Origin of the sequence: Robertmurraya sp. FSL W8-0741 (assembly GCF_038004005.1) — a bacterium.
In the GTDB taxonomy this organism is placed as follows: Bacteria; Bacillota; Bacilli; order Bacillales; family Cytobacillaceae; genus Robertmurraya; species Robertmurraya siralis.
Genome location: NZ_JBBOQG010000001.1, coordinates 478,015 through 535,685 on the forward strand (window position 1 = coordinate 478,015; position 57,671 = coordinate 535,685).

At 37.7% G+C, this 57,671-nt stretch carries 55 protein-coding genes and 1 pseudogene (2 of these 56 only partly in view); 33 read left to right on the forward strand and 23 right to left on the reverse strand.

All coding sequences use genetic code 11. The annotated features are described in order from the left end of the window. Together NST02_RS02360 and NST02_RS02365 are read right to left on the reverse strand one after the other, a co-directional pair. Positions 1 to 631: the 5' portion of a HEPN domain-containing protein gene (locus tag NST02_RS02360; protein WP_137743761.1), read on the reverse strand. Its footprint begins 2 nt before the window's first position; the window shows 631 of its 633 coding nt (coding positions 1-631); the start codon lies at positions 629 to 631; the stop codon is cut by the window's left edge — 1 of its three bases falls inside, at position 1. Further along, on the reverse strand, positions 628 to 1,668 hold the full coding sequence (locus NST02_RS02365) for a ParA family protein (protein ID WP_340947849.1): 1,041 nt from the start codon (positions 1,666 to 1,668) through the stop codon (positions 628 to 630). The genes NST02_RS02360 and NST02_RS02365 overlap by 4 nt, the downstream gene beginning before the upstream one ends. Before the next feature lie 292 nt (positions 1,669 to 1,960). Between NST02_RS02365 and NST02_RS02370 the strand changes: the two genes are divergently transcribed. Continuing rightward, positions 1,961 to 2,815, forward strand: coding sequence for a hypothetical protein (locus tag NST02_RS02370; protein WP_137743762.1), 855 nt, complete (start codon positions 1,961 to 1,963; stop codon positions 2,813 to 2,815). Beyond that, entirely contained in the window at positions 2,805 to 3,413 is a 609-nt protein-coding gene (locus NST02_RS02375) for a hypothetical protein (RefSeq protein WP_137743763.1), read from the forward strand. The genes NST02_RS02370 and NST02_RS02375 overlap by 11 nt, the downstream gene beginning before the upstream one ends. 6 nt (positions 3,414 to 3,419) lie before the next feature. Here NST02_RS02375 and NST02_RS23710 read toward each other — a convergent pair. The 3 genes and pseudogenes from NST02_RS23710 to istA form a co-directional block, all read right to left on the reverse strand. Next, positions 3,420 to 3,694 (reverse strand): annotated as a pseudogene (locus NST02_RS23710) (IS3 family transposase); the annotation flags it as partial. Between the two features lie 104 nt (positions 3,695 to 3,798). Further along, positions 3,799 to 4,518 (reverse strand): IS21-like element helper ATPase IstB, encoded by a 720-nt coding sequence (gene istB / locus NST02_RS02380; RefSeq protein WP_095314893.1) that lies wholly within the window; start codon positions 4,516 to 4,518, stop codon positions 3,799 to 3,801. Further along, positions 4,515 to 6,020 carry an IS21 family transposase gene (gene istA, locus NST02_RS02385; protein WP_340947791.1) on the reverse strand — a complete coding sequence of 502 codons (1,506 nt, stop codon included), beginning with the start codon at positions 6,018 to 6,020 and terminating at the stop codon, positions 4,515 to 4,517. Before istA ends, istB begins: the two co-directional genes overlap by 4 nt. A gap of 266 nt (positions 6,021 to 6,286) precedes the next feature. Here istA and NST02_RS02390 point away from each other — a divergent pair, with 266 nt between their 5' ends. Both NST02_RS02390 and NST02_RS02395 read left to right on the forward strand, forming a co-directional pair. Beyond that, a complete protein-coding gene (locus NST02_RS02390; RefSeq protein WP_340947852.1) occupies positions 6,287 to 7,348 on the forward strand; it encodes a saccharopine dehydrogenase NADP-binding domain-containing protein in 1,062 nt (353 codons plus the stop codon). Positions 7,349 to 7,565: 217 nt separating this feature from the next. Further along, the gene (locus NST02_RS02395) at positions 7,566 to 7,745 is read left to right on the forward strand and encodes a hypothetical protein (RefSeq protein ID WP_137743765.1); all 180 of its coding nucleotides are present in this window, start codon (positions 7,566 to 7,568) and stop codon (positions 7,743 to 7,745) included. Between the two features lie 887 nt (positions 7,746 to 8,632). On the opposite strand, the gene NST02_RS02400 is transcribed toward NST02_RS02395, so the two are convergent. Beyond that, the gene (locus tag NST02_RS02400) at positions 8,633 to 9,256 is read right to left on the reverse strand and encodes an alpha/beta fold hydrolase (protein ID WP_095313945.1); all 624 of its coding nucleotides are present in this window, start codon (positions 9,254 to 9,256) and stop codon (positions 8,633 to 8,635) included. Between the two features lie 509 nt (positions 9,257 to 9,765). Next, on the reverse strand, positions 9,766 to 10,950 hold the full coding sequence (locus NST02_RS02405) for an MFS transporter (RefSeq protein WP_340947854.1): 1,185 nt from the start codon (positions 10,948 to 10,950) through the stop codon (positions 9,766 to 9,768). Positions 10,951 to 11,472: 522 nt separating this feature from the next. Between NST02_RS02405 and NST02_RS02410 the strand changes: the two genes are divergently transcribed. From NST02_RS02410 to NST02_RS02420, 3 genes are read left to right on the forward strand one after another with little or no spacing between them, the layout of a single operon-like run. Further along, the gene (locus tag NST02_RS02410) at positions 11,473 to 13,356 is read left to right on the forward strand and encodes a beta-glucoside-specific PTS transporter subunit IIABC (RefSeq protein WP_340947857.1); all 1,884 of its coding nucleotides are present in this window, start codon (positions 11,473 to 11,475) and stop codon (positions 13,354 to 13,356) included. Positions 13,357 to 13,367: 11 nt separating this feature from the next. Beyond that, the gene (locus NST02_RS02415; RefSeq protein WP_095313952.1) at positions 13,368 to 14,771 is read left to right on the forward strand and encodes a glycoside hydrolase family 1 protein; all 1,404 of its coding nucleotides are present in this window, start codon (positions 13,368 to 13,370) and stop codon (positions 14,769 to 14,771) included. 21 nt (positions 14,772 to 14,792) lie between these two features. Further along, a complete protein-coding gene (locus tag NST02_RS02420; RefSeq protein ID WP_095313954.1) occupies positions 14,793 to 15,638 on the forward strand; it encodes a PRD domain-containing protein in 846 nt (281 codons plus the stop codon). Between the two features lie 436 nt (positions 15,639 to 16,074). Here the strand turns inward: NST02_RS02420 and NST02_RS02425 are convergent, their stop codons facing one another. Next, positions 16,075 to 16,833, reverse strand: a complete 759-nt coding sequence (locus tag NST02_RS02425) for an alpha/beta hydrolase (RefSeq protein WP_095313956.1) — start codon at positions 16,831 to 16,833, stop codon at positions 16,075 to 16,077. Between the two features lie 316 nt (positions 16,834 to 17,149). On the opposite strand from NST02_RS02425, the gene NST02_RS02430 reads away from it, so the two are divergent. The 5 genes from NST02_RS02430 (at position 17,150) to NST02_RS02450 (ending at position 22,351) form a co-directional block, all read left to right on the forward strand. After that, on the forward strand, positions 17,150 to 18,127 hold the full coding sequence (locus NST02_RS02430; protein WP_137743766.1) for an ABC transporter substrate-binding protein: 978 nt from the start codon (positions 17,150 to 17,152) through the stop codon (positions 18,125 to 18,127). A 72-nt stretch (positions 18,128 to 18,199) separates the two neighbouring features. After that, positions 18,200 to 19,207, forward strand: coding sequence for a FecCD family ABC transporter permease (locus NST02_RS02435; RefSeq protein ID WP_408014796.1), 1,008 nt, complete (start codon positions 18,200 to 18,202; stop codon positions 19,205 to 19,207). Then, the gene (locus NST02_RS02440) at positions 19,200 to 20,228 is read left to right on the forward strand and encodes a FecCD family ABC transporter permease (protein ID WP_095313961.1); all 1,029 of its coding nucleotides are present in this window, start codon (positions 19,200 to 19,202) and stop codon (positions 20,226 to 20,228) included. The genes NST02_RS02435 and NST02_RS02440 overlap by 8 nt, the downstream gene beginning before the upstream one ends. A 15-nt stretch (positions 20,229 to 20,243) precedes the next feature. Next, complete coding sequence (locus NST02_RS02445) at positions 20,244 to 21,032, forward strand: ABC transporter ATP-binding protein (protein ID WP_095313964.1); 789 nt, start codon at positions 20,244 to 20,246, stop codon at positions 21,030 to 21,032. 8 nt (positions 21,033 to 21,040) lie between these two features. Continuing rightward, positions 21,041 to 22,351, forward strand: a complete 1,311-nt coding sequence (locus tag NST02_RS02450) for an NtaA/DmoA family FMN-dependent monooxygenase (protein ID WP_340947861.1) — start codon at positions 21,041 to 21,043, stop codon at positions 22,349 to 22,351. Positions 22,352 to 22,368: 17 nt separating this feature from the next. Here the strand turns inward: NST02_RS02450 and NST02_RS02455 are convergent, their stop codons facing one another. Together NST02_RS02455 and NST02_RS02460 are read right to left on the reverse strand one after the other, a co-directional pair. After that, a complete protein-coding gene (locus NST02_RS02455; protein WP_340947862.1) occupies positions 22,369 to 23,199 on the reverse strand; it encodes an AraC family transcriptional regulator in 831 nt (276 codons plus the stop codon). Positions 23,200 to 23,409: 210 nt separating this feature from the next. Further along, a complete protein-coding gene (locus tag NST02_RS02460) occupies positions 23,410 to 23,844 on the reverse strand; it encodes an RrF2 family transcriptional regulator (protein ID WP_095313970.1) in 435 nt (144 codons plus the stop codon). Positions 23,845 to 24,094: 250 nt separating this feature from the next. Here NST02_RS02460 and hmpA point away from each other — a divergent pair, with 250 nt between their 5' ends. Beyond that, the gene (gene hmpA / locus NST02_RS02465) at positions 24,095 to 25,312 is read left to right on the forward strand and encodes an NO-inducible flavohemoprotein (RefSeq protein ID WP_137743769.1); all 1,218 of its coding nucleotides are present in this window, start codon (positions 24,095 to 24,097) and stop codon (positions 25,310 to 25,312) included. Positions 25,313 to 25,375: 63 nt separating this feature from the next. Here hmpA and NST02_RS02470 read toward each other — a convergent pair whose 3' ends face one another. Together NST02_RS02470 and NST02_RS02475 are read right to left on the reverse strand one after the other, a co-directional pair. After that, entirely contained in the window at positions 25,376 to 25,840 is a 465-nt protein-coding gene (locus NST02_RS02470; RefSeq protein ID WP_137743770.1) for a phage tail protein, read from the reverse strand. A 14-nt stretch (positions 25,841 to 25,854) separates the two neighbouring features. Continuing rightward, a complete protein-coding gene (locus NST02_RS02475) occupies positions 25,855 to 26,337 on the reverse strand; it encodes a GyrI-like domain-containing protein (protein ID WP_095313978.1) in 483 nt (160 codons plus the stop codon). Positions 26,338 to 26,444: 107 nt separating this feature from the next. Here NST02_RS02475 and NST02_RS02480 point away from each other — a divergent pair, with 107 nt between their 5' ends. The 3 genes from NST02_RS02480 (at position 26,445) to nagE (ending at position 30,541) form a co-directional block, all read left to right on the forward strand. Continuing rightward, positions 26,445 to 27,407, forward strand: a complete 963-nt coding sequence (locus tag NST02_RS02480; protein ID WP_095313982.1) for a helix-turn-helix transcriptional regulator — start codon at positions 26,445 to 26,447, stop codon at positions 27,405 to 27,407. 128 nt (positions 27,408 to 27,535) lie between these two features. After that, positions 27,536 to 28,405: a hypothetical protein gene (locus tag NST02_RS02485; protein ID WP_095313984.1), complete on the forward strand. Its 870-nt coding sequence runs from the start codon at positions 27,536 to 27,538 to the stop codon at positions 28,403 to 28,405. A gap of 684 nt (positions 28,406 to 29,089) precedes the next feature. After that, a complete protein-coding gene (gene nagE / locus NST02_RS02490; protein WP_340947866.1) occupies positions 29,090 to 30,541 on the forward strand; it encodes an N-acetylglucosamine-specific PTS transporter subunit IIBC in 1,452 nt (483 codons plus the stop codon). A 56-nt stretch (positions 30,542 to 30,597) separates the two neighbouring features. Here nagE and NST02_RS02495 read toward each other — a convergent pair whose 3' ends face one another. Further along, positions 30,598 to 31,329 carry a GntR family transcriptional regulator gene (locus tag NST02_RS02495; protein WP_095313988.1) on the reverse strand — a complete coding sequence of 244 codons (732 nt, stop codon included), beginning with the start codon at positions 31,327 to 31,329 and terminating at the stop codon, positions 30,598 to 30,600. Between the two features lie 124 nt (positions 31,330 to 31,453). Here NST02_RS02495 and nagA point away from each other — a divergent pair, with 124 nt between their 5' ends. From nagA to NST02_RS02510, 3 genes are read left to right on the forward strand one after another with little or no spacing between them, the layout of a single operon-like run. Next, positions 31,454 to 32,620 (forward strand): N-acetylglucosamine-6-phosphate deacetylase, encoded by a 1,167-nt coding sequence (gene nagA / locus NST02_RS02500; protein ID WP_137743815.1) that lies wholly within the window; start codon positions 31,454 to 31,456, stop codon positions 32,618 to 32,620. A gap of 2 nt (positions 32,621 to 32,622) precedes the next feature. Next, positions 32,623 to 33,351, forward strand: coding sequence for a glucosamine-6-phosphate deaminase (gene nagB / locus NST02_RS02505; protein WP_095314028.1), 729 nt, complete (start codon positions 32,623 to 32,625; stop codon positions 33,349 to 33,351). A 9-nt stretch (positions 33,352 to 33,360) separates the two neighbouring features. Next, entirely contained in the window at positions 33,361 to 33,996 is a 636-nt protein-coding gene (locus tag NST02_RS02510) for a copper homeostasis protein CutC (RefSeq protein ID WP_340947868.1), read from the forward strand. Between the two features lie 101 nt (positions 33,997 to 34,097). Here the strand turns inward: NST02_RS02510 and NST02_RS02515 are convergent, their stop codons facing one another. The 6 genes from NST02_RS02515 to NST02_RS02540 form a co-directional block, all read right to left on the reverse strand. After that, on the reverse strand, positions 34,098 to 34,478 hold the full coding sequence (locus NST02_RS02515) for a VOC family protein (protein WP_095313994.1): 381 nt from the start codon (positions 34,476 to 34,478) through the stop codon (positions 34,098 to 34,100). Positions 34,479 to 34,598: 120 nt separating this feature from the next. After that, entirely contained in the window at positions 34,599 to 35,183 is a 585-nt protein-coding gene (locus tag NST02_RS02520) for a DedA family protein (RefSeq protein ID WP_095313997.1), read from the reverse strand. Positions 35,184 to 35,574: 391 nt separating this feature from the next. Beyond that, positions 35,575 to 36,384, reverse strand: coding sequence for an ABC transporter ATP-binding protein (locus NST02_RS02525; protein ID WP_137743772.1), 810 nt, complete (start codon positions 36,382 to 36,384; stop codon positions 35,575 to 35,577). Next, positions 36,384 to 37,415 carry a FecCD family ABC transporter permease gene (locus NST02_RS02530; RefSeq protein WP_137743773.1) on the reverse strand — a complete coding sequence of 344 codons (1,032 nt, stop codon included), beginning with the start codon at positions 37,413 to 37,415 and terminating at the stop codon, positions 36,384 to 36,386. Before NST02_RS02530 ends, NST02_RS02525 begins: the two co-directional genes overlap by 1 nt. After that, on the reverse strand, positions 37,412 to 38,452 hold the full coding sequence (locus NST02_RS02535) for a FecCD family ABC transporter permease (RefSeq protein ID WP_340947869.1): 1,041 nt from the start codon (positions 38,450 to 38,452) through the stop codon (positions 37,412 to 37,414). Before NST02_RS02535 ends, NST02_RS02530 begins: the two co-directional genes overlap by 4 nt. Beyond that, entirely contained in the window at positions 38,445 to 39,515 is a 1,071-nt protein-coding gene (locus NST02_RS02540; RefSeq protein ID WP_212934091.1) for an iron-siderophore ABC transporter substrate-binding protein, read from the reverse strand. Before NST02_RS02540 ends, NST02_RS02535 begins: the two co-directional genes overlap by 8 nt. A 449-nt stretch (positions 39,516 to 39,964) precedes the next feature. On the opposite strand from NST02_RS02540, the gene NST02_RS02545 reads away from it, so the two are divergent. From NST02_RS02545 to NST02_RS02560, 4 genes are all read left to right on the forward strand, one after another. Next, positions 39,965 to 40,804, forward strand: a complete 840-nt coding sequence (locus NST02_RS02545) for a tyrosine-type recombinase/integrase (RefSeq protein WP_340947870.1) — start codon at positions 39,965 to 39,967, stop codon at positions 40,802 to 40,804. Between the two features lie 66 nt (positions 40,805 to 40,870). After that, the gene (locus NST02_RS02550; protein WP_137743777.1) at positions 40,871 to 41,776 is read left to right on the forward strand and encodes a glycine betaine ABC transporter substrate-binding protein; all 906 of its coding nucleotides are present in this window, start codon (positions 40,871 to 40,873) and stop codon (positions 41,774 to 41,776) included. A 95-nt stretch (positions 41,777 to 41,871) separates the two neighbouring features. Then, a complete protein-coding gene (locus tag NST02_RS02555; protein WP_340947872.1) occupies positions 41,872 to 43,005 on the forward strand; it encodes an ABC transporter ATP-binding protein in 1,134 nt (377 codons plus the stop codon). Position 43,006: 1 nt separating this feature from the next. Beyond that, entirely contained in the window at positions 43,007 to 43,642 is a 636-nt protein-coding gene (locus NST02_RS02560; protein ID WP_095314017.1) for an ABC transporter permease, read from the forward strand. 1,748 nt (positions 43,643 to 45,390) lie between these two features. Here NST02_RS02560 and NST02_RS02565 read toward each other — a convergent pair. Beyond that, positions 45,391 to 46,563 (reverse strand): MFS transporter, encoded by a 1,173-nt coding sequence (locus tag NST02_RS02565; protein ID WP_340947874.1) that lies wholly within the window; start codon positions 46,561 to 46,563, stop codon positions 45,391 to 45,393. 81 nt (positions 46,564 to 46,644) lie between these two features. On the opposite strand from NST02_RS02565, the gene yeiL reads away from it, so the two are divergent. Continuing rightward, positions 46,645 to 47,316, forward strand: coding sequence for a transcriptional regulator YeiL (gene yeiL, locus NST02_RS02570; protein WP_340947875.1), 672 nt, complete (start codon positions 46,645 to 46,647; stop codon positions 47,314 to 47,316). Positions 47,317 to 47,407: 91 nt separating this feature from the next. Here the strand turns inward: yeiL and NST02_RS02575 are convergent, their stop codons facing one another. Both NST02_RS02575 and NST02_RS02580 read right to left on the reverse strand, forming a co-directional pair. Further along, on the reverse strand, positions 47,408 to 47,818 hold the full coding sequence (locus NST02_RS02575; protein WP_095312269.1) for a hypothetical protein: 411 nt from the start codon (positions 47,816 to 47,818) through the stop codon (positions 47,408 to 47,410). Then, a complete protein-coding gene (locus tag NST02_RS02580; RefSeq protein WP_095312272.1) occupies positions 47,811 to 48,065 on the reverse strand; it encodes a hypothetical protein in 255 nt (84 codons plus the stop codon). Before NST02_RS02580 ends, NST02_RS02575 begins: the two co-directional genes overlap by 8 nt. A gap of 576 nt (positions 48,066 to 48,641) precedes the next feature. Between NST02_RS02580 and NST02_RS02585 the strand changes: the two genes are divergently transcribed. The 3 genes from NST02_RS02585 to NST02_RS02595 are packed head-to-tail and all read left to right on the forward strand — an operon-like array spanning position 48,642 to position 50,563. After that, positions 48,642 to 49,196: a bifunctional transcriptional activator/DNA repair enzyme AdaA gene (locus tag NST02_RS02585; protein ID WP_170943627.1), complete on the forward strand. Its 555-nt coding sequence runs from the start codon at positions 48,642 to 48,644 to the stop codon at positions 49,194 to 49,196. Beyond that, positions 49,180 to 50,088 carry a DNA-3-methyladenine glycosylase family protein gene (locus NST02_RS02590; RefSeq protein WP_095312277.1) on the forward strand — a complete coding sequence of 303 codons (909 nt, stop codon included), beginning with the start codon at positions 49,180 to 49,182 and terminating at the stop codon, positions 50,086 to 50,088. Before NST02_RS02585 ends, NST02_RS02590 begins: the two co-directional genes overlap by 17 nt. Beyond that, positions 50,081 to 50,563 (forward strand): methylated-DNA--[protein]-cysteine S-methyltransferase, encoded by a 483-nt coding sequence (locus NST02_RS02595; protein ID WP_095312280.1) that lies wholly within the window; start codon positions 50,081 to 50,083, stop codon positions 50,561 to 50,563. Before NST02_RS02590 ends, NST02_RS02595 begins: the two co-directional genes overlap by 8 nt. Before the next feature lie 107 nt (positions 50,564 to 50,670). Here the strand turns inward: NST02_RS02595 and pdxR are convergent, their stop codons facing one another. Continuing rightward, positions 50,671 to 52,131: a MocR-like pyridoxine biosynthesis transcription factor PdxR gene (gene pdxR, locus NST02_RS02600; protein ID WP_340947879.1), complete on the reverse strand. Its 1,461-nt coding sequence runs from the start codon at positions 52,129 to 52,131 to the stop codon at positions 50,671 to 50,673. A gap of 126 nt (positions 52,132 to 52,257) precedes the next feature. Between pdxR and NST02_RS02605 the strand changes: the two genes are divergently transcribed. The 6 genes from NST02_RS02605 to NST02_RS02630 all read left to right on the forward strand — a co-directional run. Beyond that, positions 52,258 to 52,863 carry a LysE/ArgO family amino acid transporter gene (locus NST02_RS02605; RefSeq protein ID WP_212934087.1) on the forward strand — a complete coding sequence of 202 codons (606 nt, stop codon included), beginning with the start codon at positions 52,258 to 52,260 and terminating at the stop codon, positions 52,861 to 52,863. 113 nt (positions 52,864 to 52,976) lie between these two features. Continuing rightward, positions 52,977 to 53,729: a MerR family transcriptional regulator gene (locus NST02_RS02610; RefSeq protein WP_095312288.1), complete on the forward strand. Its 753-nt coding sequence runs from the start codon at positions 52,977 to 52,979 to the stop codon at positions 53,727 to 53,729. After that, positions 53,719 to 54,654 (forward strand): ABC transporter ATP-binding protein, encoded by a 936-nt coding sequence (locus tag NST02_RS02615; RefSeq protein ID WP_095312291.1) that lies wholly within the window; start codon positions 53,719 to 53,721, stop codon positions 54,652 to 54,654. Before NST02_RS02610 ends, NST02_RS02615 begins: the two co-directional genes overlap by 11 nt. Then, positions 54,651 to 55,382 (forward strand): ABC transporter permease, encoded by a 732-nt coding sequence (locus tag NST02_RS02620; RefSeq protein WP_212934086.1) that lies wholly within the window; start codon positions 54,651 to 54,653, stop codon positions 55,380 to 55,382. The genes NST02_RS02615 and NST02_RS02620 overlap by 4 nt, the downstream gene beginning before the upstream one ends. A 247-nt stretch (positions 55,383 to 55,629) precedes the next feature. Beyond that, entirely contained in the window at positions 55,630 to 56,244 is a 615-nt protein-coding gene (locus tag NST02_RS02625) for a glycerol-3-phosphate responsive antiterminator (protein ID WP_235879467.1), read from the forward strand. Positions 56,245 to 56,478: 234 nt separating this feature from the next. After that, positions 56,479 to 57,671, forward strand: the 5' portion of a protein-coding gene (locus NST02_RS02630) for an ABC transporter substrate-binding protein (RefSeq protein ID WP_095312297.1). Its footprint extends 109 nt past the window's final position; the window shows 1,193 of its 1,302 coding nt (coding positions 1-1,193); the start codon lies at positions 56,479 to 56,481; the stop codon falls past the right edge of the window.

Genomic DNA, 57,671 nt, shown 5'->3' on the forward strand with positions numbered 1-57,671 from the left:
ATACCATTGCCAAATTTTGTTGGTGTTGATTTAACACTCTAACAGCAAAATCATTCTGTAGATTGATGTGTATAATGTTTACTAACTGTTCTATAAAATTGATAACATCATTAACTTCTAATAATGTCAAGGATTCTTTTTCTAAATTATAAGAAGGATAATCTCCTTGATGAACTATTTGATTACGTCTCTGAGCAATTAAATTTAATTTGTTTGTTATAAATTTTCTATCTCTTCCCATACTTTCTGCAATAGTTTGCCACTTATGTTCTTCGGACCAGATTAAAGAAAGGCCTTCATTAATTTTTTCGGGAGTTTGATAAGAATTATACGATAATTTTTGTATTACAAACTGTTCAAATGCGTTAGAAGTTAGTAAAGGATCATCTAGTATAGAAATTGGGATAAGAAAATTTGAAAAACTTTTAGTAGGTATAATTTGTTTATTGTAAGTTTTGATCAGTCCTAATTTGATAACATCATGAATATATTTATCAAGGGCGGATACGGTTTGTGTCCATTGCCATCTTAATAAATCGTCTAAACTTGGTAGATTAAAGTGTTGATATACATTTGAAATTTGACGTGTGTCGCGTATTAAAAAATTAAATTGCTTAAGAGCTGAGTTCATTTTAATGTCTCAATAATAGAATTTGTGAGATTTTCAAATAGTATATCTAGTTCATGTTGTTTGTCTATCATACTTGCTTTTACTCTACCTGTAGTACCCATTTGAGAATCTTTTAAAGCGAATATTGGTACACCATGTTCATGGGACCGTTGTAAAAGGGCCCCGAATTCTGGTATTTGAGCTAAACAATATGAGTCTGTATAGCCTTTACTTTTGGCTTTGTTAATATCTGCAACCATATTAAATGTTTTAAGTTTAGGTACAAAAACTTCTTCTATAAAGTTTTGTATTTCTAAAATTTTGTCATTATAAGCTGCAGCAGGTTTGTTATTTCTAAGATTAAACCTTTGAATAATTTCTCCAATAAATTTTTGTTCTTTTTGTGGCAACGGATAAGTTGCAGTTTCAAAAAATGGAGCAGAATTTAATGACCATTGTTTCCAACGAGGTAAAACTTTTTGCATTGTATTAAGAGCCATTAATGAAAACGGATCTGGATTTGTTGGGATAATAAATGCGTCTGAAGAAATAAAAAAGGTTTGATTAATTGCACTCAGGCCTGGATTCATATCTATTAATACAATATCAATTGAATACTTTTCTGAACACAATCGGATAAGTTCAAAAAAAGAACCAGGCAAATTTTGAAGTGTTGTTATAGCATTATTACTATTTAACGACAAACTTAAGGCAGGGTCATATTCTGATAAATCCATATGACCTGGTATTAAATATAAATTTGGATTCTCACTAGGAGAATAGCAATTTATTGCTTGAATAGGGTGTGGGGTTCCTTCAAAAGCTGGTCTGACAGCATCCTTTATATTAAATAGTTTCGAGCTGCCTGTTGTGTAATAATCTTCAAAATTATCTTTTAGTATTAATCCTGTTAAGTTACATTGTGGGTCTCCATCAACTAGTAGTACTTTGAATCCTTTTGTTGCTAATTTCCAACCAATATTGTATGTGGTGGTAGTTTTACTAACGCCGCCTTTATGATTAAAAACAGATATAGTTTTAAATGTCGTATTGTCCAAATGAACACTTCCTTTAATTTTTTCTATAGTATATCAAAAGTAGAGATTTTGACAAAATTTCTTTAAGAATAATTACGTAGAACGATTCACAACTGAATAAGGTTTAACAAATTGCAAAAGAGTTTTTTGCGAAAGACATGTTAAGAACACATAACTATGATTAACTGGGAACTTGTTATCAAATTTTATCGAATAGTCTGTTTTAATTGTAACTTAAATGGGAAATATGGAGGAAAATAAATTTAAATGTCGAATTCTTTCAAAAGTAAGATTTTATTGGAGGAATTGTATTTTGAGGAAACATCATCTATATGCTGCCAAGTTAAGTATTAATCAAAATCTATTTTCATATCCGTTAAACATAACAAAAGCTCACTTTAAAAAAGGAATTGCAACATCAGAGAAATTTTTTAGTAAGTATAAATCGTTATGGAACTTTATCGATGTAACTCCTTTGGAAATTGATGAAAAATTAATGATTGCTGGAAGAGTTCTAAGAGCTAAAGATGAGATTACTAGTATAGTTGACACTAATGTTGTACAAATTACAAAGAATAGTGTTGAAAATGTTGCAAAGTGGTCAAATTTTCTTTTTGATTACCAAAATGAAATTGTAGTTTTTGAAGAGAGAAAAGGGAGGATTTCAAGAAACCAATTTATTGAAGTCTTCACACAAATGATAGAAAGAAATGCATTTGAATTAGGAGAATTAAAATATGAATTATTGCCTAATGCAAGTGATTTAAAAAAGGAATTAAAGAATCTAAAAAAAATAAATTATGCTAAATTTCATTTAATACCAGCAAATTGGGATGATGATGAAGAATTTAATGACCTTGATGAAGAATTAAAGAATCTAAAATCAAGAGAAGCTGTACATGAATATATAGCACATGAGTCAGGACTCAATCCAGAGTCTAAGTTATTTAGAAAACCTGTGAATATGACTCTAGCAGGTTATGGACATTTTGATGTTAGAGGCAAAGATAGAAATAATGAAAATAGACAAATATTATCTAAGCAAGAGTTGTTATATGAGTCAATTCAATCTGGAGATGACAAAATTGACGAATTCACTAGAAATTACTTAACATTTTTAAAAAGAGCGATTGATCAACACTTAGGAGCAGCAAAAAATGAGTATTGAAAAAAATAAATATAAGTTTAAAGAAATGCTTAAGGTTTATGGTTTTTCTAAATTAATTTTCTGTCATGAGTTTTACATTTCTCTAATGATTCCAACATTTTTGTTTTATTTGATGTTTTATATAGACAGTCTCCATTTAAAGGGCATAATTTTAGAAATTTCTAAAGTTTTGATAGCAGCGGATATAGCTATGATGGCTATTGTCATATCAGGTTTTGCGATTATTCTATCTGTGAGCAACAATAACTTTCTGTTTTTTTTGAATAGGAAAAATTTATATATTCGTTTCTTTTTTCCATTTTATTTATCTAGTGTGTTATGGAGTTGGCATGCGATCTTATCCATTGGAATGTATCTGGTTGTTTCTACTAGCTTAGAGGATGATTTTTTTCTACTAATGTTAATTTTCATTTTTTACTTATATATTTTTCTGTTTTTCTATGCATTGTTAAATTCAGTATCACTTGTCAAGACCATCCTGAGATTAGGTTTTGAAAAGGTAAGATTAGATGATACTCTAGGTAAAATTGAGCCAAAATTGAAAATAAATGGCAGTGATGATAAATGTGAACCAAGAAGAAAACCCCCTGAAAGTTAGACACGGTTATTTCAGGCGACCTTGGGTAAAATGAGTTCGGTATTGCACCGATCTCATTTTTAATTTTGTCTTCATCCTTTCGTGTTTTGATATTCGATATATTTTTCTAGCTTTTTTTAAATGCACCACACTTTCAAATTCCTTTTAGTATAAGAATTCAGATTTCATAATCCTAAAGAACTTCTTCATGATAGAGTTGTCGTAACAGTTTCCTTTACGGAATATACTTGAACAATTCTTCTTGATTGAAGTCTTTTATGATACTTCTCCATCCGATAGTGTCAGACCTAAAATCTGTTAAAAAAGTTAAATTTAAGATTGTATTTGGCAAGCAAAAAATGTATTAAACGGCATTTAAAAATGTACCACTTGCCAACGCATAGAATTAACCTTGTATAATTGATTCTTTGTAACGGTGGCTATCCCCGTTAAACACGATTAAATGCGAGTGATGAATTAATCGATCAATGACTGCTTCCGTTACAATCGGATCTCCGAAAACGTGATTCCATTGACCGAACTGAAGATTTGTTGTAATGATAATGCTCTTCGCTTCATAACACATCGCAATAACCTGAAATAATAATTCTGCTCCTTGTTTATGGAGAGGAATATACCCTAGTTCATCCAAGATCAATAAATCAAGTTTCTCTATTTGTTTAAAGAGCTTATTTAGTGTTCCTTTTTCATTTGCCTCTAGTAATCGATTGACTAATGAGGCTACTGTATAAAATTTGATGGACTTTCCAAACTTTTGTACGGCATTCAATCCAATAATGGTGGCTAAGTAAGTTTTACCTGTGCCCACTCCTCCATAGAAAATTAAATTTTCCTGCCGTTCCAGAAATGCACCATTTAATAAATCCTCTTTACTGAGCCCTTGAGTTAATAATATATCTTTCCAATCAAAAGGATTTCCTTTTGTTTTAGGAAGCGTCGCTTGTGTCAGTAATAGATTCGTCTTCCGTTCCTCTCGTTGCTCAACTTCTCTTCTAAATAACTCTAGTAAGAAATCCTCATTCGTCTTTGCTTCCACTTCATGATAATGTTCTCTGATCCAGCTTAATTTCAACCGCTTGGCATATTCTAGAATCTGACCATTCATTGTAGATCAACTCCTTTCATAAGCTGATCATAATGATCTAAACCTCGAATAGCCTTCGGCATTTCTGGCAATGGTCGATTGGGGTGTATTTCCGAACGGATTCCCCGTCCATTTATCAGTTGATAAAACACCTGTTTAATGGATTCAACAGATGGATGGCCATGCTCAGAAGCGATTATAAGTGCCTCCGTAATTCTACTAAAATCATGTTCTTTCAATACCATTGCTAGTAGTTTAAGAGCCTCTGGTTTTTCCGCAGCTGTACATGAATTGAAATACTCTTGCCATTCTGTTGGAAGTTGCTCATAGAAACTCGTATATTTAAGTGCCAAAGGACGTTTGGCCATTAGGTTTAAGTATGGCTGCCATTTCATAGACTTTCTATATTGACCGTATAATCGAGAGTGACTAACCACCAGCTGATTATCGTCTGTGAGTATTTCAATCGTATTATATGAGATTTTTACGAGAACCTTACTTAGCGCATACCTCGGAGAGGTTGAATAGAGGTTCTTCTCTACCCTTATATAACCATACTTATCCGCCTTGACGGTTTCATACCTTACACATTGATACTCTTTCCCTGGAAGAACAAAACAAGCTTTTTGATCCTCTTCAAACAATGTAGAAATAAAGGTTTCTTTCTCATAGTGCTTACGTTCACGGTCTCTTTCAGCTTTGTCCCATAACTTCTCGTTAAGTTGATCTATATCAAATACATGTAGACCTGGTAGTAAGAAATTATTCCTCACATATTTGACCATAGCTTCCACATGCCCTTTTTCGTTGCCACTATTCGGATTACAAAACTCGCATTTAAAACCATAGTGAAGAACGAAGTTTTGAAACTCCTCTGTTAGCTGCCGTTCTCCATTTGGCAGTACTTTTTTTACGGCAGGGGATAGATTATCAAACCTGATTGTTTTTGGAACTCCACCCATATGATGAAAAATTCGCTTCAGTCCTTCTAGGAAGCACTCTCTATTTTGTGAAGGAAACACCTGAAAATAAAAAGCATTACTATAAGGAAAAGATAAGACTAGATAGGGGAGCACAATGTCCTCTCCTTGATATTTAAATGGTGCTTCCCCAAAATCAACCTGTGCTGTACCCAGCTTAGATTCAAGTGGTAGAGCGGCTTGACTAGATTCATTTAATAACTCTTTCTTTCTGTTCGAAACATAATTTCTAATCGTTCGATCAGATCCCTTAAAATCAACTTCTTCTTTTAGCTGTTCCCACATCCGCTTTGCGGTTCTACGAAACTTCTTTTTTTGCTTAAAGTCCTCTAAAATCCACTCATCTACGATATGCTTAACTGAATCCATGATGGGTGAAGGTCTGTTTTGTTTCACTTTCACTTCAGGACTAAAATCCTCTTTTTCGGCATACTTTTTTACGGTTCTAGGATCTCTTCCCATTTTTTTCGCTATTGTTGAATAACTACTATCTTTTTCGACAGCCTCATGTCTGATATAATTAATTTCGGCCACTGCCAACATCTCCTTAATACCTCCTGCGCTTGTTTGTCCCAACAGGAAGTGTATGTGTATTTTGGAATGTTGACAAGTGGTTTTTTTAATTTATGCAGTACCTTCCAGGCACTGCATAAATTAAATGCCATAACCTACATTTTTATGATGCCATAGACAAATTTAAGATGAAAGGAAAATTGTTAAATTCCAGATTAGTACGAAAGTTTTTTACATGAAATTCAAAGAGTACATGTTAAAATTTAGTAAAGGTTTAATAGAGAGAGGTTTAAATCATGAAAAAAATGATGGTTGTTGGAGCATCTGGTGTTCTTGGTAAATTAATTTGCATGGAGTTACTGAGAGTGTTTGAAAAGCAAATAAAATTAATAGTAACGGATTATAAAAATGAAAGAGGTAAAAGGTTAGCAGCTTTTTTTAACAGTGACGTTCAGTTTCAATGTTTAGATGTTGATAATGAAGAAAATATAAAACAAGTAATAAAGAATGTGGATATTGTAGTCGTAGCAGTAAAGCAGAGAAATCCGCATATTCAAAAAAGGTGTATTGAAAATAAAATATTATGTATAGATGTTACACCGTTTTATGATTTTGCTGAGAAAGTATATGAGCTAAATCAAAGTGCAGAAAATAATAAGATAGGTTCTGTAATAATGTCTGGATTTTTCCCTGGTTTATCAGGCTTAATGATTAAGGAAGCTATTTCGGATTTCCAAGAAATAACAGAAATAAACGTTGGTTTATTACAAAGTACGAATGCGAAAGCAGGAATATCTGGAATTTTAGATATGTTAAAGATAATAGATCAACCAGTTACCTTTCAAAATGAAACTTTATCCGGATTTACAAAAAAAAGAAGAATGTATTTTCTTAATCATTTTAGAGAAAAAGAAGTTAGGCTAATAGACCATTCAGAAAAGCTATTGTTAAAAGGGAAATTAACAACTGCCCCGATAAATTATTGGACTTCTTGGAATGTTAATGCCTTTAATAAGCTGGTTTCTATGATAAGAAAAATGGGTTTTATGGAAATGATTAATAAAGTGAATAATAATTTTCTTTCTAAGGTCGTAAGGCATAATCCTAATAAGAATGAAAATGCTTTTCTTACTGTGGAAGTAAAGGGAGTGGTTGATAACAAAGAGAGGGTAAGAATATTATTTTTATCTACCTTCTCTGATTATCATACAACCGCGATGGTGACTGCTTCATTAGCAAAAATTGCCCTGAAAAGTGAAGTAAAAGGGATCATTTGTCCTTTTGAACTAACAAATTTAGAAGAAATACTGTCTGTCATAAATTGCCCTGATATTCAAATAAAGGAAGTTAATCAATAAAAATTTTTATTGCAATCGTAAATTTTGATCACTCTTTTCATCTTTATTTGAAAGTTAAATTAATTTTTAATGAAAGATTTTTTCTTATAATGGCTGGGGTTTGATAATCCCCTTCGCCATTTAGCAAAGGAGCTAAAGGAAAGCGACGCGGCGACGGAAATAAATCCTGGTCTTTATTACCTACCGTTATCAGGTTAAGGAAATGTGTCCAAGTGCGATGCTACTTGATATTTTAGTAGAAGAACAAGTTCCTTTTTCAACCTTTTCTGATTCTCACTTCCCACAGGTTATGGGAATTTATGGAGATGACATTCAAGCGATGCTCATGAACAGAGGGGTGACGAAGGTGGCCACATTCACAAATCGAAAGCGAGAAATGGTCCTTTTTGAGGCTTAGTGAGAAAATATGAGAAGAAAGGGCAGGCCAAAGGTAAGCAGGTCTGCGCTTTTTAGGGTAGGTTAAATGAAGGAAAAATGGTATTGCCGTTAATTTCTATATGTTTCTTCTCTGAATTTCTTTTTAAATTTAAAGGGACCCAAGCTTTTGACAAAAATCCTTAATATTTCCCTGACAACACAAGTGTAATGAAAAACCAAAGGCTAAAAATACAAAGCAAACTACTGAATAGGAACCCCCACTTACTTGCTTCCATTTTGCTTCTTATCAATAAGAAAATACCGAGAAAAAAGAATGCTAAAACCCCAAAGTGGCTTTTTAGAAATGAAATCATGATACAGATAATGACTAGAAGCATTGTGATAAATTTTAGCAGTTTCATTTATTATCTCCTCTAAAAAGTTATTTAAGTATATTGAAAATAATAACATAATATGAAATATTAGAAAGATCGCTTTACAGCATTTGTAAAAAATAACTATACGAAGGAAATTTTAATATTTTTAACTTTTTCACTAATGCTCTCTATTGTTGCTACTCCAGCTATAGCTAATACAGAAGCAAGTTTGACAAATGAGAATAAGGAATATAACTCAACAAACTAAAAATAGTATTGAGGGTGAGTTCCAATATAATGGGGAAACATTTAAATTTCAAAAAGACGGCAACGGCGAATTTAATTATTTATTGTAAAGTGGTTGGAGATTAAAAAGGTCAGTATAAGTACTATTAAGTATTCAATGCTTTGATAAGTCTATAGCTATTTTAGTCATTTGATTTTTAAGAGAAAGGTTTGTATTTTTGAATCAAAGGTATAAAATGGAACCTGAAATTTTCCATTAGATTCAAACTTAAATTATTCTAGTATTTTTTTTCACAGTTTACACCTACTTTCCCCCATAAAAAGCTTCTATCATTTCAGCTAATTCTCGTGGTGCTTGTGTATTTACTTCATGACCTGCCTTTGTGATAAATTGAAGTTTTGCTGTTGGAATCAACGCTGTTAATTCCTTAGAGGCTTTTTTGTTTGCATGATCGTTCTTTCCGCAAACAATCAAGGCTTTACAAGAAATATTATGTAAGCCTTTGCTGAAGTTTAAAGTAGACATTGAATTTGTAAGCTGAATAAAGTCTTGCTTCGTAAATCCCATTTGTTGAAAGGCAGAGTTGGGGATAAGCCGAAAGATCATATTTTGGAATTTTAATAATATTTTAGGCATTTTATGTTGTACGCCAATTAACACTAAAGAGCTTACTCTTTCAGGGTATTTTATCGCATAATTTAAGGCTAGAATGCCACCTAATGACAAACCACAGAGATGTAACGGTTCGTCAATTTCAGCGCAATATTCTACAAAGCTAGCATATAGATGGTTGTAGGTTACTTCTTTTTGCTGTAGCAGCTCAGGTAAATCAGGGCAATCTATAGGGCGGTGTCTTGAAAGAAAAGAAATGGTATGATCCCAGCTAGATGAATCTTGTCCAAGTCCATGTAAAAAAATATATCTCATAAAAAATGTCCCCCATTTATATTCGGATAGAATGTATACTAACATCCTCGCTTAAATTTTTTTAAGCCTCTCTAAGAAAAGTTCTATCATTTATTTATGTTGTTTAATTCGTGGTTTTACAGCATGATGAAATCGATATATTAGAACCTTGAGTGTTTGCTAGCATACTATTACTTTAACATCTTTCAATTGGTTTTAGAAAAATATATAGAGACCAATCCACTAATATGTCACAGATTAAGATGATGATCCAATCCAATATTCCAGCACCGAAAAGGTAACGTTACGGTGATCCATATGAAGTATCAATGGACTTTTTAAACTAATGATAAGGTTCGTATTGCTCGTGAGGTTGGGCATTTATACTAGGTTCTTAGTTTCTGCTTTTATAATTTTTGGATACACTCCAATTGGGTGCAGTGGACTGTCGATGTTTATTTGTTTACTCTTTCACATATTAAAAGGGCATAAAAAAATGTTCCTTTTCAAAGACAAATGGATAGTTCCAGCTAAGACACCTTTTTTTTAAGGGATCTGCTTTCTTCCTTACGAGAGTATATCAAGGAAACAGAGAAGGCAATAAAACAAGTTCCAGCTAAAAATAGAAACGCGGCTTTCATGGATAGATGCTCATAAATGCTGCCGCTGATTATTGGAAAAGTAGTCATACCTAAGGCATAGATTGCCTGGAAAAAGCCCATTGCTGTTGATCGTTTTTGCTGGGGAATAGATTTGATTGCCTCAGAATTTAGAAGAGAGAACAATATACCCGTACCCATTCCAGGAATTAATTGTAAGAAACAAACAATAAATATGTCCCCCGTTTGAGGAACCATTAAACAGTAAATGCCCAGTAATAAAAAGCTAGAGTATATCCACTGTTTTTTTGTTAGTAGCTCAAGAAATCTGGTTGAGGCTAGCTTGGCAAATAAAACGGCAGAGAGCATATAGATGATGGAGGAAAATCCAATTACCATATTTGTTGCGCCAAGATCCTGGATGATTTGGTTTGTAAAGGACATGGTTGTAGCCATTTGCACACCTTGCTGTACTAACGCTAAACATGAATAAAGTAATAAATTTTTATCTTTTATTACCTGTAATAACTCTATTACACCTATTTTAGGTTGTATGGATGGTTTTGTTGCATGGAGGAAAAAGGACAGTACACATGCAATAAGACCAGCTCCTAAACTGAAGGCGCAAATCACCATCATGCCGACAATATCATACAAGAAAGTACTAGTGACAAAGCCAAGTAACATACCTGAATTGTTAGCCATTATAATTTTACTGGTTGCACGAGTTTGATCTCCTTTTGTAAAAAAGCTCATATACAAGATCATAAAGGAAATCCAGGTTGCGCTTGCTGTACCTGATAAAATATTTGCAATTAAAAAGCCAATATCATCAGGTAACAAAATACGAAATAAAGAAGCAGCACCAGCAAAAAAGGAGCCCAAAATGATAAAAAGTTTATGATTGCTGCTAAGATCAGCAAGAATACCCACAGGAAGCCGAAGCACAAGTTGTGAAATACCATATGCACCGATAATTGTACCAACCAAATTACTAGAAATATGCGCTAGAAGTAGATATGTAGTTTGATAAGGAACATAGACATATTGAGCGAACCAAAAAAACAGCACAATCCATAAAATGAGTGATGTTTGGTTCCTGTGCGTATTTTCCATTTTTCCATGATCTCCTTTCGTTTTTATATGTTTAGAAAGTAAATTTAAATACAAAGAAGATATATACTGAAGTGGCTAATTTTAGGTATGAAGAAGAGCATAACTTTCTTTTTTTGAGCTTAGATTCACCAATTTTTTTAATGTATCAGGGCATATAATAAACAACCAATGTTCAATAATTCCAGGCAACTAGATTCTTTAATGCAGTATAATATCCTAAAATAAAAATTTGTACAAGTATATTTTTTTTGTTTTATAATCTGAATAGGAGAATAAAAAAAGGGCTTGCAATAAAAATGAAAGCGTGTTAATTTAAAAACAAAGTTAAACAGCGGAATACATTTTGACGTGTTACTGATAATGCAGGCAAGATCAAATGTACACCAAATAACCAAGGGAGAATTTATGTATTTTCCATGGATTATTTGTGTATGTTTGATCTTTTTTTTATGTCAATGTGTGTTCCTCCTATCCGTTGGCCAGCGGACCAATCCTAACGAAGGAGCAGAAGGAGCAAAGAATATGAATTATCAACAGGTTGCAAAAGACATTTTGACGAATGTCGGAGGAAAAGAAAATGTATCAAGTTTAACCCATTGCTATACACGTTTGCGATTTATCCTAAATGACCCAAAGAAGGCCATTAAAGAGAATCTAAATAAGATGGATGAGGTCATCTCTGTTGTGGAGAGTAGTGGACAATTCCAGGTTGTTATTGGAAATAAAGTGGAAGAAGTACATGACCACATCATACAGCAGTTAGGTGAATTAAAGGAGACTCAAGGTAAAGAGGAAGAAAAAAGTTCTATTGGAAACAGAATTTTAAGTATTGTTACAGCAATTTTCACACCAATTATCCCTGCAATTGCCGCATCAGGTATGCTCAAAGGGATCTTAGCTCTTGCAGTAATGATTGCCACCTCCTATTGGGGTGTTGATATTAAGGAATACAATACGTATATTATTTTGAATGCAGCATCAAGTGCAGTGTTTTATTTTTTCCCGATAATTATCGGGTATGCAGCAGCAAAAGTGTTTAAGACAAATGAAATCATTGCGATGGTATTAGCAGCAACACTGTGTTACCCTGACATCGTTACATTAATGTCAGGAGAAGCTTCTGTCACTTTATTTGGAATTAGTGTCACCCAAGCGAATTACACATCAACTGTTATCCCAATCATCATTGCAGTATTTATTATGGCCTATGTTCAACGCTATTTTGAACGTATTACACCTGAAGTTTTAAAGATTATTATGGTCCCAACATTCACATTATTAGTAATGGTACCTGCGACTTTGATTGTTTTTGGACCTATTGGGATATACCTAGGAAACTTTATAAATTGGCTGTATTACGTCATTATGGATATTAGTCCAACGTTGTTAGGTGCTTTTATAGGGGGAATCTGGTGTGTTCTTGTCATCTTTGGAGCCCATAAGGCAATCGTACCAATCGGGATTAATGATGTTGCACGAACTGGTCAACAGAATCTTCTAGCGTTTGCAGGAGCAGCGAACTTCTCACAAGCAGGAGCAGCTGCAGGGGTTTTCTTGAAAACAAAAAATAAAAAGTTGAAAACATTAGCTGCCACTTCAACTGTTACTGCACTTTTTGGAGTGACAGAACCCGCCATATACGGCGTTAACTTAAGACTGAAAAAACCAATGATTTATGCGGTTATCAGTGGAGCGTTAGGCGGGGCATTAATGGGATGGGGTGGATCCTATGGTACAGCCTTTGCTAACCAAGGGGTTTTAACGATACCAGTTTATATTGAAGCGGGAACAAAGGCATTTTTATGTTACATAATTGGGATTGCGATTGCTTTCTTTGGGGCAGCGGCTATGACTATGTTGTTTGGTTTTAAAGACATTCCTGAAGAAGGCACTGTTGATGAGACTCCCAAAAAAACAGATAGAATCGTTCCTGATTCAGTAAAGACAGAGGCTGAAACGAGCATACCTTCACCGATTCAAGGTAGTATTATCCCTTTAGCTCAGGTCAAAGATGAGGTGTTTTCTTCGGGGGCATTGGGAGAAGGAATTGCCATTTATCCAGAGGTTGGTGAAGTCGTTGCACCAATGAATTGTAAAGTGTCTATCCTCTATCCAACGTTACACGCTATCGGTTTACAATTGGAAAACGGGGTAGAAATGTTAATTCATATTGGATTAAATACGGTGGAGCTTAAAGGAGAAGGATTTGAAGCTCATGTAAAGGCAGGCGATGAGATCAGCAAAGGAACCAAAATAGTTTCATTTGATATAAAAGCAATTGAAGCTAAAGGATATGATCTCAGCACACCGTTGATTATTACGAATTCCACACAATACCAAAACGTTTCTTTTGTAGAGAACGAAAAATCAACCATTCATGATGAGTTAATTTTACTAAAAGCATAGGAGTGTCAAATATGAAAAACCATTTTAAAAAAGACTTTTGGTGGGGAGCTTCCTCCTCGGCCTTCCAAATTGAAGGAGCCTGGGACAAAGATGGTAAAGGAAAAACCGTAGCTGATTACAATGCATTTCAAAAAGCAGATGTACAAGCAGATACGAAAGTAGCCAGTGATTTTTATCATAACTATAAAGAAGACATTCTTTTAATGAAAGAATTGGGATTAAAAACATACCGCTTCTCCATTTCATGGGCTAGAATTATTCCCGATGGCGACGGTGAGGTGAATCAAAAGGGAATTGACTTTTACAATAATGTGATTGATTTCTTATTAGAAAATGATATTATTCCATTTGTGACTCTATATCACTTCGATCTTCCATTTGCACTTGTTGACAAGTACAATGGCTGGGAAAGCCGCGATTCTGTTTATGCATTTGAAAGATATGCAAAAATTTGCTTTGAGGCATTTGGTGACCGTGTTAAGCATTGGCAGGTCCATAATGAGCAAAATCTAATGATTCGAGTTAATATACGAATGAATATGTATGATGTGCCAAGCGATCAGGTTGAGAAAGTGAGAGCACAGATGGATTATCATATGTTTGTGGCTCATGCTCTTGCGACAAATGCTTGTCATGAAATGCTGCCAGATGCAAAAATTGGTCCGGCCGTGTCCTCTACTATGACATATCCTAGTTCAAACCGTCCAGAGGACGTATGGGCGGCAAGAATGAATGACAATTTCAAAACAAACTATGCCCTGGAAATGTATTGTTTCGGCGATTACCCAGGATACTATAAAGAATACCTTAAGAAATGTGACATTTATCCAGAGACAAAGCCAGAAGATGAAGAAATACTGAAGGCAGCAAAACCAGACTTTATTGCATTGAACTATTATCGCACATTGGTAGCAAGCTATCTACCTGTAGATGAAGCTCATCCATTTGGAACGAAAGAAAATGATATAGATTTTAACTTATATGGATACTTTAAGATTGAAAAGAATCCAAATCTGGTAGTAACAGATTACGGTATTCAAGTAGATCCGATGGGCTTAAGACTTGTACTGAACGATTATTACGAAAAATATCGTCTGCCGATGATTATTACAGAGAATGGTTTAGGAACAGGCGATCAGTTGACAGAGGATGGAAAAGTGCATGATGATTATCGTATTGAATACTTAAAAAATCATATAGCTGCTTGTAATGATGCTATTTCAGATGGTGTGGAGTTATTTGGATACTGTCCGTGGTCTGTTATGGATTTGTTAAGCTCCCGTCAAGGATTTATGAAGCGATATGGTTTAGTGTATGTAGACAGAGATGATTTTGATCTAAAAGAGTTGCGTCGAATTAAGAAGGACAGCTTCTTTTGGTATCAAAATGTAATTAAAAACAATGGATTAAACTAACATCTAAGGAATGGGATGGCCATGCAAATCCTAAAAGTTATGAACAATTCGTTGATATTAGCGGTTAACGATTCAGGAAATGAATGTATTTTAATGGGAAAAGGAATAGGGTATAAGAAATCAATCGGCCATGAAATACAAGAGTCTGAGGTAGAGAAGACGTTTATCCTGAAAGATAAAACTATTCTTCGAAACTTTATACAGTTGGCAAGCGAGTTGGATGATACTTACTTTAATATTGTAAAAGAAATCATTGATTATGCGACTAAAGAACACGGAATTGAAGTCATGGATTACTTATATTTATCCTTGTCCGACCATATTGCCTTTGTTGCCAATCGTTTTTCCGAGGGAATAATAGGTGAGAAGTTTAACTATATTGAAGTAGTTAAATATCATCAAAAGGAATATGCGATTGGAAAATATGCGGTGAACCTTATCAATCAAACAATGGGTATAGAACTACCTGAAAGTGAAGCTTCCGCAATCGGACTGCATTTTGTGAATGCGCGCTTAAATTCAGAATCATATAATCAGGAAGTTCAGATTGTAAAGTTGATTGACCATCTTGAGGCAATTGTACTTAGAAAAGCAAACACCTATTTTGAAAAGGATAGCCTTTCTTACTCAAGATTCATTACTCATCTGAAATTTTTCGCAGAGAGAATAGTCAAAAAACAAACTTTTGAGGATTCTGAGTCTGATATTCTATACGACCAATTGAGTCAATCTATGTCCAAAGAAAGCGAAATTATTGAGAGTATTACACGATTTGTCAAACAAAAATATGCAATTGACTTATCCGGGCAGGAGAAAACTTATCTAATCATCCATATTCATCGTATATTGGGTGGTAACCAAAAATAAGGAAATTTACCGAATTAGAAGGCTGATTCAAAATGTCGTTGAAAAATGACATTTTGAAATCAGCCCTTTTTGTAAACGTCTAGTCTGATTTTACACTTTTTCTCATTTCCATTTTAGGCTTTAGCAACAAATAGAAAAGGGGCTTGGGAAAAAAACGGTAGTTTTCTGTAGAATTGTTTGAAACAACTGTTTTACAGTCAACTTATATTAAGTCATTCTAATTTCAAAATTGATTTAATGGTGCTTTCAATTGACCATTCTTCATATAATCATCTTTCATTCCCATGAATGTTGCATCAAGGTCTGTTTTCGACTAACTATTACGTGTGCCTAAGATTGCAAAGTCCCGTTGATAGTTCTGTTTCCGTATAAGATAATCAGTCAACTGCTTATGCACTTGCTGTTTTTAAACTTAACTGCTGCACGAATGCAGCAGTTAAGTTTCTCCGCCCTTAAACCGCAATGCCCGACTAATGGTTGCAGGTACAACGGAAGCGTGATTTTCCTCTGAAGCAATAAATAGTTCCTTTGAAAGAGCGGGCAATTCTTTGTAGAATTCTTTAGCATCCTCGACCATGAATCCCTCGTGTTCACCTACGGCTATGAATAATTTCTGCAAATCATCTGGATTTGCTTTCTCCAAATAGTCAAATAATTCTTTTCCATTCCACCAAATCGATGGGCTTATCGCGATGTAGGTTTGAAAATCATGGCAGTGCGTTAAATAGCACCAAATCGTATAGTATCCCGCCAAAGAATGGCCAAATAGAGTCTGCTTATTTTTATTTACAGCAAATTTCTTTTCGATCGCAGGCTTGAGTTCTTCTTTCATAAATTTTTGGAAGAGGGGGGCGCCGCCATGGTGACCGAGATTCATCTTTTTTCCTTTCGCATGCTCGGGGAAAAGATAATGCTCTGCTGGTGCAGTAAATTCATAGAATCTTCGTTGCCTCATGTCTTGTTCATCATGGCAAATCCCCACCACGATGCTAGGTTCAACTTTCGTTTTTGCTGTATTAGCCGATTGCAGCTTAACAGCATATTTAGCAAATTGAAAATACGATTGTCCATCTAACAAATAGACGATCGGAAACCCCGATTTTGGAGGAGTTTCATTTGGCACATATACTTCAATGGTATATTGATAATGGGTGAATTTCGAATCGTAATCAAATTGAATATCTTTGTTTTGCACGAAATCAATCTCCTTTACAACCAAATTTATCAACTATCTTCAATCGTTCCTTCGCCATCATACAATTCTCTTCAGCAATTTCCAATGTAATAAATATATAAAAATGAATGAGGAGTCCTGAAAAAAATCCATTTTATATAAAAAGAAATATAAAATAATTGTTTAAATTATAGGAAACTATTATGAAATTACCAATTTATTGGTATAAAAAAGTCCATTCTTTCATACGCAAATATCTATTCATTTCCCTATTGCAGTTTGGTAGGATGGGATCAGTAATGAGAATCAATATCAATTAAATGCTGGAGGGAAATATATGAAGAGATTTTGGAAATATGGAGTGGCCACATTAGTGACCTTTTCTTTGGCTGCTTGTAATACATCAGAAGAAAGTAGTAAAAAAACAGAGGAAAAACCGGTTGAAACAGCAACGAAATCTGAAGTGGAGGAAGCAAAGGAAATTAAGATAAATTATTTGGGGACAGAGTATGCATTCCCAAATCCTGTTGAAAATATTGTCGCTGCCAGCTTTGAATCGATGGAAGATTCGGTCGCGCTTGGGATTAAGCCAGTCGGTGTATTAGAAGTAGGAGGGAGGATTCCAGAATATTTAAATGAGCTTGAAGGAGCGGCATTGATAGGAGATAAAAGAGCTCCGAGTGCAGAGGCGATTCTTTCATTAGAGCCTGATGCGATTATTGGAACGTCCAAATGGGGCGAAGATGTCATGACGCAAATGAATAAATTAGCCACAACTCTCCCATACTCTCACATCTCAGCCAACTGGAAAGATAATCTCTTGGCGTTAGCAGCATTAACGAACAAGACAGCTGAAGCGGAAAAACTGATTGCTGATTATGAGCAAAAAGTAGCAGATACCAAAGAGAAGATTGCCAATTCAGATGTAAGTGATCAATCTGTGCTGATGATCCGTATTCGCGCTGGGCAAATGTATGTCTATCCGGAGAATGTCTATTTTAACCCGATTCTTTATCAGGATTTAGGGTTAACAGTTCCAGATGTTGTGGCAAAAGCGGAAGCACAAGCAGAAATATCATTAGAGACCTTATCAGATGTTGATCCAGATATTATCTTTTTGCAATTTGCAGAGACGGAAAATGCAGATGCTCCAAAAGCATTGGATGACCTGCAAAATAATGCAATTTTTAAAAGTTTAAAAGCATCGCAAAACGGAGAGGTATATGTGAATACGATTGCACCATTAGCTGAAGGTGGAACCGCGTGGTCGAAAACTAGATTTTTAGATGTCCTCGAAGAAAATTTATTGAAATAATGGAAGCTGCAAAATTGGAAGCAAGCATCGTCTTCGCTTCCAATCTGCACGTTAGAAGATAGGTGCAAAAGAGTGAATCAGACAGCTAATATTCGAAATATGATTATGTTCATAACTCCATTATTGATTATCGCCACAATGATAATTTCTGTTTCATATGGAACAAAAGAGATCGGGCTTGAAACGATTTGGCAGGCACTGCTCCATTTTGATCAAAGCAATGCGGATCATCAGATTATCCGGACGAGTAGAATTCCTCGGGCAATTGCTGTTCTTGTTGTTGGCGCATTTTTAGCTGTTGCCGGCGCGATTATGCAAGGGATTACGCGAAATTATCTTGCATCGCCTTCGTTAATGGGCGTGAACGATGGTTCCGCTTTTGTGATTACGTTGGCGTTGGTCATGGCGCCTGGATTGGCCAACTATGAAATGATGATTCTCTCCATTATTGGCTCGGCTTTGGGAGCAGGTTTAGTATTTGGCTTTGGAGCGGCGATTAAAAACGGTCTGTCGCCGGTCAGGCTCGCGATCATCGGGACTGTCATCGGAACTTTTTTAAGCAGTGTTGCTTCTGCGGTTGCGATGTATTTCCAAGTCTCGCAAACTGTTGCTGCTTGGTATAATACAAAAATTCATACTGTTGATACGGGTATGCTTCTTCTCTCGGTGCCATTTGGTTTAGTCGGCATATTAATTGCTCTAATTTGTGCACGTGCCATCACGGTAGCCTCTTTAGGGGAGGATATTGCCGTAGGGCTCGGGCAAAAAACAAAGCTTATTCGTTATTTATCGATGTTCTCTGTTGTTCTTTTAACAGGAACGGCAGTGGCACTCGTCGGAAAAATTGCTTTTGTAGGATTGGTTATTCCTCATATTGTAAGATTTTTAGTTGGAGTGGACTATCGTTCTATCATTCCCTGTTCACTCTTAGTGGGTGCTTTTTTCCTTAGTCTGTGTGATTTAGTCAGTCGTTTCATTAACTATCCTTTTGAAACGCCAATTGGGGTCGTAACGGCTTTTATCGGAATTCCATTCTTTCTTTATTTAATTCGATCTCGTGGAGGTGATAGGCATGCCTAAACCAAAGCGGAATCGATTCGTTTTTACCGTCATCGTCACCTTTACTATCATTTTTATCGGATTTTATTTGCATGTCACCAATGGCATGTTTGATATGAGCGTCGTGGAAGTTATTAAAACCTTGTTTGGTTTGGTAGATAATGAAAAATTTAGACTTGTCATTTTCGAACTGCGTCTTCCACGAATTATTATTGCGATCTTAGTAGGTATTGGTTTAGCGTTAGCGGGCTGCGTTCTTCAAGGGATTACGAAAAATGACCTAGCCGACCCTGGAATTCTAGGGATTAATGCTGGAGCAGGAGCGGCGGTTGTCTTCTTCATGTTCTTCTTTCAGTTTCAAGCAGTCCGTACAGATGGATCAGAATGGCTCAACATTATGATGATGCCAATATTCGGGTTAATTGGTGGAACGATAGCGGCAGCCATTATATTCGTTCTTTCCTATAAGCATGGCCGTTTAGATGTACAACGGCTGCTTTTAACAGGGATTGCCATTAATAGTGGGTTTGGGGCATTGTCCTTGTATCTTTCATTAAAAATGAACGAGAAAGACTTCGAATCTGCCGCACTTTGGCAGGCTGGTGCAATTTATAATGCAAATTGGATCTTTATTGTCTCGATGCTCCCTTGGATTATTATTCTTGGCATTTACATCTATCGAAAGTCTTATTTACTGGATTATTTTCAGCTTGAGGATAATACCATTGTCAGCTTAGGGATTCATTTGGAAAAAGAAAAAATTCTTCTCCTTTTGGCCAGCGTTGGCTTAGTTAGTGCCTGTGTATCAGTTTCAGGGAGCATTGGCTTTATCGGATTGATGGCTCCCCATATTGCCCGGCAGTTAGTGGGGATTAAACATCGCTTCGTAGTACCGGTAAGTGCGTTAATTGGTGCTGCTTTGCTCGTTTTTTCTGATTTTATTGGAAAAACTTTATTCGCCCCATCAGAGTTAGCCGTTGGCATCGTCGTTTCCATTATTGGGATTCCGTACTTCTTATATTTATTAGTGAAAGCACGTTAAAAGGAGGAAGATAGAATGCTGACTGCTTTTCGGATGGAAGAATTAACGGCAGGATATGAACGAAACATCATTTTTGAAAATTTAAATGCCTCTATTGAATATGGCAGAATCACGACAATCATCGGTCCAAATGGTTGTGGCAAATCAACGCTTCTTAAAACAATGGGGCGGATATTGAAAAAAGAGAAGGGACATGTATTCCTTCAAGAGCAGGATATGCAAGCACTCTCAACGAAGGAAATTGCCAAACGGCTGGCGATTTTATCCCAATCTCCTTCTGCACCACCTCAGCTAACTGTTGGAGAATTAATCTCATATGGTCGCTATCCCCATCGCAAAAATGTGAATCGGCTGTCCAAGCAAGATAGGGAAATGATTGACTGGGCGATGGAAGTGACGCAAACGACGGAATTTGAAGCGCGTGAATTAGCTCAATTATCAGGTGGACAAAGGCAGCGGGTATGGCTGGCGATGGCATTGGCACAAAAAACAGAGATTCTTTTGCTTGATGAGCCTACGACCTATTTAGATATGGCTCATCAAATTGAAGTGCTGAAAATAGTCAAGAAACTGAATGAAGAACACGGCTGTACAATCGTGATGGTGCTGCATGATATTAATCAGGCTTCTCGCTTTTCGGATACCATCATTGCCATGAGGAGCGGAAAGGTGTTGGCAACTGGAACACCGAGAGAGATTATGACAGCGCCGGTTTTAAAGGATGTATTTCAAATTACCGCTACTATTATCGAGGATGAAGATATTCCGGTATGTGTATCTTATGACGTATTACCGCAAGAGTAGGAAGGAGAATGAATATGTCTTTGTGTATCGGCTTAACACTTTCTCCAACATGGTTGAACGGGGAAGGGTGGAGGCGTGCGGATAGTAAAGCTGAACAGCTGTTTTCAAGTCAATATTATCTTGAGCTGGCGCAAAGGGCTGAAGCAGCGAAACTGGATTTTGTGTTTAAACCGGATAGTCTTTTTTTCAATAAAGAAATGGCCGATAAATCGCCAGGGCACACATGTTTAGACCCCATTGTCATGTTGGCTTCGATTGCCAGAGAGACAGAGAAAATTGGTCTTGTCGCGACAATGTCTACGACGTTTAGTGAACCTTTTACGGTTGCTCGGCAGCTGCAATCGCTAAACTGGATGAGCGAAGGGCGGGTAGGCTGGAATATTGTCACTTCGATTGAGGGAAGCGGCAACTTTGGAAAAGATGAGATGCCTTCTTCAAAAGAAAGATACGAAAGGGCACTAGAATTTACTGAGGTAGTACGTAAGCTTTGGGCCAGTTATCCAAATGAGGCGCTAACAATAAATCGGGAATCTGGACAATTTGCCGATCAAGAAATGATTTTTCCCATTCACCATAAGGGCGAGTTTTATCATGTAGAAGGTCCATTGAATGTCCCTGCTTTTGATTCAACGTCCATTCCATTATTTCAAGCAGGTGCTTCCGATTTAGGGAGAAATTTTGCTTCTTTTGTGGCAGATGCCTGCTTTGCTGCCACACCAGATTTGGAATCAGCAATTGAATTAAGACGAGATTTACATACAAGGGCTCATAAACATGGACGTGATTCAAGAGCGATTCGTGTGTTGCCTGGCATGCATTTCTTTTTAGGAGAGACTCGTGAGGAGGCGCAGCAACTTTATCAAGACGCTTATGCCCATTTAACGAATGAACAAAGATTAGCTGCGGTTCAGCGTATTTTAGGTGTGGATCTTAGTCATCTATCGCTCCAATCCCGCATCACTGCTAAAGACATTCCTGAAGTGATGGAGAACGTCCGCAGCCGAACGCATGCAGACTTACTAAGACGAATCATCATCAATGAAGAGCCAACTCTTCAGACGTTGCTTTCTAAACCTGAAGTCATTGGCTCGGCCCACTGGGTCGTCATTGGAACACCCGCTGATGCGGTTGAAGAAATAATAAGATGGTACCGGCATGGTGCACTTGATGGAGTGATCGCCTTGCCAGGGGGATCTGTCCAATCTTTGAATTTATTTTTAGAAAAGGTAGTTCCTCTTTTAGTAGAAAAAGGGCTCTTTAGAAAGGAATATAGTGGCAATACCTTAAGTGAGCATTTGCACGAAAAAGTGAAGAAGTAGCGCTATTTCGCTACTCTTTACAGCCTTTGATGGTCCTTTCTATATTGACTGGGGGATGTCCCTGTTAAACTTTTAAAAACCCTACTGAAATAAAAATTATCCTGATATCCGACAGCTTCAGAAATCTCAGAGACGGTGAGTTCACTAACGGTAAGCAATTCCTTCGCTTTGGAGATTCGGTATTTTGTTAAGTATTGGATCGGGGTTAAACCTGTGATTTTTTCAAAGAGGTAAGCTATCCTTCTGCGATCAATCTCAAACATGTCGGCTACTTCACGAATGCTAATTTCTTCCTCATAATGTGTGTGGAAGTAATCTAATATTTTGGTTACCTGCTGTAAGGTAAAGTTGTATTGGCTATTTCTCGCACCATTTAAAATGGATTGGAGTAAATTCATGAACAGAACCTTTAATTCAAACTGGGAGAAATAATCAGGATTCATATTTTTGTTCAATAATAGTTGAACAATTTCTAAAATTTCCTCCATATGATCAATTTCGATTGAGAAGTGTTTGTTGGCAAAGGTACTAAATTTATCCTCAGCATCAATTAAATGATAGTGGATAACAACGTACGTCCAATCTTCTTCAAAGGTTTTAATTTCAATATCCATCCCTGCTCCGGCATGGACGATCGTATTCTTATCAATATAATAAGGAACGCCATTTAAGGAGAAGCGGGCTTCACCTTCAAGTGGAATAATCAGTCCGCAAGTTTGAGAATCCGTTTTTCGATTTGTATCTATTTTTCCAGCAGGTAATGTGCTTTTAAAAGCGTTTCTAAATTGAATCGAGGAGGTTGCGAAATACTCGATTAACTCATTTGTTTTAATAGCCAATGCATTCACCTCTTTTCAACCTTAAACGATAATGATAATCATTATTAATAATTATATCAATATTTAGGAGTGTTAAAAAGAGTTTGTTTTTAAGATTGTATGTCAGGAAATGATCAAACTGTCTTTACTTTACAGAGCCAGTTATGGCGATAATGAAAGCACTACAATGAATATTGTTTATCGAGGTCATTTTTCTCTCTCAACTGTGATTTTCAATTTTTAAGAAGAAAAATAATCTTTCAACATAATATTGTTATTCACAACATCCTCAAGCGTATAGCGATCCAACTCTTTTAAAAATTGTTCTAAAGCGTTCTGAAAAATATGTTTAAGTGAACACACTGGTGTAATGACACATTGACTATTTTTGCGATCAAAACATTCAACAATATGAAAATCTTCTTCTGTCTGGCGAATCAGCTCCCCAACATTTATTTCGGAGGGGGACTTTGCTAGTCGAACGCCTCCGCCTCTGCCGCGAATGGTTTCGATATATCCCATTTTTCCTAAATGATGAATAATCTTCATTAGATGATTTTTTGAAATAGAAAATGCATCTGCGATTTCAGTAATTTTTATTAGTTTCTCGCGATCCTTTGTGCCTAAATAAATGAGAACCCTAAAAGAATAGTCAGAGTAACTAGTTAAACGCATTATTTTTTCTCCTCACATTGCTTCCTTTTGTTTATGGCTTTGTAAATGAGAATCATTTTCTCAGGGAATCTTGGTTTCACATGAAACAATATGGTTTAACAAAGCCTTGTTTATAGAATATATGACTGGCAGCAAATTTCAAATTGTAAACTTAAAAGATGTATTTAAAATATTGCTTTGAGATGTATTTGCTTTTATCATAAAAGATGTATTTTAAATATATCTTAAACAAAAAAGGAGTCGTTACACAATGTTAGCTCAAAAAACGATCGATATCATTAAATTCACAGTACCGGTATTAGAAGTTCACGGTGTTGAAATTACGACAGTATTCTATAAAAATTTATTTAACGAGCATCCTGAATTGTTGAATATTTTCAATCATGCAAACCAAAATCAAGGCCGCCAACAAACGGCTTTAGCAAATGCCGTTCTTGCTGCAGCTCAATATATAGATCGACTGGAGGTGATTTCTCCTGTTGTTAGACAGATTGCAGAAAAACATCGTAGCCTTGGTGTAAAGCCTGAACATTATCCGATTGTTGGAGAACATCTTCTAAGAGCTATCGAGGAAGTTCTTAGTGCTGCAGCAACGGAAGAAATTATCAATGCATGGGCTGATGCATATGGAGTGATCTCCTCGGTATTTATTAATATAGAAAAAGAGCTGTATGAACAAGCAGCATTACAGACAAATGGTTGGAGCGATTTCAAACCGTTTAAGGTGATCGATAAAGTCAAGGAAAGCGAGGTCATTACATCTTTCTATTTAGCTCCGGCTGATCAATCAGCAGTTCCTGTGTTTGAATCGGGACAATACATTACCGTCCGCCTTCAAATTCCTGGTGAGCCTTATTTAGTCAATCGCCAATATAGTTTATCCGCTGCCCCAAATAAGGAATATTTCCGTATTTCTGTAAAACGCGAAGCGGAACCTAATAAGCCGGAAGGAAAGGTATCCAATTATCTCCATGATCATATTCATAATGGGGATGTTATTGAAATGACGGCACCTGCGGGAGAATTCACTCTAAAGGGAGCAAGCTCTGCACCAGTTGTTTTTATTAGTGGGGGTGTTGGTATTACCCCATTTATCAGCATGGTGAACAGCATTGCAGACCATGAGCCGACCCGTTATGTTACATTCATTCATGCATCAAAGAATGGAGAGCAACAGGCTTTCAAAGAGGAATTGCTAGAATTAGCGGAACGAATGACAAATTACCATCTTTCATTCATCTATGAAAACCCTTCTGAAACAGACCGATTGAATAAACATTTTAAAAAAGAAGGTTATATTAATACGGAGTGGTTAAAGGAAAATGCCGTAGTGGATAGTGCGGAGTACTATCTTTGCGGTCCAGTTCCATTTTTACAAGCAATCCTTCGTGGTCTAAAGGAACTTGGTATACACGAAGAGCAGATTCATTATGAGTTCTTTGGACCTTCAATGAAGTTAGATATTTAAAAATTCTTTTGTTCAATCAGGAACTTAGAATGTCCTGATTGAACAAATATCGGATCACAGGCTTTAATATTGCCCTTTAATAACAAAGAACGAACCGCGAATTGTTCCGGCTAGTTTGGATTTTTGTCTGGCAAACTTAAACTTTCCTTCTAATTCCTTCGGTACTTCCATTCCTTCAGAGAGCTTAAAACCAACAGCGCGTTTTTTCGGATCATCGACATTATACATGACATTGACCTCAAGCCCATCTTCAAAAAAGACGAAAGCCCATTTAATATTTTCTACTTGGAAACGAGATGTTTCTAGCGGTTTAGCTGCAAACTCAATATTGCGTTCTTCTTTCAATATATGGTTGACATACGCAATGGTGTCCTGACTCTCGCAGGCTGGAACAACTGTAAATTCATGCTTATATTTGTTCATAAAATAGCGGGCTTCATTTGCACGTAATCCGGCTAGAGCATCCACTACTGGTGAAGATTCTAAGCCAACTGTTGACACATTTTTAAAATCAACAACATAGGTCATTACATCTCCCTCCTTTATTTTCGAATAACAGGGATCCACATTTCACCAAATACGAAATCGTTTCGTTGCCCCATTACAACCGTGGTATTTGGACCCCCGACATAGGCAAAATCATCTGCCTCTGGCAAAGCTTGACCAAAGGCAATGCCAGTAAGCAATTGGCTTAATTGCTCATCTGTCTCCGCTTCCCCTTTCACAATTAGGTATTCTCCCTTAGGGAATTGGATCACTCTAGCTTCTTCATCTGGTAAAGTGGCTTCTGTCATGACTCCGGCATAATGCATCATTTTATTGTTTACTGCCTCGTTCACGACAAAAATGTAGTCATTCGTGGCAAGTTCTTTTAAAGTTTCAAGTCGGCCATCCTTTTTAACCGTCTGCCAAAATTCCGACTTTTCCTTGTTGATGCCAGCATAGTCTGTATAATCACTCTTAAGTTCTGTTCCTAAGCCTAAAACGGTAAAGCTATCTTTTTCTTCAATTGTGTACTCTGCCATATTTAAAACCACCTTTTTTTTATTTATCAAGTGATTGGTCTTTGCACTTGATAAGTTTATAATAGCCATAAATCATATCAAAAAATGACACTGTTTAGGAGTTTTCGATGAAAAAGGTTGAACGAATTAATATTATTATGCGCTATATTAATAATCGTGCCCACTTTACCATTTCTGAAATCATGCGAGAATTTAATATTTCCCGTTCGACAGCGATTAGAGATATAAAAGAAATTGAAGCGATGGGAATGCCGTTAGTAGCTGAAGTTGGCAGGGATGGAGGTTATTCGGTTATGAATAATTCAGTTTTGCCCAATGTCCGCTTCACAAATGATGAGATTAAAGCTCTGTTTATCGCCTTTATGGCAACAAGAAATCAGCAATTGCCATATCTTAAAAGTCGTCAGTCTTTAACTGAAAAACTACTTGGACTTATCTCAGAAAATCAGCAGGAGACGCTCGTTCACTTAAATCAAGTTTTACTATTTGAAGGAACTAACCCTCATAATCCTGACTTGCTTGATTTGTCAGATCTACCGCACCCAATGTTAGAAAAACTTATTCAAACGATTCTTTTGGATAGCTATTTATTGCTTTCACTTAAAGAGGAAAAGGAAGAAAAGTCTTATTCGATTTATCTCCTCCATCTTTTTCGGGAAAAAAGTCTCTGGTTTATTGATGGTTTTGATTTAGAGAAAGAGAAAAAGCGGGTCTTCCCTGTTGACAATCTTACTGAAGTAACCTTACTCCCTGGGAAAAAGAGAATGAGCAAGAAAGCTATTTTTGACAAAATAAAAAGGGGTGATGCGAGCACCAATCTTGTCCTTGAGTTTGGGCCTGAGGCCATTATGCAGTTCAAAAAATACCACCCTTTAAAAGTCTCCATATCCTATACAAATCCTTATCAAACGACAGCACTTTTAAAGACTTATGTTAATGTTAATCATTCAGAGGAATTGGCAGAAATGGTGAATTGGCTCCTTTTTCTTGGGAGTGATCTCAAAATTAAGGAAGCACCGGAGGAAATTATTCAAAGAATGCAAGAAAGGCTGTCCTTATTGTGTCCATAGGAGTATAATGCACATTTCGAATGATTGAATTGAGAAGAGGAGTCATCTGTTTGATAAATGGTAATAATTTACCAAAAAGAAGAGCATGATAGATCCAAACTAGCTTTGCTGGAAGAGGAGCGTTCTGAATGTTGGGTACCGCTTTTTGGAGTCATACCATTTGGTTTATTTTGCTTGGAATTACGACGATGATAGAATTAATTATCATCTTGTTAAATGTAAAAAAGCGACCTACCGTCTTGGCTTTATATCTTACTATTAGTGGAATGACCTTTTTCTTTGAAATGATTATTTTATCTCTTTTAAGAGCATATACGTATTATCCAATGCTCATTCCAGACTCTCCGCCCGACGATTCAATCGCCGGAAACCTTTTTTCGCAATTTTCAGTGTCGGCATCGGCATTGCTGCTCGCCGTCTTTCATTTAAAATACTACTGGTATATTGTGTTTGCACTAATCTATGGTTCGATTGAAGAATTGTTTCTTGCTTTAGGGTTATATAAGCAAAACTGGTACCACACGTGGATGACTGTTTTATTTTTGCTGTTCTTTTTTTGGGTAGCGAAGCAGGCTTATCGCCTATGTTTTACTCGACTGAAGGGGTGGTTACTATATGTGTATATTTTCCTCGGACTGTTGACGCTGCACCAAAATACGATTGTTTGGGTTCTGAGATTAACGGGTATTCAAAGATTCAGTGAAAATATATTTCCTGACAAACAACATAGTTTAATTTTTTTATCAAGCCTATATATGCTTGTGCTTGGTGTAATCATCATGCTTGTTTATTTTTCAAATATTCGCTGGCACTGGAAGATTGCGCTCATGGTATTCCTATATATCGGACATTGGCTGGGTCTGCACTTTGATTTAATCATTTATAAAGAAGGATGGTTTTTGATTTCCACAACCATTTCAATAGGGGCAATGTATTTATTTACATACATTCTTGATAAATTATATGAAAGTAGGGGTGTGGCAGGCAATGGTGCCTAATGGCTCATTCTTTCGCAAGCGTGGTTCCTAATTGTCAATCAATTTTGTACTGTGTAAGGCTGTTACGATAATAAATCAATTCACGAACTAGTAGAACATATTATTGAAAAAGTCTCACAAGAAGGAGGTGTTAGTCTTAATAAAGAAGCACAATAATCAGCTTAGTTGGTACGTTCCAATAAAAGGATAATTTACTTCAATCAATTATAGTGTAAATTAGCTTTTTATGTCGATAAATTTCGGGATTAATGATGATGCTTGTTAGAAAAGTAAAAGTAGTCTACTACTAATTGAATAACTCCCGAGTTTTTTAGAAAAATTTAGAGTTTAATAGTAAAAAAAGTTCAAATGCAAAAATATTTACAAGGAGTTGTTATTATTTTGCTTCATTATTTCCAGGAAATAATCGCAGAATGGTTCTTAACTGAAAAAATAACTAGTATTTGAAAAAGAATGATTGATAGGACAAATGAATATAATGAAAGGAGCTTGTTAAGATCACATGCACTAATGAAACATACTAGACTAGTGGTATAGACAACTATATTTGTTAATGCTATAATCGATTCGAGAAATCGGTTTGGAAACGCATTCAAACGGACTTTGCAATTATTTTTCTGTTCACCTAAAGCGTATTGTGAATCGATTCGTGTGTACAAAATAAGTAAAAGGAGGTTTATAACTATGAAGAACTATTTTCAAAATCTTGGTAAGTCTCTCATGCTTCCGGTAGCGGTACTGCCTGCTGCTGCTCTTTTAATGGGGATCGGTTACGCCATTGACCATGAAGGCTGGGGTGCTGGAAATCCCGTTGCTGCCTTTTTCATCGGTGCAGGTTCATCGATTTTAGACTTTATCCCGATCCTTTTTGCTGTTGGGGTTGCCATTGGAATGACAAAGGCAAAGGATGGTGCGGCTGCAATCAGTGGTTTAGTCGGCTATCTTGTTATTACCAAATTACTTTCCACCGATTCGGTTGCGAATTTAAGGCATATTCCAGTTGAAGAAGTGAATATCGCTTTCAATGGAATTGAGAATGTCTTTATTGGTATTTTATCTGGTTGTATTTCAGCAGCTCTTTACAATCGTTTTAGTAATACGAAATTGCCTGATGCTTTAGCGTTCTTTAGTGGAAAGAGATTGGTTCCGATTTTAACATCTCTTGTCATGCTAGTAGTTTCTATGGTGATGTTATTTGTGTGGCCAGTCGTTTATTCTGGACTCCTATCCTTCGGGGAAGCGATTAGTAGTTTAGGAGCAATCGGTGCAGGAGTATACGGATTCTTCAACCGATTATTAATTCCAACAGGGCTGCACCACGCTTTAAACAACGTATTTTGGTTTGACGTTGCGGGGATTAATGATATTAAAAACTTCTGGGCTGGTACTGGTGAATTGGGAATTACCGGAAGATACCAGGCTGGGTTCTTCCCAATCATGATGTTTGGTCTCCCTGCAGCGGCACTTGCGATGTATCATACGGCAAAAACAAAGCGGAAAAAGCAAGCCGCATCACTATTAATGGCGGGAGGAATTGCCGCATTTTTAACAGGGGTGACAGAGCCACTTGAATTTTCATTCATGTTCTTAGCTCCAGCGCTTTATGTCGTGCATGCGCTGTTAACGGGAATTTCTTTATTTGTAGCAGCAACATTCCAATGGACAGCTGGATTTGGCTTTAGTGCCGGATTAATTGACTTTGTATTAAGCTCACAGCTGCCGTTAGCAAATAAGCCATTAATGCTTGTTTTTCAAGGTCTAGTATTTGCTGTTATTTATTATGTGATTTTCCGCTTCCTGATTGTGAAATTTAACTTAAAAACACCGGGACGTGAAGATGATGATGTCGTGGTCAATGAAGAAATTGCCGAAGCTGGTTCAAAGGATCGTTTTGGACTGATGGCGGAAACGATTTACGAAGGTCTTGGTGGAGACAGCAACGTTGTTTCAGTTGATAATTGTGCAACGCGCCTGCGTGTTGAAGTAAAAGATGTTGAAGCTGTCGATCAGAATAAAATTAAAACAACAGGTGTTCCGGGAATAAAAGTAGTCGGGAAGCACAGTATCCAAGTTATTGTTGGGACGCAGGTGCAAGCCGTTGCTGAAGAAGTGAAAAAAATTCGCAAAGAGAATTAACAAAAAAAGGCTAGTATCTAATTTGGATACTAGCCTCCTTCGTAGGGAAAACTAAATTAATCACGTTTCATTTTCATTTTGAACTTATATTTATCTGCCCGATACGTAGATGTGACAAATTCGATTGGAGTTTGTTCTTCGTTTTGTAAAAATGAGGTGCGTTCCATCACTAAAACAGGACTGTCTTTTTTAATCTTTAAATGTGTTGCCTCTTCATCGCTGGCAAGCGAGGCCTCAATGGTTTGATAACCGAAGCCAATTTTAAAATGGAGCTTTTTTTCTAAGTAGTCATAGAAAGAATGGGAGAACTCTTGGTAGTTCATCTCACCAACGATTGTTTTCGGTGTATATATCGTTTCTAAAGCAACTGGTTCATTATCAGCTAAGCGAATGCGTTTAATTTTGCAAACTAAGTCAGTTGGAGAAATCGAAAGAGTTGAAGCAAGCTGTTCATCGGCTTTGATAAAGTCAAAGCTAATTAATTTGTTGGAAGGGCTGAGTCCACGGTTTCTCATATCTTCACTGAAGCTAGTGAGACCGGACAAATCCTGTTCAAATTTTTTATCAGCAACAAATGTGCCTTTTCCTTTTTCACGATAAACAAGACCTTCTTTAACTAAATTATTGATAGCTTGTCGTACGGTCATTCGACTTATCGCATATTTTTCCGCATATTCTCGTTCAGATGGTAAAAGATCGCCAGCTTTTAATTGTTTTGTGTGGATCATGCTTTTTATTTCTTCTTCTAATTGATAATATATAGGTATATGAGATTGTTTATTAATCAAGGGAAAATCCCCTCCTTAGGTGGAAAGTAAGACATTATAAATTTTATCAAAAGAATGAAAGCGTGTATATATGTCATCTGGTATAGACAACTATACTTATTTTGAAAGGGTGAGCAGCTTGAACATGCATTATTTATTAATTAATCATGCAAAGATTTTTTTGGAAAACAAAATTGTAAATTGTGGTGCTGTATGGGTGGAAAATGGGCAAATTAAAAAGATAGAAGAAAGACCTGTTGCTAACATCGCTCATGATGTTCATGTCATTGATGGTACGAATCTGAATTTAATTCCAGGCTTTATTGACGCTCATATTCACGGAGCAAATGGTGCTGATGTGATGGATGCAACGGAAAAAGCATTGGATGATATGGCAGTTCTTTTACCGAAGGAAGGTACGACGAGTTTTTTGGCAACGACCATTACCCAATCTCCTGAAAATATTGAAAGAGCATTGGAAAATGTAGCTCGTTATTCAAATAAGCCGGGACATGCAGAAGTTATTGGTGTTCATTTGGAAGGGCCGTATGTGAATAAAGCTAAAGCGGGAGCACAGCCAGTGCAGTATATTACAGATCCTAATTTGAGCCAGTTTAATCGTTGGCAAAAGCTTTCAGGAAATCAAATTCGAACCATTACGATGGCACCTGAACTGGATCAAGAGGGCTGCTTTATTAAAGCATTAAGTGAAATAGGGGTTAATGTGTCAGCCGGACATACAGATGCTGGATTTGCTGGAATTCAGAAGGCAGTCGCACAAGGGGTTCAGCAATTGACCCATTTATGCAATGCGATGAACGGCATTCATCATCGTGATATTGGTGCGGTGGGTGCGGCATTTCAGTTAAGGGATCTGCATGCCGAGGTCATTCCTGACGGGATCCATGTTGCACCTGAGATGTTGGAGCTGGTTTATCAAAATGTTGGCAGTGACAGACTCATATTAATTACGGATGCGATGAGAGCGAAAGGATTGCCTGCTGGTGATTATGAGCTTGGTGGACAGCCTGTGAAAGTAACAGAGGATCGCGCTGTTCTTGAAGACGGAACGTTGGCAGGAAGTATCGTATCCATGCGGGATGGTGCGGCAAACATGCTCGCGATTGCTGGAGTTGAACTTGGTGATATCGTAAAAATGGCCTCTATTAATCCTGCTAAACAAGTGGGGATTTTTGACCGTAAAGGAAGCATTGCTTTGGACAAGGATGCAGATCTATTACTTGTCGACGATCAATTGACGATAAAGTATACCATTTGCCGTGGAGAAATTGCTTATAAAGGAGAAGAGTAATGATGGAATTCATTAAAGTAAACGATTATCAAGCTATGAGTGAGAGAGCTTGCTCTATTATGATTGAAACGATAAATCGTATCAAGAACCCTGTTCTTGGTTTGGCAACAGGTTCGACTCCTGAGGGGTTGTATCAAAAAATCATTGAGAAGTTTAACGAGGGAAAGGTTTCTTTTCAAGATGTGACAACCTTTAATTTAGATGAATATGTCGGCCTGGATCGAGAAGATGTGAATAGTTACTATCGCTATATGAAGGAAAAGTTATTTAATCATGTCGATATTAAGCTTGAACGTGTTCATCTGCCAAACGGGGCTGCTGCTGATCTTGAAGCAGAATGTCAAAGGTACGAGAAGCAAATCCGACAGGCAGGAAAAATTGATTTGCAAATTTTAGGAATGGGGATCAATGGTCATATTGGTTTTAATGAGCCGGGAACCCCGTTTAGCAGTAGGACCCATGTTGTTGAATTGGAAGCTTCTACTCGTGAAGCAAATTCGAGATTTTTCCCAACGTTGGATGATGTACCGACGCAAGCCTTAACGATGGGAATTGCAACGATTATGGAAAGCAAAGAAATCCTGTTGCTTGTTTCTGGTGAACAAAAAGCGGAGGCAATAGCCCGGTTGACTGATGGGGATATTTCTGAGGATTTTCCAGCATCGATTTTACGTAACCATCCGAATGTCACGGTTATTGTTGATGAGGGCGCCATGGTGCTGGCTAAATAAGGTGGATGGATGATGATTAGAGAAGCTTGTGTGGAGAATTTTACGAACGTTCCGGAAGTGATCGCGAGAGGGGCAGAGCGGATTGAACTATGCGATAATCTTGCGGTTGGCGGTACTACGGTGAGTGCGGGTGTTGCCGCTACTGCGATCCGTTACTGTCACCGTAAAAACGTAAAGGTCATGAGCATGGTTCGGCCAAGGGGCGGAAATTTCATTTTTAGTAATGAAGAAGTGGACATTATGAAGCAGGATCTGCTCCATCTTAAGCAGCTAGGCACTGATGGGGTCGTCTTTGGCTGTTTAAATGAAGCAAGCTGGATTGATGAAGAGGCGATGCTTTCGTTAATAGAGGTAGCTCAAGGAGTAGATATTACCTTTCATATGGCCTTTGATCAAATTCTGTCCGATCATCAATTTAAAGCAATTGATTGGTTGGCTGAACATGGTGTCAAACGGATTTTGACCCATGGTGGTTCAGGCACATCTAAAATAGAAGACAATGTCACGAGAATTCAGGAATACATTGATTATGCCGCTAATAGAATCATTATTCTCCCTGGCGGCGGAATCACAAATGAAAATTTACGAGCGATAACCGATTTGTTATCAATTGACGAAGTACATGGAACGAGAATTGTCGGTTGAAACGAAAATAAGTAAGCTTTTATACGCTTGCTTATTTTCGCTTTTTGTCCTATCACTGCTATTCATGAACCGATTATTAAGAGTTACGATCGATTCATCAATTAAACAGTCAATTCAATTAAATTACCCTCAGGGTCTTCTACAACACTTTCATAGTACCCGTCACCAGTTACACGGGGGCCGTTAACAGTAGGATAACCATCACTTTTTAATTTCGCTGTTATGTGATTAACTGCTTCTTTACTCCCCAAGGAAATCGCGATATGTGCCCATCCCATTTTTTCCCCTTTAGCATGCTGGTTTATTCCTTCTTTACGCATGATTTCTAATCGTGCACCTGACTCAAAAGTTAGAAAATAGGATTCAAATTTCTTTTCTCGATTGTGATATTTAGTGTTTGATTGACAATTAAAATAAGTTTCATAAAACTTTTTCATACCTTCCAAATCATTCACCCATATTGCTATATGTTCAATTTTCATTCCACATTCACTCCGATAATTTATGATTATAGTAGGGGTGCTACCAACTACATGATCAAGGGGCAACATCCGTAACCACTGAACTCGATACTTGTACTTCTGTTTTACAACTATAAATTGTTATTTCGCTCTGTTTGCTCGTATATAGAAGTATATCAGTAATGCCAATAATGCTATCCAAATTATTTTAGAAGTTTGATGGAAAACATTACCAACAATCGTCCAATTATTACCTAAAAATACTCCTAAAAGGATAAAACTACTCGTCCATATAATGGCCCCAATAGAGGCGAATAGTGCAAAGGAAAAATAGCGATAAGTGGACATCCCCGCTAGATAGGCAGTGATATGCCTAACTCCAGGTAAAAAATAGCCTACGATGAGGAAAAAACCTCCATATGCCTTAAAGCTATTTTGAGCCCACTCAATCCTTGTTTCAGTTATGTTGAGTTTTGGTCCAAATCGTTTTATGAAAGGTAGTCCAAGCTTGAGTCCCAGTAGATAGCTAACGGAAATTCCCATAATGGCTCCAACCATGGCAGTAATAAGTGAATATTTTAGTGACAATGTTCCTAAAAATACATTATATCCTACATAAGTAAGTAGAATTTCATCAGGCAAGGGCAGACCGACGATCCCTAAAATAAGAGTAATAAAAATTGCAGTGTATCCGTAATGCTCTATGAAGGTTCCTAAATCAAACATATTATCCTCCGTTTCTCTATAGGGTCAAAAATTGGGAGTTTTCAGAACGGAGACACCCAAATCCTAATTTATAATAGATTAACTCAATTAATATTATGATAATAACATTAATTTTAATTAAAATTAATCAGCTTTTTTCTTTTGCACTTAAAAAGGAAGATCAGTTAATTGTTTTGGTAAGGTTCACTAATAGATGTTAATGTGATATTTGTTAGATAAAAAATAAAAAGAATAGACAGAAACAATCCCAATTAATAAAGGAATTTTGAAGTTAACTTGTGGGCATCTATTAAAAGAAGAAAAAGCAGGTGGAGAAAAATAGGTATTTTTTTTCACCTGCTTTTTTATGTTGATAGTCCTTAATCAGCATTTAGTAGAGGTGAGAGCTGCGTTACTTTCCTCTATTATCATGATATCTTCCGATTGGCACAACGGATGGAGAGCCTGAAATTGGATCTGCTATTACTGTACAGTTCAGTCCGAAAATATCCTTAATTAAAGTGTCAGTAATCACCCTTGTCGGCTCTCCCTCTGCGACAAGATGTCCTTGGTGCATCGCGAAAATATGGTCTGCATATCGTGCAGAAAGGTTGATATCATGAAGAACCATGACGATGGTCGTTCCGTATTTGCGATTTAGGTCTGTGAGCAGGTCAAGAATTTCAACCTGGTAGGTAATATCTAAAAAGGTTGTTGGTTCATCAAGGAATAATATATCTGTTTGCTGTGCTAATGCCATGGCAATCCATACACGCTGCCTTTGACCCCCTGAAAGTTCATCAATATTTCGATTGGCGAGATCAGTAATATTCATGATTTCCATTGCTTCAGCGACGGCCTCATAATCTTTCTTTGTCCATCCACTAAGCAATGATTGATGTGGAAATCGCCCACGCCCAACTAAATCTGCAACTGAAATGCCCTCGGGAACAATAGGAGATTGCGGCAGCAGTCCGACTATTCGAGCCAGCTCCTTTGAAGGAATTTTTCCAATTGGCCTTCCATCAAGCGTGATTTTTCCAGAGGACGGTTTAATTAACCTTGCTAATGTTTTTAGAAGTGTGGATTTTCCACAGGCATTAGCACCAATAATAACGCTAATTTTATTGCTGGGAATCGCAAGGCTTACTTCATGAATAACGGTCTTATTTTCATAACCTGCCACGATTTGCTCAGCCTGAAAAAGATGTGTCGGTTTCATTATAAATCTCCCTTTCGATTCATTCGGATTAGCAAGTAGATCAAGTACGGCGCTCCGAGTATTCCAGTGATGATGCCAACAGGGAATCTAACTTCAAAAGCAAATTGACCGATCAGATCTGCTGCCAAAACCAAATTAACGCCAACAAGCCCCGCGGGAATCATGTTTGAAAAGCCAACGCCCACCAGTCTTTTTGCAATCGGTCCCGAAAGGAAAGCGACAAAGGCGATTGGGCCCGTGGTCGCAGTTGCAAGAGCGATCATACAGACAGAGCTGACAATTAGCAAAATGCGGGCTCTGTCGGTATTCACTCCAAGCGTTGTGGCCGACTGTTCTCCTAATTCTAATAGACTTAAATGTTTTCCTAACACGAATACTATCGGGGTACAAATAAAAACGGTTAGCACGAGAGGTGGAAGCTCATGCATTTGAGAACCATTTAAACTTCCGCTGAGCCATCTAATTGCTGCCGGTATATCCTGTTGGGCACCTTTTAGCAGGAGGTAGGATATAAAGGCATCAAGCATAGCCTGTATTCCGATTCCTACTAAGATGAGACGTCCAATTGAAAATGTTTTCCCTTTAGATAATAGATAAATGACAATAACAGTGGCAAGACCAGCGATCACCGATACAATGGAAACGACTGTGTTACTCGTATGAAGGATAAGGATGCAAAAAACAGCAGCCGCGCTGGAGCCGGAAGTGATTCCGATTACATTCGGATTCGCAAGCGGGTTTCGCAGCATTGTTTGAAAGATGTGTCCACCGATCCCGAAAGCAAATCCGGCAAACAGGCCTGCCAGCATACGTGGCAAACGAATCGTATTGACCGCAAAAGAAACTCCTTTAATCTGTTCACCTGATAGTGATCGGATCACATCCTGGACAGGATAGATTGTATTTCCCAATAAAAGCATGGTACAGCTAAGGATAAAGGCAAGCACTGCCAATAAGGCTGTGACAAGAATCCATCGGCGCCGTCTCTGGCGCCGACCTGACATAATAAATTCAACAGAGTTATTTTTCATAATGAACGCACTTTCGCTTTCATAGCAATAATAATGAGTAACGGAGCCCCAATAAAGGCAGTTACAACACCGACTTCAAGCTCACCTGGGCTGCCGATCAGTCTCCCAAATACATCTGATATCGTTAAAATGATCGCACCTGAAAGAGCGGCCATCGGTATAACGAAACGCAAGTCAGGACCGAGAATAAGGCGGATGATGTGGGTGGACAAAAGTCCGACAAATCCGATTGGCCCTGCTAATGCAGTAGTTGCTCCACATAAAAGAACTCCAGCAAGGGCTGCAATCATTCTTAATGTTCCTGTCCGAACTCCTAGTCCTGTTGCTACATCATCGCCTAATGCTAGGGCATTAAGGGCTGACGCAGCTAGGATTCCGATCAGCAGTCCGAAGATCAAAAAGGGGATGAATGTAGTGATCGCGTTCCAATTGGCTGAACCAACGCTCCCTACTTGCCAAAACCTAAATTGATCCATGACATAAGAACGAGGAATGATAATGGCGCTCACTAGAGAAGAAAGGGCAGCGCTTGTCGCCGCCCCAGCTAAGACAAGCTTAAGAGGCGTGGCACCTCCACGCCCCATAGAGCCAATTCCGTAGACGAAAACGGCGGTAATCATAGCTCCAACGATCGCTAACCAAATATATTGATTCGCTGTACTAATGTTTAAGAACGCAATTCCACAAACAACAAATAGTGCTGCGCCTGTATTGACCCCGAGTATACTTGGATCGGCAATGGGATTGCGGGTGACAGCCTGCATAAGCGCTCCTGAAACACCGAGTGCGGCACCGCAAAAGACACTGAACACGGTTCGGGCAATTCTTTGTCGAACGACGTTTGCTCCATAAGAGTCTACATCCGGTTGAAATAAACCAGCGATGAGCTCATCTAAACCGACCGTTCGAGATCCGAGCACGAGCGACGCGATTACACATGTTCCAAGCAAAATAAGACAAAGGCTCAGTACCATTGGAAAATTCCTCGGAATATGTGAATAAAGCGGTTTGTTTTTTGAAACAGATGAACTAGTCATTTAACTTTTCAATAGCTCCTGCAATTAATTCTAAATATTCGTCAATCGTATAGGCGATTGAAAGCGGGTTTGGGTTGCCTGACGCTGCTAAAGGTGTACTCGCTCCAATAAATACAACGGAGCCTCTTTCAATAGCGGGGATTTTTCCAAGCAAAGGATCGGCTTTAACTGCTTCATATAAACTTTCATCCCCGTAACCGATAATAATATCGGCATCGTTCAATATGTCTGCATTTTCCGCACTTATATTTAATGAATAACTTGAAGGATCAGCAATCTCACTTGTAACACTTTCAGGATACTCCATTCCTAACTCGATTAGGAAGGAACCGCGTGGGTCAGTAGGTGTATAGGCATGCAGCTTGGACATGTCTTGAGCTGAGAAGTTGACCCATGCAACTTTTTTCCCTTTGATTTGTGGATACTGATCCGCTTTTTCTTGAATTAGCTCTTCTGTATCTTTAATTAATTGTTCACCTTCTGCTTTCATGCCCATACCTGTTGCATTTAAAAGAACTTGTTCACGCCATGTGGTAAGCCAAGGTGCCGTTTGGTACGGAACAACCGGAGCGATTTCATTTAAAATATCGTAGTCTTCCTGAGTAATACCTGAGTAGGCTGCTAAAATAACATCTGGATTTGCGTCTGAAATTGCCTCAAAATCAAGACCGTCTGTATCTTGAAAAACATTTGGATCGTCAACACCAAGCTCTTTCAGCTTTTCAGCCGTCCATGGCAATAGCCCGCTGTCATCTTGAACGCCATAATTTGCAGCGGAGAATCCCACTGGCACTACTCCAAGGGCAAGCACAACATCATGGTTTGCCCATTGCACCGTTGCTACTCTTTCGGGTTTGCTTTCAATCACTGTTTTTCCAAAGGCATGTTCAATGACAATTGGGTATTCAGTATTTTCTTCCTCAGAAGAAGGTGTTTCTGTTTTTTCAGTATCAGTATTTTCAGATGTTGTTGCTTGCTCAGACGAACAGCCAGCTAGTACGATCATGAATAGTGCTGAAATGATTAATACGCTTAATAATGACCATTTTCGATTTAATCTCATTTTTTTCATCCTTCTTAAATGTTTTGTATTCATTCGTTCATTTTAGAAGCCCAATCCATTTATCGAGGGCATCTCGTATTTGGATAAACCAATATGTAGATTGCTAGTATAGGGACACTCCTTATTTTTTTGAGAATGATTTTCAACTTCAATGATAATCATTCTCAAGAAGAGAGTCAATGAAAAAATTGCGAAAATTTCTTCATTGGATTTTTTAACTAGATTTTCAGATTGCTAGCATCTGGGAGGATGTTTCAGGATTCACAAGGATATGTAAGAATGAAGTGTTTAACTTTAGCTCACTCTCAATTATGATGACATGATGGGAATTTTTCGAAAATTTGCAGTTTGAGTTAACATAACGTTAAACACTATAATATTCATCATAGAATCACTTTCATCATAGAATTTACGTTCATCTGCTGAATCTTTTCTGGAAGGTGTGATGTATGAAGGAAATATTGAGGCACTATGAAGATGATTTAAAAAGAAGAGAAAAGGAAGCAAGTACAACAAAGATGTATGTTCATGTGATGAAGCAGTTTAAAACGTGGCTTGAGGCTAAGCAAAAAAAGCTGGCGCAACTTACAGAAAATGATGTTTTTCAATTTCGGGAACATTTAGTTGGAAAAGGTTATAAGGTTGCCACTATTAATAAGTTGATTTCTGTATTACGTACATTTTTAGTATGGGCTACTAAAAACCATTACATTCAAATGAATATACCAGAAAATCTTCGCCTATATGAAGATAAAAGAAACACCCCCATTAAATGGCTCACTGCCGAAGAAGAATCGAAACTTCTACAAATTTTAACCCTTGAGAAAAACCCTTTCAAAAAAGCCCGCAATGAAGCTCTTATCTATGTGCTGCTGTATTCAGGTTTGCGAATTGAAGAATTGAGTCATTTACAAACTGAAGCAGTCACGAAAAATACCATTCAAGTTATTCACGATGGAGTTTTATCCAGAGAAGTCCCGTTAGCTCAAAAAGTGGCTGAAAAAGTATTTACTTGGATTCATGTTAGAAGTTCTACTGGAAAAGAAGTGTATTTAAATAGTCCATTTTTATTTGTGACGGAACGCTCTGGGAAGATGCAGCCACGCGCTATTCAATTTGTCCTTGAAGTGTATAGTGAAAAATTAGGGTTTCCAATTACCTCGCATTTATTAAGAAATACGTACTGTAGAAGATTAGTTGAAATTGGTTTTACGGTGGAACAGGTAAAACAATATGCAGGTCATAAATCCATTACTACTAGCTACAAATATTTCACATTTGATTGTTGATATCAATAAACCTATAGGCTAGGCAAAAGCTTTGCCTAGAAATAAGGAACTTTAGGAGGAACAACAATGAAAAAAATCATAACGATTGTATTTACAGCACTTCTTATGTTTGCGCTTGCTGCTTGCGGGAATAAATCTGGAGAGGCTGAACCAGGCAAGATTGTCATTTCAGGGAAAGAATTTACAGAGCAAATTATTCTTAGCCATATTATGGCGGAGTACTTGAAGGCAAAGACGGATTTGGATGTTGAAGTAAAAGAAGCGTTAGGTGGAGTGTTCGTATTACAAGAAGCGATGAAAAAAGGCGACATTGACATGTATGTAGAGTATACAGGAACAGGCTATTTAAACGTTCTAAATAATGAATATGAACCTAATCAAAGCCCTGACGAAATTTTTGAGGCAACAAAGAAAGGATATGCTGAGGAGTTTAATATAGCTTGGCTGGAACCGCTAGGATTTAATAATACGTATGCTTTAGGGTTAAGAGAAGAGCTTGCCGACGAATTGGGATTGCAGACATATTCTGATTTGACTGCAGTTGCACCAGAGCTATCATTCGGGGCAGATCCAGAGTTCTTTGAAAGAGGAGATGGATTTGATGCATTAGCGGAGGCGTATCAGTTTGATTTCGGTGTAAAGAGAAATATTGATCCTGATTTGCAATATACGGCTGCTAAAGATGGAGAGATTGATATCATTACAGCTTTTTCAACAGATGCGCGAATCGATCAATATGAATTGGCGATTTTAGAGGACGATCAGGAGTTCTTCCCGCCATATTACGCTGCACCAATTGTGCGCCAGGAAGTATTGGATGCAAATGAAGGACTTGAAGACGTTATTAATGAGTTGGCAGGCACTTTGACAGATGAAAGAATGAGAGAGTTAAATGGCCAAGTTAATTTAGAGGGAAAAGAGCCAAAGGATATTGCAATTGAATTTTTAAAAGAAGAAGGCTTAATCGAATAATCGATTGCTCATGAAGCTAAAGGCTGTGTGACTAATGTACACAGCTTCTTTTATCAAAAAAATCATGTGAAAATCAAAAGCAGAGAGGGATCGATATGATTAAATTTGAACATGTTACAAAGAAATACGAGGATAATTTCATGGCATTAAATGATATAAATTTAGAGATTCATAAGGGCGAATTAGTCACGCTCATCGGTCCAAGTGGTTGCGGAAAAACGACGACGATGAGAATGATAAATAGGTTGAACGAACCGACGGCAGGGAAGATTTTTATTAACGGAGAAGATATTTCAAAGATGGACCCAGTTGAGCTAAGAAGAAATATTGGCTATGTTATTCAGCAGATTGGTCTATTTCCCCATATGACGATTGAAGAAAATATTGCGCTCGTTCCAAGGTTGAAAAAATGGGATGAAGCAAGATATAGCAAGAGAGTAGATGAACTATTGGATTTAGTTGGTTTAGATCCTTCCACTTTTAAACATCGTTTTCCGTCTGAGCTAAGCGGCGGGCAGCAGCAGAGAATCGGTGTAATTCGTGCACTTGCGGCAGAGCCTGAAATTATTTTGATGGATGAGCCGTTCAGTGCGCTTGATCCGATAAGCCGAGAACAGCTTCAGGATGATATCGTCAGTTTGCAGGAGGAGATTCAGAAAACGATTGTTTTTGTAACCCATGATATGGACGAAGCCATTAAAATTGCCAATCGAATTGCCATCATGAAAAAAGGGGAAATTGTTCAGATCGACACTCCAGATAAAATTTTGCGCCATCCTGCCAATGAGTTTGTAAAGGGATTTATAGGTGAAGAACGATTGAACCAAGGAACGTCCATGATCCCATCGGTAACCGATCTCATGCATTTCAATGTGGTTACAACTTCGCCAAGGCGCGGGTTAGCAGAAGCGTTTCGTCTGATGAAAGAGAAGAAAGTAGATAGTTTATTTATTACTGATAAGCGAAAAACCTTTTATGGTGCCGTTTCTCTTAAGAAGCTTGATGAAAACTATAAAAATGAGAGTTTAACAGTGGCCGATATTATACAAACAGATATCAAGACGCTGAGTGCTGATGCCGTCGTAACAGATGTGGCGGAGCTTTTCCACGGCAGTGATATCGGAACGATACCGGTGTTGGAGGAAAATAAGCTAATCGGAGTCGTTACTCGCTCCAGTATGATGAGAGGGCTTGCGGAGTGGAATCATAGTAGTGGAGGGAATCAATAATATGGATTTAATCAATACATTTATTAATCGTAAATCGGATATTTGGACTGCTTTTCAGGAACATATTTTTTTAGCGGGAATTGCGATGATGATTGCGATCGCAATCGCTGTTCCACTTGGAATCATTTTAACAAGATATAAAAAATTGGCCGAACCCATTATTGGCGTAACGGCCATTATTCAAACTGTCCCCAGCCTTGCATTGCTCGGATTTATGCTCCCTATATTTGGGATTGGAAAGGTCCCAGCGATTATTGCCTTAACTCTTTATGCACTGCTCCCCATTTTACGCAATACGTATACGGGAATATTAGGAGTGGACCCTGCTTTAGTTGATGCAGGAAAAGGCATGGGGATGACGTCAAGGCAAATCCTATTTATGGTTGAACTGCCATTGACATTGCCTATCCTCATGGCGGGAATCCGCACAGCAACCGTATTAACGATAGGAGTTGCCGCTCTTGCAACCTTTATTGGCGCTGGCGGACTTGGAGATTTAATCACAAGAGGACTAAACGTCATGGATAAAAACTTGATTTTAGCTGGTGCAATTCCGGCAGCCATATTAGCCATTGTCTTTGATTTTGCTTTAAAGAAACTCGAAGACAAAGTAACGCCAAAAGGGCTGAAATCTTAAATTTTATCACAAAGCACAAATATTATTGTGGCCACACCGCTAAAAAGCAAGGGGAGAACTGTTTCTTCCCTTGCTTTTGGTTATTTGGTCATTTACGGGCATCTACATACCTTCAAAAATTCCGCATTCATTGTGCGAATAAACGAGGTCAGCCTGCGCAAATGGAGAAACTGCTCCAAACGTAATGTCATCGAAGTTGGTGTTAAGGGCTCGTTCGCATTGAACACCGAAACGAAAAAAAACGATTTGCTTCGCTCGCGATGGTTTATGCGCAATCAAGTGTTGAAACGGCGCAAATGTCTCCGATCTATGCGCAATCAAGTGCGAAAGCGGCGCAATCATCCTTGATGCATGCGCAATCAAGAACTAAATCAGCGCAATTCCTCTCAACCGGAGTACAATTAATCAATGAAAAGCCGTAATTCCAACGGGATGCGAAGTTCATCCAAGGAAACAGCGTTGTTGGCAGCAATTTTTACATTTGAATGAACCGATCTTTCCTTGAATGTAGTAGATGTATTATCATTTGCAAGATTCTATTAGAGTACAAGGAATTGCAACCAAGGTGGAAAAATATTTTTCACTTTATTTAATCATAAAACTGCACCCCTAAAAGTTAGTTTTCACTCTAACTTTTGAGGTGCAGTACAGAAGAGGAGGTTTTTAAATAATAAAGATCTATAAAAATTTTATAATACCTATGCTTAACAGTATAATAGCAATGATAAACCAAAATAAGGCTACTTTGTTTTTTATCATATGTAGTCCTCCTTTTTTATTATACTTATATATTGATAACACTATAACAAATTAAAAAACAGAGCCAAAAAGACCTCTGTTTTTAATTTTGTTTAGCATGCAGAATACCATGCAGTCGGAACAAATAGTTAATAGTTAAAATCATGCCTCTGTTTTTATCTCTACTAACGAAAATCCAAACACCAATTCCAGTTACTGCAGCAATAAGCTAGTTACCCATCTGGGAGGACTCAAAAAGTATGCTACAGTCGCATTTAAAGCAACTACTCTATCACCATGGATAGCTAGATTCCTTTTTAGTTTTTGTACAAAGGTATGTGAGCAATATACCTTAAGGACTTACCATGTAAATTCCCAATCAAAATTTTTTTAACAATATCCATAATTTGGATGCCTTCAGTATTGGTTTGATATGGGCATTAAATTTGTTTTTTTGAGTGTTAATATGTTAATAGTAAGCAAAACTTGCTGTAAGGGCTAGTAAGCTAATTATGAGGGTGAGAGAAATTAAAAAAAGATAGGTTTTCTAAAGCATTATAACACTTCTTTTATTTGGTATGTTTAGTTATTTTTACCATTATATTTAGACGATTGTCAATTAATTTCCAGTAATATCTAAAATTATTACGAAATCTTCATAAACTTGGCTGTTATTATTTTTTATAATATATCAAAGAATTGCTGTAATAATGAGAGGGTATATAATTTATAAGAATATTCAAGGTGGTCATGAGATTGGATTATGAGGTTATGGCTATTTCTTTGTTTAAAGAAAGGAATCTTCAGTTTCTAAAGTATGCTATGCTTCTTGATTCTGTTGATTTTTGGCTCTTTTCGTAAGAATCTTAGTTTCTCACGTCATTAAAGCTATGCAAAAAAGATAGCTCTGACTTTGATGAAATGCTGGGAGAAAGCTTGTCCTCTCCCTCGTTTCGTCGAGTCAGAGCCAAAATAAGCCTCAAATGCATAATCAACTGTATTGTTTAATATTATGTGGATGCTAATACTTCTTTTTTATGCTCCAACTTCCTGTACACAAGTGCAATGAGCAGTCCAGGTATGGTACAAGCAATCATTCCGATAAAAGCATATCGTGGTTCGATCTCGTATAAAAAGCCGCCGAATACAGTGAAAACAGCTGTACTCCAGCTTAGAGCAAGCGCGGAATAGACACCCTGTGCTTTTGGAATCTGAGCATGGGGGATATTTTTGATTAAGTATTTCATAAAGGCATAATGTCCCATTGCAAATGAGAAGGCATGCAAAGTTTGAGCGAGACAGAAGACAAGGACATTTGGAAATGTAAAGACTAATATCCAGCGCAAGGTTGAACCGATAGCTGAAAGGGTCAGCAAAGAGCCGACAGAAAACTTTTCAAAGTTTCGATCTGCCATAGAAAAAAAGATGATTTCCGCAATGACAGCAATATTTAGAATAAGACCAATTAAGTATACAGGCGCATGAATGTCTTGCAGGAAAATATAGCCATAGTTGTAATAGGTAGCATGGGCGGCCTGCAATAAAATCACAATTGTGAGAACTAAGCTAAAGTGTTTAATTCGAAATAATTGGAGCAGACCCACTTTTTGCGACGGCTCGATTTTAGGCTTTGAAGTTAAAATAACAGGTGCATTCAAAAAGCCGAGAGCGACAAATCCCATTATTCCGAGCAATAGTGCCCAATAAATCACTTCATCGCCAAGAATCCCTGTAAATATCGTTAATACCATTCCGATGGAGATAAATCCGATCGATCCCCACTGGCGACTTCTGCCGTAATGCCTCAACTGTTTACTTTGAACAAGAATTCCAGCAGCAGTATCAAGGGCTGGCATCAATGTTGGATAAAAAACATGCAAAACAATTGTTATCATAAGCAAGCTTGTGAAGGAGTCTGCCGGAATATAACAGAGGATTGCTACAAGTGTACCAATTCCAGCAATATTCAATAAAGTTTTGCTGCTGACTCTTTCTGATAAATAAGGGAAAGCAAATAAGGTAGAAAGCCCTCTTGCCAGTAATCCAAAGCTCATGATTAAGCTTGCCTCGGAAACGGTAATTCCTTTTGTATAAATCATCCATCCTGACCAATAAGGTAGGAAAACCCCCCATGTCATAAAAAAAGTAAAAAATTGTGTACTCATCCAGCGTTGTGTATTCATGTATATCCTCCTTCATGATTGCATGATATCATGGAATAAAGATGTAATAATATGAGATATCTCATGTTTTTGAGGTGGAAAATGGAAATATACAAAGGAAAGAAAAAACAATACTTTATGGAACAGCACTCTATCGCCCATTTATTCTCTTTTCCTGTTGAAGAGTTTATCGAAGTACGTGAGTATAAGCGGGACGAATGGAACATTCAAGAAGGAATGAGACCGGATTTTCTTTTTTATGTTATTGGGGGAAAGGCGAAAATATATATCACCCATCAAAATGGAAAGGTATCATTGATTAATTTTATCAATGCTAATGAGTATATTGGGGAAATGGAATTATTGAATGATGTTTATTATACAAAGGGGATTCAGGCCTCAACGAAAACGATTTGTTTTGCGCTTCCGATCCATCGCTATCGAGGACAGCTGTTAGAGGATGCAAAATTTTTACGTGAACTAACGAAGTTTCTCAGCGTCAAGGCCTCGGTAATGGCAGCGAAGTATTCGCAAAGCCTCGCTTTTCCACTTGAAAATCGGCTTGCTGATTTTATCCTGCAAACAGCTGATGAAGGAGTATATAAAGAAAAGCATGTAGCCGTCTGTGATTATTTAGGTGTTTCTTACCGTCATTTATTGCATGTCCTCACGCAATTTTGTGAGAAAGGTTACATGCAAAAGGATGGAAGGGTTTATCATATTAAAGACTATGCCTCCTTACATGCGCTAGCTGATGTGCTGGGAAATAGGTAAAGGAGTGCATAGTTTATCAGCCTACACACTGATCCCAGTCCTCAGCTTGTCATCACCGATACAGAAAATTATTGAAATATAGTGTCTCCTTCTAATTAAGTGGTTGGTTATTACCGTCCACAATGACAATATCGTTTTGATTAATAGTTACATTTTTCTCCTCTTCAATGATATTGATCATCATTTCTTGTAATGTTTGCATCGACGCTTCATCAACATTTTGTTCTAAATCCAAAATGATAGAGAGAGATAACTTTCCCTCACCTAGTTCAGAGGCGACTAATGAAACTGAATCTGTTGTCGTATCTAATTGTTCAACGAGAAAGTTTACTAGTTTTCTTTCTACGTTCTTCAACCCCTCAAGCTTTCTTTCCTCGACCGTATTGGTCTCAATGTGATTTGAAAAAGCCTCTCGATTCTCAGTTTGAACCGTTTCATTACTCCCGCAGCCCGATAATAGAATAACTAAAATAATTGGCGCAAATAGAAGATTTTTAAGCATCTCTCTCATCTCGCTTTCTTAAAAATGGCAGAGTTTGTATAGGTGCCAATTTATTTTTTTGAAGTACTCTTGCCATTCCATATACCGTTAGAATGGACAAAGGAAAAAGGAGAATGATTAAAACTAGAGCAATGAAATCTGTAGTTGGGGTAAAGGGTACAAAACTATTAAAAATGAAGCCTAAAATTTTGAAATAGAGATAGAATATAAGGCAGGTTAAAAGTAATTCAATGATACGTCTCAACATGGACCAGCACTCCTAAACCAATAATCTTTATTTTAACATATTCTTACAAATAAAGGTGCGTTGGTATGAAATTGATTTCATCTATTTATTGACTAGGATAAACTAGAGTCAGGTAATGAAAATGAGTAAGTTGCTCCTTAAACGAGGAAGAAATACAGGCGATCTTGCAGGAACTGGTTATAGTGACATATGAGAAAAATACAATCCTTCTGAAGCAAGGAGAAGTTGCGAATAAATGTTATTCTGTCCTACAAGGCTGTGTTAGAAATTACTTTGTTGCTTCCGAAGGGACATTTTTTTGTTATTGTATCACTCTCCTGTAGATGCTGAAGAGAGTATATCATGAGGAGTGATTTTAGTTCATTGACTTAAGTTAAGAAATGAAAATAATTGCTCATTTTCAGACCATAAGAGCAAGAATAAGGACGAGAATGCACGTCTGCTCTTGTTAAAATAAAGTTCAATAGTTTAAGCGCATGCAAGCTTCAATATAAAAGTATAATCCGTTCTTTATTAGATCGTATTTAAAAGGTGGTGGAAATATTGACGTCAGGCCTCAACCTTACTTTTGAAGAGATGTGGGAAAAGATCATGGCGTGTGATCGGAAATATGATGGTCTCTTTTTTACGGCGGTAAAAACGACGAAAATCTATTGTCGTCCATCCTGCCGTTCCAGAAAACCGAAAAAAATAAATGTGGAGTTTTTTTACGATATGAAGGAAGCAGAAAAGGCGGGTTATCGGCCATGTAAGAGATGTCAGCCTGAAGCAGCCCATTCTCCACAAGTGGAATTAGTAAAAAACGTTAAAGCGTTTTTACTTAATCATTATAAGCAAAAGTTAGAGCTGCAAGATATAGCGGCGCATGCTGGCTTAAGTGCTTATTATCTTGAAAGAGTGTTTAAACAGGAAACGCAGGAAACTCCGAGAACTTATTTGGAAAAAATTAGGGTGGATAAGGCGGCTTATCTTCTCGCCACAACCGATCGAACAAATCTTGAAATTTGCTATGAAGTTGGCTTCCAAAGCTCTTCATCTTTTTACAAAGCATTTCGCAGTTTAAAGAAATTCTCACCAAGTGAATTTCGTACACTCGCAGTCAAGGATGGTCATCATGAACTGGATCATTAAAGGCTCATCTATTGAGATTTATCCACCACCTAATTTTAACATTCAAGAGTGTTTGTTTTTCCTAGGGAGATCGGATAAAGAAGTGACGCATCGAATAAAAGATGATCATCTGTATAAATTGATAAAAGTGGATGAAGAAGTCATTTTGTTAAACATCAGCTATTTTCCGCATGTCATTAAAGTTGAGTTCCCTATGGGGACACCGTCGAATTGCAGTCTTAAAGGCGCAGTCTCATATATATGGGAGTGGTTTGATTTGGATAAACCGCTAGAGGAATTTTATAAAATGGCAAGAACGGATAAAATTTTGCAGCCGCTCATTGATAGATATAATGGTTTGCGAATTATAGGGATTCCAGAGCTCTTTGAGGCATTGACTTGGGCGATTATCGGTCAACAGATTAACTTAACCTTTGCTTACACATTAAAGAAGCGTTTCGTTGAACATTTTGGAGAAAGCTATGAGATTAATGGATATACGTACTGGCTTTTTCCTGACGTTTCGACGGTCGCATTATTGCAGGTGGAAGATTTGAGAGCTCTTCAATTTACCGCTAGGAAAGCTGATTATATCATTGGGATTGCGAAATTGATGGCAGCGGGGCAATTGTCAAAAGAAAGATTGCTTCAGACGGAGCATTCCCATGAAATTTATGAGCGTCTGTTGGATATTCGCGGTGTGGGAGCATGGACGGCAGATTATGTCATGATGAAGTGTTTTCATCATTCATCTGCTTTTCCTCTTGCTGATGTTGGTCTTCATCAAGCATTAAAGAAACAATTGGCGCTGGAGAGAAAACCGACGATAGAGGAAATAGAGGAAATGGCAATGAACTGGAAAGGGTGGCAAGCCTATGCTACCTTTTATTTGTGGAGGTCCTTATATGAGTAAACGATATCAATTAGACTACGAATCACCAATTGGAATCATTGAGATTTTTGGCAATGAAGAAGGAATCTACTCGATTTTGTTTTCTGAAAAAGATACACTGGAACATTTTGCCGATGATAACCTTCCAAATCCATTACTGGATTGTTTTCATCAGCTTGAGCAATATTTTAGTGGAAGCCGGCAAGACTTTGCCTTTCCCTATCTTTGCAAAGGGACTGATTTTCAAAAAACAGTGTGGACCGCTTTGACTAAAATACCCTATGGAGAAACGGCTACCTATAAAGATATTGCGGTTTCAATTGGAAAGGAAAACGCCGTTAGAGCCGTTGGACGTGCCAACGGACAAAATAAATTAAGTATTGTCGTCCCTTGTCATCGCATTGTTGGTTCAAATGGCAAATTGACTGGTTACGCAGGTGGTTTATGGAGAAAAGAGTGGCTTCTCAAGCATGAGATGGGGATAAAGGTAAGATAAGCTTACTTGACTTAATTTGAATTAGGACATTGTCCAACCTTTTTAAAAAGGCGATTTCTCCTTTGCACCGCAGCGATGCTGGATGAAGCACTCCAAAGTTACTGAAGTTACCGTAACTTTGGAGTGTGGTGAGCAATAAGCTCTGATAAACGAATGAGTCCTCTTTCAAGTTGTTCAAAGGAAGCATATGAGTAGGATATGCGCAGATGATCATCGTCAAGTTTATCGTAGATTAGTCCGGGATTCAGCAATATTTTCTCTCGAAGTGCTAGTTCGAATAGTTTTCGAGTGGATGCGTTTGTTGTCAGTTTGAGCCAGATGTAAAAACCCCCTTTTGGAATAGACCAAGTTGCGAAATTCGAAAAATATTTTTCTAGAATGTGTACAGTAAAATCTCTTCTTTTTCTTAGTTTTGTTCTTATTCTTTTTGCATAATCAGTAAACAAACCATTGCTTAGCCATTTTTCTACTGCGTATTGGGAAAGGGAGCTTGAGCCGTAATCAGTTTGCATTTTAATATCAGCCAAACGGTCGATAACAGGTTCAGGTCCGACGATCCAGCCTATTCGCAGCCCAGGGCTCAATATCTTTGAGACACTACCAATATATAAAACATTTCCTTGAGTATCCTGTGACTTTAAAGGCAGTGGCGGCGGGCTATCGAACCATAAATCACTGTACACGTCATCCTCAATGATGGGAAGAGCTGCTTTTTGGCAGACCTTTAATAATTCCTGCCGCCTTTGTTCAGACATAACAATACCTGTTGGATTGTGGAAGGTTGGGATTGTATATAAGAGAGCAGCGCGATGCTGTCGTTTCAACTGTTCAATTTTCTCAAATATAACCCCTTCTTGGTCTAACGGTACTCCAAGCAAATTCATTCCCGCTGATTGGAATACGTGCACGGAGTTTAAATAGGAGGGCGTTTCGTGAAGAATCGTCGCTCCCCTTTCTAGCAGCCCGATTGAGATTAATTGCAATGCTTGTAGCCCGCCTGAAACGATCAGAATGGATTCAGGGGAGGCGACAATCCCTTTAGCTCGTAAATATTCACTCACTTTTTGCCGTAATGAAAAGCGCCCTTTAGGTTCAACATAGCCAAGAGATAGATTCTCCTTTTGGGTATCTTGAAATATTTTTAGCATTTGCTCATTTGGCAATAGCTCGGGAGACAGCTCGCCAGTTCCCAATCGGATGACAGTTGGATCAGCTTCAGAGCGATTGATCTCTTGGATGATATCAATATTCGGCTTGTAGATTCCTGAATTAACATAGCTTTTCCAATCGGGAGGCGGCATTGAAGTAAGGAGACTCCAAGTGTTATTAAGAACTTCCGTCCCACTACCTACCTTTGATTGCAACAGGCCATCAGCAATCAATCCTTCAAGTGCGTAAACGATCGTACTTCGATTCACTTCAAACTGTTGTGCCAAGCTTCTTTGGGTTGGGATTTTTGTACCGACTGTCCATTCCCCATTTATAATTTTTCCTTTTAAATAATCATAGATTTGCTGATGCAACGGAATAACAGAGTTTTTGTCTGGCTTCCAATGAATGTCCCGCATATGCAACCTCCGTTTTTGCTTTCTTCCATTTTAACAGATTGGTTGGGTTATAGACCATCCAATTGGTTGCAGACAGAAAGCTATTGTTGAAGTACTCTAGAGAAAAAAAGAGGAGGTAACAACAGCGTGCAAGCAATTATTCATGGTACTCTTTTAGCGTTCGGGCTAATCTTACCTTTAGGAGTTCAAAATATTTTTATTTTCAACCAGGGGGCTGCTCATAAGAAACTGATCCATGCTTCTCCAGCCATCATAACAGCTGGAATTTGTGATTCTATTCTTATTCTTTTAGCCGTGCAAGGTGTTTCAGTGGTTGTGCTAAATTTTGAGTGGTTAAGGAATTTACTGTTTATTATCGGCTTCTTCTTTTTGATATATATGGGATTTGTTATGTGGAGAAGTGCTCCTGAAGAGAAGGGGGACAGTCAAAAACAGTTTTCCGCCCGAAGGCAAATTGCTTTCGCAGCATCCGTTTCATTGCTCAATCCCCATGCGATTATGGATACGATCGGGGTGATTGGCACAAGTTCCCTTGCCTATTCAGGTCAGGAGAAGTGGCTTTTTACGGTGGCCTGTATTTTTGTTTCCTGGGTTTGGTTTTTTTCCTTGGCTTTATTAGGTCGAGGAATTGGACAACTAAGGAATAATCAGGTCCTTTTAAAGCGCGTGAATCAAGTTTCAGCAATTATTATTTGGACGATGGCCGTGTATTTGATATTAAATTTATTTTAAATAGCTTTGTTAACATATTGTATCTCAAAAGGATCTTGGCGTTTTTTAAAATTTACTCTTGAACACAACGTTACGTGTGGTTTTATACTTAAGGAAACAATGGGAGGTGGGTCATGTATACGATAGGAAAATTGTCTAAGAACACGGGGGTGACGGTGAGGACGCTTGATTATTATGATGAAATTGGTTTAATCAAACCATCAGCTAAAACGAGTGGGGGCCATCGCTTATATAATGACGATGATTTAATGAAACTAGAACGTGTTTTAGCACTAAAATACATGGGATTTTCACTGGATAAAATCAAGGTCATCGTGGAGAATTCAAATCCGACTTGGGAACAGTCAATCCAACAGCAATTAAATTTGGTGAAAAAGGAACAAGAGCGATTAAAGGTGTTAGAGCATACTCTTAATGGCATATTGTATTCTATTGAACTTGAAGGGGAAGTAAGCTGGCCCATTATCTTTAGTATTATTCAACTGTACCAACAAGACCCGGAAAAGGCATTGGAGCAGTATAAGGAATATTTGAATATAGAAGAAATGAAAAAAGTAATGAAAATGAATGCAACGAATATGAGTAAAGAAGATATCCAAGAGTGGATAGAGTGCATCAAGGATATTAAGAATCATCTTGATCTTGAACCAACCTCAGATAAAGCGCGGGCATTAGCTGAAAGATGGCTAAATCAAGCAGAGAAAATGTTTGATTGTGATGAAAATTTACTTGGGAGTATGTGGGGGGCATTGAAAAACATGGAGGAGGGGATTGTTTTTTATCCTATGGATAAAGATGTAGTCCATTTTATCGAACGTGTTTTTACCGTTAACAATCAGCAAAGGGAGAGAGACGATGATTCTTAATGTGGAGAATGTAACAAAAGCTTTCTCTAGTAGAGGTAAGGGGAAAATAGCGAATGACCACTTATCATTTACGATCAGTGAGGGAGAAGTGTTTGGGCTGCTTGGACAAAATGGGGCTGGAAAAACGACATTAGTCAATCAAATCCTTGGTTTATTAACCCCGGATCATGGAGAGATACTTCTTTTAGGAAAATCCGTACTTAAAGCACCAGCTCATGCTCGTTCCATTTGTTCAGTACAGCCGCAATCCCAAGTTCCTTTAGGCTCATTAACGCCAAAGCAGGCTGTTACTTTAATGGGTAAAATGAGAGCGGGAAAAGGTTTCAATCCGAAACGGGTTGATGAACTATTCGAAGCGTTGGATATGACGGAGTGGGCAAATGTAGAAGGAGTGAAGCTATCAGGAGGTGCCCAAAGACTTACAGCTTTTTGCATGGCGGTTGTCGTTCCAGGGCAATTAGTCATATTGGATGAACCGACGAATGATGTGGATCCTGTGCGCAGGCGTTATCTATGGCAAGTAGTCCGCAGTTTAGCTGATCAAGGAACGGCAGTTATTCTCGTTACTCATAATGTCCTTGAGGCAGAAAAAGCAGTTGATCGTTTAGCGATTATAAGTCACGGGAAATTTTTAGCGCAAGGAACTCCGAGAGAGGTAAAAGGTTCAGTAAGTAATAAAGTGCGGATCGAGCTAAGTTTAGTTAATGAAATAGAAGAAGTTAGCGTCCCAGATTGGGCGCATTCTTTACGCCGAAATGGTTCACGTTTATTGTTTTCGATGGATCCATCCAGGATATCGCCAACGATTGACTGGATCACTGACCAAGTGGACGGGGGGCTGGTTGTTGATTATTCGATCTCACCAACAACGATCGAGGATGCCTATATTGCTTTAAATTCCAAAAAGACGGAGGGAGTGTCATGAATGGATTAAGTGCCTACAAGTACGTCTTTCAAATTCAGTTCTTCAGAAATGCTGGCTTTCTCATCTTTATGACATTAATCCAAATACTAATCTCAATAGGGATCGTGATTGGCTTCACTTACATGATTCCAAGCCCCGATACAGATACCATTCTTTTTCTCACAACAGGAGCTCCAACCATTATTCTCATCTTTTCAGGATTAGTTATTTTGCCTCAGCAAATTGGCAGCGCTAAATCTGATGGATACTTGAACTTTATGCGCACGTGGCCAGTCAACCGTTCTGTTATTCTTGGGGCCGACACGATTCTTGGATTATTGATAACCATTCCGGGAATTGTTGTTTCGACGATTGTTGCCCATCTTATGTTTAATCCAGGATATGATCTATCTTGGACAGTCGTTCCTGCTTTATTAATGATTGCTTTAACCTCCATTGGTGTTGGCTATGGGTTTTCATATTTGTTATCGCCGGTAGCGTCGCTGAGTGTGTCACAAATTGTTGTATTTTTTTCATTGATGTTCTCCCCGGTCAATTATCCGATGGATAGACTCCCGGAATGGCTTCAAGTGCTGCACGAATTCTTGCCAATTTACTCAATGGCAGAAGTGATGCGGGCGTCCTTGGCTGCTTCTACTTTTGATGCAAGTCTGGGTAATTACATTAATTTATTGATATGGTGTATTTTAGGATATGGTGGAGCCATTTTTATTTTAAATAAACGCTAATAGCAAAATGAATCCATGATAGGGCAGCAATCAAAAAGAAAGGCAGAGTCCAGCTTCAATAGGACTCTGCTTTTATCTATTAAGCTGCTGCAAGATGAGAACATCAATTAATAAAATAAAACTTACAATATATGAATTTTCCGCTTCAGATATGATTACTGACTTTTTCCCTTGTATGTGTATCAAAAACAATTTATGCTACCATAGGTTCAAGCAAGGTTTATATAAAACAGAAAGGACAAGGAGCATGGGAGAGAAAAAGGAAGGAATGGTATTAAGAAGCAGACTGGAAGAATACAAAATGGTGGCTGCTGTCAAAGAGCCAAAATTCATCGAGCGTGCGCTGGCAAATAAGGAGCATTTAAGTGCAGTGCTGTTAATGACGGGGACGATATTAACGGTAAAAAGATATGTCGATTTTATTCAATCCCATGGTCTTCCTGTCATCCTCCATGTAGACAAAATTGGAGGATTACAAATGGATCGGGATGGAATTGAATTTATTAAGAGAAATGTAAAGCCGACCGCCATTGTGACGACTAAATCAGCAATCATTAAAAAAGCGAAATTGAGTGGACTATTCGTGATTCAACGGGTCTTTCTAATTGATACAGAAGTATTTAAAAATTTGGAAAAGGACGCCAATCAAAAGCAAATTATTTCAGATATGATAGAGATCATGCCGTGCAGGGCACCGGATTTTTTAAGAAGACTAGCAAAAGTATCACCTGTGCCCATTATTACAGGTGGTCTATTAAATCAGTCTGAACATGCAGAAGAGGCGTTAAATAATGGAGCCTTGGCGATTACAACCTCTAATGCGGAAATGTGGGAATTAAATTTTAAAAATAGATCATTTTAGTATTTTACAAAAATTTTACGATAAATAAATACCTTATTAATAAATTCTTTCTATAGTGAAGATATCAAGTGAATAGATAATCGGTGCGAACAGAGAGACCTCTTATTAAATGTATAGATTCATATATACATTTTATTTGAGGTCTTTTTTGCGTGCGTTTTTGTGAGGTGGTTGTGAACAAGCTTTTATTTCGTACGAATAAAAAATTTACTAGACAAAAAGGAGAAGGAAAAGATGAAAAAGCTCGTTATTTTATTCACATTTGTAGCAGTCCTGCTTGTTGTTTCCGCTTGTGGGAAAAAGGAAGAAACAACTGCTAACAAGACTTCAAATGAAGGTGGGAAAACAGTTATTGAGTATTGGCATGTTAACGCGGAGACGCAAGGTGGAAAAACAGTAGATGAATTGGTAAAAGAGTTTAATGCTCAGAGCGAGACAACGGAAGTAATCGCTAAATTTAATCCAGATATGTATAAGGGATTGATGCAAAACCTTCAGGCAGAAGCTGCTGCTGGAAAAGCACCGGCTATCGTGCAGGTAGGATGGTCCTTTTTAAATTACTTTGCTAACAACTTTGAATATTCATCACCTCAAGCAATTATTGATCAGTATTTCCCGGAGGACAAAACGTTTTTAGAGGATTATTTCTTGAGTAATGTTTTAGCTTTAGCACAAGGTCCAGATGGTGAACAAATAGGGATCCCTTATTCATTAAGCACACCGGTCCTATATATCAACAGGGATCTTTTAAAAGAAGCAGGGTTGGACGAGAACGGTCCAAAGACATGGGAAGAAGTGAAGGAGTTCTCCAAAACGATTAAAGAGCAAACAGGGAAATTTGGAGTATACATCCAACAGCCTGCAGATAACTGGGCAACACAAGCTTTATTAGAAAGTAATGGTGCGAAAATGATTACGGATGGAAAAGCAACTTTCGCCTCTGAAGAAGGGATAAAAGCTTATCAATTATGGGCAGACATGGTGTTAGAAGACCAATCAGCGCCGAACCTGCCTTGGGATCAAGGGATTCAAAGCTTTATTGATGGAAATGTAGCGATGTTATATACCACTATTGCTCAGCGCTCAAATGTCCAATCGAACTCTCAATTTGATGTGGCAGCGATAAAATCACCAGCATGGGAAGGGAAATCTCCAAAGCTTCCAGCAGGTGGTGCGATGTTAGCTATTACAGCAAAGGATGAGGAGCAGAGGAAAGCTGGCTGGGAGTTTATGAAGTTTCTTTATAGTGTGGAATCGGTGGCTAAATGGACTGAGGGTACGGGATACGTGCCACCGCGTAAAGATGTTGCCGAAGCAGAAAACGGATTGAAAGATTTCTTGGCTGAAAATGAGATGATGAATGCAGCCATTGAACAGATGGATGGCGTTGTTCCATGGACATCATTCCCTGGGGATGCAGGCTTGCA

Coding starts and splice junctions, on each gene's coding strand:
- NST02_RS02375 (WP_137743763.1), top strand. CDS start 2,805: ATGAGTATTGAAAAAAATAAATATAAGTTTAAAGAAATGCTTAAGGTT.
- istB (WP_095314893.1), bottom strand. CDS start 4,518: ATGAATGGTCAGATTCTAGAATATGCCAAGCGGTTGAAATTAAGCTGG.
- istA (WP_340947791.1), bottom strand. CDS start 6,020: ATGTTGGCAGTGGCCGAAATTAATTATATCAGACATGAGGCTGTCGAA.
- NST02_RS02390 (WP_340947852.1), top strand. CDS start 6,287: ATGAAAAAAATGATGGTTGTTGGAGCATCTGGTGTTCTTGGTAAATTA.
- NST02_RS02395 (WP_137743765.1), top strand. CDS start 7,566: ATGCTACTTGATATTTTAGTAGAAGAACAAGTTCCTTTTTCAACCTTT.
- NST02_RS02400 (WP_095313945.1), bottom strand. CDS start 9,256: ATGAGATATATTTTTTTACATGGACTTGGACAAGATTCATCTAGCTGG.
- NST02_RS02405 (WP_340947854.1), bottom strand. CDS start 10,950: ATGGAAAATACGCACAGGAACCAAACATCACTCATTTTATGGATTGTG.
- NST02_RS02410 (WP_340947857.1), top strand. CDS start 11,473: ATGAATTATCAACAGGTTGCAAAAGACATTTTGACGAATGTCGGAGGA.
- NST02_RS02415 (WP_095313952.1), top strand. CDS start 13,368: ATGAAAAACCATTTTAAAAAAGACTTTTGGTGGGGAGCTTCCTCCTCG.
- NST02_RS02420 (WP_095313954.1), top strand. CDS start 14,793: ATGCAAATCCTAAAAGTTATGAACAATTCGTTGATATTAGCGGTTAAC.
- NST02_RS02430 (WP_137743766.1), top strand. CDS start 17,150: ATGAAGAGATTTTGGAAATATGGAGTGGCCACATTAGTGACCTTTTCT.
- NST02_RS02440 (WP_095313961.1), top strand. CDS start 19,200: ATGCCTAAACCAAAGCGGAATCGATTCGTTTTTACCGTCATCGTCACC.
- NST02_RS02445 (WP_095313964.1), top strand. CDS start 20,244: ATGCTGACTGCTTTTCGGATGGAAGAATTAACGGCAGGATATGAACGA.
- NST02_RS02450 (WP_340947861.1), top strand. CDS start 21,041: ATGAATATGTCTTTGTGTATCGGCTTAACACTTTCTCCAACATGGTTG.
- NST02_RS02460 (WP_095313970.1), bottom strand. CDS start 23,844: ATGCGTTTAACTAGTTACTCTGACTATTCTTTTAGGGTTCTCATTTAT.
- hmpA (WP_137743769.1), top strand. CDS start 24,095: ATGTTAGCTCAAAAAACGATCGATATCATTAAATTCACAGTACCGGTA.
- NST02_RS02470 (WP_137743770.1), bottom strand. CDS start 25,840: ATGACCTATGTTGTTGATTTTAAAAATGTGTCAACAGTTGGCTTAGAA.
- NST02_RS02475 (WP_095313978.1), bottom strand. CDS start 26,337: ATGGCAGAGTACACAATTGAAGAAAAAGATAGCTTTACCGTTTTAGGC.
- NST02_RS02480 (WP_095313982.1), top strand. CDS start 26,445: ATGAAAAAGGTTGAACGAATTAATATTATTATGCGCTATATTAATAAT.
- NST02_RS02485 (WP_095313984.1), top strand. CDS start 27,536: ATGTTGGGTACCGCTTTTTGGAGTCATACCATTTGGTTTATTTTGCTT.
- nagE (WP_340947866.1), top strand. CDS start 29,090: ATGAAGAACTATTTTCAAAATCTTGGTAAGTCTCTCATGCTTCCGGTA.
- nagA (WP_137743815.1), top strand. CDS start 31,454: ATGCATTATTTATTAATTAATCATGCAAAGATTTTTTTGGAAAACAAA.
- nagB (WP_095314028.1), top strand. CDS start 32,623: ATGGAATTCATTAAAGTAAACGATTATCAAGCTATGAGTGAGAGAGCT.
- NST02_RS02510 (WP_340947868.1), top strand. CDS start 33,361: ATGATGATTAGAGAAGCTTGTGTGGAGAATTTTACGAACGTTCCGGAA.
- NST02_RS02515 (WP_095313994.1), bottom strand. CDS start 34,478: ATGAAAATTGAACATATAGCAATATGGGTGAATGATTTGGAAGGTATG.
- NST02_RS02520 (WP_095313997.1), bottom strand. CDS start 35,183: ATGTTTGATTTAGGAACCTTCATAGAGCATTACGGATACACTGCAATT.
- NST02_RS02525 (WP_137743772.1), bottom strand. CDS start 36,384: ATGAAACCGACACATCTTTTTCAGGCTGAGCAAATCGTGGCAGGTTAT.
- NST02_RS02530 (WP_137743773.1), bottom strand. CDS start 37,415: ATGAAAAATAACTCTGTTGAATTTATTATGTCAGGTCGGCGCCAGAGA.
- NST02_RS02535 (WP_340947869.1), bottom strand. CDS start 38,452: ATGACTAGTTCATCTGTTTCAAAAAACAAACCGCTTTATTCACATATT.
- NST02_RS02540 (WP_212934091.1), bottom strand. CDS start 39,515: ATGAGATTAAATCGAAAATGGTCATTATTAAGCGTATTAATCATTTCA.
- NST02_RS02545 (WP_340947870.1), top strand. CDS start 39,965: ATGAAGGAAATATTGAGGCACTATGAAGATGATTTAAAAAGAAGAGAA.
- NST02_RS02550 (WP_137743777.1), top strand. CDS start 40,871: ATGAAAAAAATCATAACGATTGTATTTACAGCACTTCTTATGTTTGCG.
- NST02_RS02555 (WP_340947872.1), top strand. CDS start 41,872: ATGATTAAATTTGAACATGTTACAAAGAAATACGAGGATAATTTCATG.
- NST02_RS02560 (WP_095314017.1), top strand. CDS start 43,007: ATGGATTTAATCAATACATTTATTAATCGTAAATCGGATATTTGGACT.
- NST02_RS02565 (WP_340947874.1), bottom strand. CDS start 46,563: ATGAATACACAACGCTGGATGAGTACACAATTTTTTACTTTTTTTATG.
- yeiL (WP_340947875.1), top strand. CDS start 46,645: ATGGAAATATACAAAGGAAAGAAAAAACAATACTTTATGGAACAGCAC.
- NST02_RS02575 (WP_095312269.1), bottom strand. CDS start 47,818: ATGCTTAAAAATCTTCTATTTGCGCCAATTATTTTAGTTATTCTATTA.
- NST02_RS02580 (WP_095312272.1), bottom strand. CDS start 48,065: ATGTTGAGACGTATCATTGAATTACTTTTAACCTGCCTTATATTCTAT.
- NST02_RS02585 (WP_170943627.1), top strand. CDS start 48,642: ATGTGGGAAAAGATCATGGCGTGTGATCGGAAATATGATGGTCTCTTT.
- NST02_RS02590 (WP_095312277.1), top strand. CDS start 49,180: ATGAACTGGATCATTAAAGGCTCATCTATTGAGATTTATCCACCACCT.
- NST02_RS02595 (WP_095312280.1), top strand. CDS start 50,081: ATGAGTAAACGATATCAATTAGACTACGAATCACCAATTGGAATCATT.
- pdxR (WP_340947879.1), bottom strand. CDS start 52,131: ATGCGGGACATTCATTGGAAGCCAGACAAAAACTCTGTTATTCCGTTG.
- NST02_RS02610 (WP_095312288.1), top strand. CDS start 52,977: ATGTATACGATAGGAAAATTGTCTAAGAACACGGGGGTGACGGTGAGG.
- NST02_RS02615 (WP_095312291.1), top strand. CDS start 53,719: ATGATTCTTAATGTGGAGAATGTAACAAAAGCTTTCTCTAGTAGAGGT.
- NST02_RS02620 (WP_212934086.1), top strand. CDS start 54,651: ATGAATGGATTAAGTGCCTACAAGTACGTCTTTCAAATTCAGTTCTTC.
- NST02_RS02625 (WP_235879467.1), top strand. CDS start 55,630: ATGGGAGAGAAAAAGGAAGGAATGGTATTAAGAAGCAGACTGGAAGAA.